Origin of the sequence: Sulfidibacter corallicola (assembly GCF_017498545.1) — a bacterium.
In the GTDB taxonomy this organism is placed as follows: Bacteria; Acidobacteriota; Holophagae; order Acanthopleuribacterales; family Acanthopleuribacteraceae; genus Sulfidibacter; species Sulfidibacter corallicola.
The window spans coordinates 10924750-10982420 of sequence record NZ_CP071793.1; the positions used below are offsets into that span (position 1 = coordinate 10924750).

General features: G+C 61.8%; 33 protein-coding genes (2 of these 33 only partly in view). 24 read left to right on the forward strand and 9 right to left on the reverse strand.

Going from position 1 to position 57671, the window contains the following annotated elements; genetic code table 11:
• Window positions 1-1129, forward strand: the 3' portion of a protein-coding gene (locus J3U87_RS32410; protein ID WP_237379955.1) for an AMP-dependent synthetase/ligase. 707 nt of this gene lie to the left of the window's left edge; 1129 of the gene's 1836 nt are visible here — the last part of the coding sequence; its start codon lies off the left edge, out of view; the stop codon is at window positions 1127-1129.
• Window positions 1130-1325: 196 nt separating this feature from the next.
• A complete protein-coding gene (locus J3U87_RS32415; protein ID WP_237379956.1) occupies window positions 1326-2933 on the forward strand; it encodes an acyl-CoA dehydrogenase family protein in 1608 nt (535 codons plus the stop codon).
• A 26-nt stretch (window positions 2934-2959) separates the two neighbouring features.
• On the opposite strand, the gene J3U87_RS32420 is transcribed toward J3U87_RS32415, so the two are convergent.
• Window positions 2960-4957 carry a PAS domain S-box protein gene (locus tag J3U87_RS32420; protein WP_237379957.1) on the reverse strand — a complete coding sequence of 666 codons (1998 nt, stop codon included), beginning with the start codon at window positions 4955-4957 and terminating at the stop codon, window positions 2960-2962.
• A 611-nt stretch (window positions 4958-5568) separates the two neighbouring features.
• Between J3U87_RS32420 and J3U87_RS32425 the strand changes: the two genes are divergently transcribed.
• On the forward strand, window positions 5569-8226 hold the full coding sequence (locus J3U87_RS32425) for a TonB-dependent receptor (RefSeq protein ID WP_237379958.1): 2658 nt from the start codon (window positions 5569-5571) through the stop codon (window positions 8224-8226).
• Between the two features lie 180 nt (window positions 8227-8406).
• Here J3U87_RS32425 and J3U87_RS32430 read toward each other — a convergent pair whose 3' ends face one another.
• Complete coding sequence (locus tag J3U87_RS32430; protein ID WP_237379959.1) at window positions 8407-9831, reverse strand: hypothetical protein; 1425 nt, start codon at window positions 9829-9831, stop codon at window positions 8407-8409.
• 652 nt (window positions 9832-10483) lie between these two features.
• On the opposite strand from J3U87_RS32430, the gene J3U87_RS32435 reads away from it, so the two are divergent.
• Entirely contained in the window at window positions 10484-10855 is a 372-nt protein-coding gene (locus J3U87_RS32435; RefSeq protein WP_237379960.1) for a hypothetical protein, read from the forward strand.
• 562 nt (window positions 10856-11417) lie between these two features.
• Here J3U87_RS32435 and J3U87_RS32440 read toward each other — a convergent pair.
• The 4 genes from J3U87_RS32440 to J3U87_RS32455 all read right to left on the reverse strand — a co-directional run bounded on the left by J3U87_RS32440 (window position 11418) and on the right by J3U87_RS32455 (window position 18329).
• Window positions 11418-11819, reverse strand: coding sequence for a hypothetical protein (locus J3U87_RS32440; protein WP_237379961.1), 402 nt, complete (start codon window positions 11817-11819; stop codon window positions 11418-11420).
• A gap of 176 nt (window positions 11820-11995) precedes the next feature.
• Complete coding sequence (locus J3U87_RS32445; protein WP_237379962.1) at window positions 11996-13342, reverse strand: HEAT repeat domain-containing protein; 1347 nt, start codon at window positions 13340-13342, stop codon at window positions 11996-11998.
• Between the two features lie 1001 nt (window positions 13343-14343).
• On the reverse strand, window positions 14344-17781 hold the full coding sequence (locus J3U87_RS32450) for a CHAT domain-containing tetratricopeptide repeat protein (protein ID WP_237379963.1): 3438 nt from the start codon (window positions 17779-17781) through the stop codon (window positions 14344-14346).
• A complete protein-coding gene (locus J3U87_RS32455; protein WP_237379964.1) occupies window positions 17778-18329 on the reverse strand; it encodes an RNA polymerase sigma factor in 552 nt (183 codons plus the stop codon). The genes J3U87_RS32450 and J3U87_RS32455 overlap by 4 nt, the downstream gene beginning before the upstream one ends.
• Window positions 18330-18616: 287 nt before the next feature.
• Between J3U87_RS32455 and J3U87_RS32460 the strand changes: the two genes are divergently transcribed.
• From J3U87_RS32460 to J3U87_RS32490, 7 genes are all read left to right on the forward strand, one after another.
• Entirely contained in the window at window positions 18617-20494 is a 1878-nt protein-coding gene (locus J3U87_RS32460; RefSeq protein WP_237379965.1) for a hypothetical protein, read from the forward strand.
• Complete coding sequence (locus J3U87_RS32465; RefSeq protein ID WP_237379966.1) at window positions 20488-21753, forward strand: hypothetical protein; 1266 nt, start codon at window positions 20488-20490, stop codon at window positions 21751-21753. The genes J3U87_RS32460 and J3U87_RS32465 overlap by 7 nt, the downstream gene beginning before the upstream one ends.
• A gap of 184 nt (window positions 21754-21937) precedes the next feature.
• Complete coding sequence (locus J3U87_RS32470) at window positions 21938-23188, forward strand: LOG family protein (RefSeq protein ID WP_237379967.1); 1251 nt, start codon at window positions 21938-21940, stop codon at window positions 23186-23188.
• Between the two features lie 115 nt (window positions 23189-23303).
• Window positions 23304-24023 carry a ribose-5-phosphate isomerase RpiA gene (gene rpiA, locus J3U87_RS32475; RefSeq protein WP_237379968.1) on the forward strand — a complete coding sequence of 240 codons (720 nt, stop codon included), beginning with the start codon at window positions 23304-23306 and terminating at the stop codon, window positions 24021-24023.
• Window positions 24020-24967, forward strand: coding sequence for an endonuclease/exonuclease/phosphatase family protein (locus tag J3U87_RS32480; protein WP_237379969.1), 948 nt, complete (start codon window positions 24020-24022; stop codon window positions 24965-24967). The genes rpiA and J3U87_RS32480 overlap by 4 nt, the downstream gene beginning before the upstream one ends.
• Window positions 24968-25111: 144 nt before the next feature.
• A complete protein-coding gene (locus J3U87_RS32485; protein ID WP_237379970.1) occupies window positions 25112-25585 on the forward strand; it encodes a hypothetical protein in 474 nt (157 codons plus the stop codon).
• A 187-nt stretch (window positions 25586-25772) separates the two neighbouring features.
• On the forward strand, window positions 25773-27383 hold the full coding sequence (locus J3U87_RS32490) for a hypothetical protein (RefSeq protein WP_237379971.1): 1611 nt from the start codon (window positions 25773-25775) through the stop codon (window positions 27381-27383).
• A 667-nt stretch (window positions 27384-28050) separates the two neighbouring features.
• Here the strand turns inward: J3U87_RS32490 and J3U87_RS32495 are convergent.
• The gene (locus J3U87_RS32495) at window positions 28051-30405 is read right to left on the reverse strand and encodes a protein kinase domain-containing protein (RefSeq protein ID WP_237379972.1); all 2355 of its coding nucleotides are present in this window, start codon (window positions 30403-30405) and stop codon (window positions 28051-28053) included.
• A 309-nt stretch (window positions 30406-30714) separates the two neighbouring features.
• On the opposite strand from J3U87_RS32495, the gene J3U87_RS32500 reads away from it, so the two are divergent.
• The 4 genes from J3U87_RS32500 (at window position 30715) to J3U87_RS32515 (ending at window position 34558) form a co-directional block, all read left to right on the forward strand.
• Window positions 30715-31554 carry a DUF3995 domain-containing protein gene (locus J3U87_RS32500; protein ID WP_237379973.1) on the forward strand — a complete coding sequence of 280 codons (840 nt, stop codon included), beginning with the start codon at window positions 30715-30717 and terminating at the stop codon, window positions 31552-31554.
• Window positions 31555-31561: 7 nt separating this feature from the next.
• The gene (locus tag J3U87_RS32505; protein WP_237379974.1) at window positions 31562-32119 is read left to right on the forward strand and encodes a TetR/AcrR family transcriptional regulator; all 558 of its coding nucleotides are present in this window, start codon (window positions 31562-31564) and stop codon (window positions 32117-32119) included.
• Between the two features lie 40 nt (window positions 32120-32159).
• The gene (locus J3U87_RS32510; RefSeq protein ID WP_237379975.1) at window positions 32160-32702 is read left to right on the forward strand and encodes a hypothetical protein; all 543 of its coding nucleotides are present in this window, start codon (window positions 32160-32162) and stop codon (window positions 32700-32702) included.
• A gap of 428 nt (window positions 32703-33130) precedes the next feature.
• Window positions 33131-34558, forward strand: coding sequence for a B12-binding domain-containing radical SAM protein (locus tag J3U87_RS32515; protein ID WP_237379976.1), 1428 nt, complete (start codon window positions 33131-33133; stop codon window positions 34556-34558).
• 53 nt (window positions 34559-34611) lie between these two features.
• On the opposite strand, the gene J3U87_RS32520 is transcribed toward J3U87_RS32515, so the two are convergent.
• Window positions 34612-36327 (reverse strand): multiheme c-type cytochrome, encoded by a 1716-nt coding sequence (locus J3U87_RS32520; protein ID WP_237379977.1) that lies wholly within the window; start codon window positions 36325-36327, stop codon window positions 34612-34614.
• A gap of 441 nt (window positions 36328-36768) precedes the next feature.
• On the opposite strand from J3U87_RS32520, the gene J3U87_RS32525 reads away from it, so the two are divergent.
• Entirely contained in the window at window positions 36769-37182 is a 414-nt protein-coding gene (locus J3U87_RS32525; RefSeq protein WP_237379978.1) for a hypothetical protein, read from the forward strand.
• A gap of 77 nt (window positions 37183-37259) precedes the next feature.
• Here J3U87_RS32525 and J3U87_RS32530 read toward each other — a convergent pair whose 3' ends face one another.
• Window positions 37260-39017, reverse strand: coding sequence for a GAF domain-containing sensor histidine kinase (locus J3U87_RS32530; protein WP_237379979.1), 1758 nt, complete (start codon window positions 39015-39017; stop codon window positions 37260-37262).
• Window positions 39018-39363: 346 nt separating this feature from the next.
• On the opposite strand from J3U87_RS32530, the gene J3U87_RS32535 reads away from it, so the two are divergent.
• The 8 genes from J3U87_RS32535 to J3U87_RS32570 all read left to right on the forward strand — a co-directional run.
• Window positions 39364-41172: a PQQ-binding-like beta-propeller repeat protein gene (locus tag J3U87_RS32535; protein ID WP_237379980.1), complete on the forward strand. Its 1809-nt coding sequence runs from the start codon at window positions 39364-39366 to the stop codon at window positions 41170-41172.
• 261 nt (window positions 41173-41433) lie between these two features.
• Window positions 41434-42198, forward strand: coding sequence for a hypothetical protein (locus J3U87_RS32540; RefSeq protein WP_237379981.1), 765 nt, complete (start codon window positions 41434-41436; stop codon window positions 42196-42198).
• 29 nt (window positions 42199-42227) lie between these two features.
• Window positions 42228-42899 carry a hypothetical protein gene (locus J3U87_RS32545; RefSeq protein ID WP_237379982.1) on the forward strand — a complete coding sequence of 224 codons (672 nt, stop codon included), beginning with the start codon at window positions 42228-42230 and terminating at the stop codon, window positions 42897-42899.
• A gap of 359 nt (window positions 42900-43258) precedes the next feature.
• The gene (locus tag J3U87_RS32550; protein ID WP_237379983.1) at window positions 43259-44236 is read left to right on the forward strand and encodes a DUF6607 family protein; all 978 of its coding nucleotides are present in this window, start codon (window positions 43259-43261) and stop codon (window positions 44234-44236) included.
• An 11-nt stretch (window positions 44237-44247) separates the two neighbouring features.
• The gene (locus J3U87_RS32555; RefSeq protein WP_237379984.1) at window positions 44248-46512 is read left to right on the forward strand and encodes a TonB-dependent hemoglobin/transferrin/lactoferrin family receptor; all 2265 of its coding nucleotides are present in this window, start codon (window positions 44248-44250) and stop codon (window positions 46510-46512) included.
• Between the two features lie 447 nt (window positions 46513-46959).
• Window positions 46960-50577, forward strand: a complete 3618-nt coding sequence (locus tag J3U87_RS32560) for a non-ribosomal peptide synthetase (RefSeq protein ID WP_237379985.1) — start codon at window positions 46960-46962, stop codon at window positions 50575-50577.
• A gap of 91 nt (window positions 50578-50668) precedes the next feature.
• Window positions 50669-56836, forward strand: coding sequence for a hybrid non-ribosomal peptide synthetase/type I polyketide synthase (locus J3U87_RS32565; RefSeq protein WP_237379986.1), 6168 nt, complete (start codon window positions 50669-50671; stop codon window positions 56834-56836).
• On the forward strand, window positions 56833-57671 hold the start of the coding sequence (locus J3U87_RS32570; RefSeq protein ID WP_237379987.1) for a type I polyketide synthase. Its footprint extends 2893 nt past the window's final position; the window shows 839 of its 3732 coding nt (coding positions 1-839); the start codon lies at window positions 56833-56835; its stop codon lies off the right edge, out of view. Before J3U87_RS32565 ends, J3U87_RS32570 begins: the two co-directional genes overlap by 4 nt.

Consider the following 57671-nt stretch of genomic DNA (forward strand, 5'->3'; position numbering starts at 1 on the left):
CCTGAGCTTTCTCCCGCTGGCCCATGCCTTCGAGCGGTTGGCGGGCTACTATCTGGTCCTGTTCGCGGGCCACACGATCTGTTACGCCGAGGACCCCGGCAACCCGATCCGCAGCTTTCGCAACGCCAACCCTCACTTCGCGGTGGCCGTGCCGCGCTTTTTCGAACAGATCTACCACGAATTGATCCTGCGCTCCCTGCGCGGGCCCATCTGGCGCAAGCCGCTGTTCGAATGGTCGATTCGGGTGGGTCGCAAGGTGCGCCGGTCGGGACTGGCACCCGAACGGCTACCGATGCCCCTGTCGCTGCAATACCGTTTGGCCGAAGCGCTGACCCTCCGACGCATTCGCTCGATGTTCGGCAATCGGCTGCGTTTCATGATCTCCGGCAGCGGCCCACTGAACCCCGCCGTGATCGAGTTCTTCCATGCCGCGGGCGTGCTGATTCTGGAAGGCTGGGGCAGCACCGAGGCCACGGCGCCCTGCACGCTCAACACACCCGACCACCATCGGCTGGGCACGGTGGGTCGACCCCTACCCGAGGTGGAGGTTCGCGTGGGGGCCGACAAGGAACTGGAAGTGCGCGGGCCCAACATGTTCACCAAGTATTGGAACAACCCGCCGGCCACGGAAGCGGCCTTCACCGCGGACGGTTTCTACAAAACCGGCGACCTGGGCGAAATCGACGACCAGGGTTGGGTACGGATCACGGAACGCAAGCGCTCGATCATCACCATGGCCGACGGCTGCAAGATCGCGCCGGCCCCGATCGAAAACGCGCTCCATGCCCAGGCCCACATCGCACGGGCGTACATTCACGGGACCAATCGCGATTTTCTGACGGCGCTGTTGGAACTGGACGAGAAGATGCTGCAACTCTCGGCCACCCGGGAGAAGGTCGCCTCCTGCGCGCCGACCGTCCTGGCCCGGCACCCGGTCATCGAGTCCCTGATCCGCGCGGAAGTGGCGCGGGCCAACGCCGAGCTGCCGGACCACATGCAGATTCGGGCCTACCGCATCATGGAACGCCCCTTTTCGGTCCAGGCCGGCGAATTGACACCGACCCAAAAGCTGCGCCACTCGGTCATCGAACGCCGTTACAAGCCGCTGTTCGACAGCATGTACGCCTGAACACGACCGCCGATTCGGGTTTTTCGGCGCACTTCCACCTCACCTCGAAACACGACGATCCGGTCGCCTCGCGGCCTGGGTGTCCTCGTGGCGGCACGTCCACGCGCGACCCAACCGGGCACCGCAGATCCTCCCGAACCTTACCCGCCCTATCTCACAAACAACCCATTCACAGCAATTTGGAAAGGAACTGAAGATGAAGTCACCGTATTTTACGATCGAACACGAGGTATTTCGCGACGGCGTCCGCAAATTCATGGAGGAGGAGGTCGCCCCCAACGCCGATCAGTGGGAACGCGACCGCATGGTTCCCCGCGAGATTTGGCGCCGCATGGGCGAACTGGGATACCTGGGCATTCATCACGAAGAAGCCTGGGGTGGCTCGGAGGCCGACTTCTTCTACAGCGTGGTGTTTTTGGAGGAGTTGCAGCGTTCGAACATGGGTGGATTCTCCGCGGCCGTCTCGGTCCAGGAGTACATGGCCACCGCCCATTTGGCCAAGGCGGGCAGCGATGGATTGAAAAAGGCCTGGCTGGAACCGGCCATCGCGGGTGGAAAAATCGGCGCCATCGCCATTTCGGAGCCGGACGTGGGATCGGATGTGGCCAACCTGCGCACCCGCGCGGTCCGCGACGGCGACCACTACGTGATCAACGGCGCCAAGATGTTCATCACCAACGGGTTCTATGCGGATTTCGCGGTCGTCGCCTGTCGCACCAATCCCGACCCCGAGGCCGGTGCGGCGGGCATCAGCCTGATCCTCGTGGACACCACCACGCCCGGGTTCCGGGCCCGCAAATTGGACAAGATCGGCTGGCATTGCTCGGACACGGCCGAAATGTCGTTCGAGGACGTGCGCGTGCCGGTCACCAACCTGATCGGTTTGGAAAACCAGGGGTTCTACTACATCATGGAGAGCTTCCAGCTCGAGCGCCTGGTGGCCGCCGTCGCCTCGGTAGGGGGCGCGCAACTGTGTCTGGACCGCACCATCGACTACATCCAGAACCGCAAGGCCTTCAACCGGCCCGTGGCGCGCTTCCAGACCATCCGCCACGAAATCGCGGAACTGGCGACCGAATTGGAGGCGACGCGCCAGTTGGTCTACCACACCGCGTGGCTCTACGATCAGGGTGAGATGGCCGTGCGCGAGTGCTCGATGGCCAAGCTGAAGGCGACCGAGGTGGCCAACCACGTCATCGACCGCTGCCTGCAGTGTTTCGGCGGATATGGGTACATGGAAGAATACCCGATCGCGCGCGCCTATCGCGATGCCCGCGTCGGCACCATCGCGGGCGGTACCTCGGCCATCATGCGCGAAATCATCGCGAAAATCGAGCTGGACGATACCCGTTACAACAGCGCCTACGCGGCGACCCCGACCAAAAAGTCAGGCGACGAAGCGCCGCCCGCACCGAAACCCGCGAGCGCAGAGACCCCGGCGGCGGCTGAGCAACCCATCGCCCAAACCCAGGTCGCGACGGACCCCGTGACCCTGAACGCGCTCTTCCTCGCATTGCCCGACCGATTCAAGGAGGACCGAGCCGGCGCCTGGCGTTCGGTGATCCACTTCGATATCGGCGGTGACGGCGGCGGCCGGTTCACCCTCTCGGTGGAGGACGGAACGGCCAGCGTGCGCGAGGGCCTGCACGGCGAGGCCAAGTGCATCGTGGAAACCGAGGCCGATACCTTCCTCGACATGGAGTCGGGCAAGATCGCACCCGAAATGGCGTTCATGTCGGGCCAGTTACGCGTCAGCAACATTCCCGAAATGATGACCTTCATGAAGGCCTTCCATCGCGGCTGAAGGTCGCGGCGGTATCCGCGGGTGGATCATGCCTCCGTGGTTGCCGCCGCCAGTTCGATCCAGAAGGTGGTGCCGCGGCGCTCTTCGCTCACGAACCCGATATCGCCGTTCTGGCGTTCCATGATCGCCTTGCAGATGCTCAGGCCGAGACCGGTGCCACCGCGTCTGCGGACCGAGGAACGTTCGGCCTGAGAAAATTTCTGAAACACATGTTCACGGAATGCGACCGGAATGCCTTCACCGCGGTCGACCACCTCGAGTCGCGCCTTTCCCCCGATGCGCCGGCCCCGCACATTCACGGTGGCGCCGTTGGGAGAATACTTGATGGCATTGGAAAGCAGGTTGGTCAACACCTGAATGAGCCGGGACGCGGCGCACCAGGCGGCCAACGAGGAGGGCACCTCGTCGAACCGGACGGTGATGTCGCGTTGCTCGGCCAGGGGTGCCACCAACCCGACCGCCTCCTCCACGATCGGCTGGAGATCGAGCGATGTCAGCCGGAACGCCTCTTTTTCCCGTTCGATGGTGTCGATGTCCAGCATGTCGCTGATCAGTTCGGACAACCGGGCGCAATTGCGTTCCGCAAGATCGATCAGCGTATCCGTGCGCGCCCCGACCAGGGCTTCGAGCCCGCGTACCCGCAGCATCTTGATGGCGCCCTGAATGCTGGTGAGCGGCGTCCGCAGTTCGTGGCTGACCACCGAGATGAGCTCGTCCTTGATGTTTTCCATCTTGCGCCGTTCGGTGATGTCGCGCAGCATGACCGTGTACATGCGCCGGCCTCCCAGCCACATCTCGCTGACGCCCAATTCCAGGGGCAACATCTCGCCGTCGCTCCGCCGGCCGTTCATTTCCAGGGTGTGGCCCACCAGCATGTCGAGCGACGGTTCCTTCAGCGCATCGTGGGTGCCGTCCGACGGTTCGTCCCGCGCCAGGTCGGGGATCAGCAGAAAGATAGAGGCATCGCACAGCTCCTCCGCGAGGTAGCCGAACAATTGGAGGACGATGGGATTGCATGATTCGAGAATGCCGTGCTCGTCCATGGTCAGAATGCCGTAGGGCGCATGATCCATGATCGCCACCAGGCGGGTGTTCCTTTCACGCACTTCGGCCTCGGCGCTGCGCCGTTTCAAATCGTTCTTGAAAGCGATGATCAGGTGACCACAGGTCTTCAGCAAGGGTTGCAGGTCCGCCAACAGGTCGGCATCGTAGCCACCGGCCCGATTGGCGATGCCCGCCATGCCGATGAACCTGCCGCCCACGAAAAAAGGCGCGCCCATGAAGGCCTTCAAGGGAGGATGGCCCGGCGGGATGCCGCCACTTTTGGGATGATGCGCGGGATCGTTGGTGATCAGCGCTTCACCGCTGCGAATGACGGCGCCGAACAGCGTATCCAGGTTTAAGAACTCCAGACCGGCGGGTGCATTTTCCCGATAGAAAGCACGGGTCGCATCGTCCCAGGCGATGTTGGTGATCGCGTGGGTTTTCAGGTAGGGCGTGCCGTCCTCCTTCTCGAGCACTTCGCCAATGAAGCCGTACTCGCTTTCCGTCAGGGACAGCACGCATTCCAACAGGTGATCGAACAGCAGATGGGCGTCGAGCTCCTGAATGTACTGGTTCTGGATGCGACCGAGGGTGCGCAGCAGCGAATGGTTTCGCTCCAACCGCTGATGGGCCTCCTTCTGATCGGTGATGTCGCGGGCGACCCCATAGACACTGGCGGAATCCCCAAAGGAATTGACGGTCCAGGCCAGCCAGCGTAGCTCGCCGTTTCGCGTCTGACAGCGGGTCTCCAAACAAATCGCCGTTTCGCTCTCGCGCAAACTGGCGAAAGCGTCATGGGTCCGAGATCGGTCCTCGGCAATGACGATGTCGAAAATGCGGCGGGCCATCAGCTCTTGGACGGAGAACCCCAAAACCCCTTCCCAAGCGGGGTTGACCTCTTTAAAAACGCCGTCGAATCCCGCGATAAAGAGCATTTCCAGAGATTGCGTAAAAAACCGCCGATAATCCATTCCATTCATGGTCTGGCGTTAACCTCCCGACCAACGATAACCAAAAACCGTACGGTGACGCGAACGATCGGCCACCGACGGCCATTCACCAAAAGGGTGCCTCCGCGGAGGCTCGCGACGTTTTTAGGTAGGTCGTGTCGTCGCAAGGGCTCATTCAGGCAAATGAAGGGTTTTCAACCTTTCAATTTATCGGAAACGCGGGGTTCAAATCATTAATTTAATGCGCACGGGGCCTGAATGGCGTGCGTGAGGGGTGTTGGGCGAGAGCAAAAATATCGCTAACATGAAATTAACACTTCACTCACTGAATCCTCGCTCAGCGGAGTTAACAATCCCCTGGTTTGACCTCGAGGCGTGCGCAACCTTTGGCATGCCACGATCAGGCACCCGTACTTCATCGGGAGAGAGACGGGATGGAGGGGATGCGTCGACCTGGCCCCACAGGCAACCAGGGCGTCCTCGGCGAGACAGGGAATTTCGGCACCGGGACCGACCGCGGCACGTCACCGTTCGGTTCCATCCGGCGAAGTCCGCCCACCTCGCGATCCACGCCAGGCGATCGTGCGCCGCGAGTGACCACGTCCGTTTCGGACACACTTCTAATCTATGAAGGTTTTGACATGACCATGGGACTACGAGCCTTGTTTCTCATCACGGGCTTCATTTGTGCAAATTCCCTCTCGTTTGGATATCAGAATCTCGGGATCCTCAAAGGAACCATCATCAATAAGGAGAACCAGAGCCTTGCCGACGCGATCGTTCGGGTCACGAGTACCGGTCAGGCCACCCTTACCGACGGTCAGGGAGTTTTCGCCCTCAAAAACGTCCCCACAGGCAAACAGACGCTGGTATTTCAATTTCCAGGTTACGATTCCGTCGAACGCGAATTCGCGGTCAAGCCGGGCCTCAACCCGCTGGGCACCATCACTCTCGATCTCGTGAACACCAGTCTCGAGATCGTCATTCGTGGCAGCCTCGCCGAAGGTCAGGCGCGGGCACTGAACCAACAGCGCCTCGCCAACAACATCAAGAACATCGTGGCCGCCGACCAGATCGGCACCTTCCCCGACACCAACGCCGCCGAAGCCACGCAGCGCATTCCCGGCGTCAACATCGCCCGCGACCAGGGCGAGGGCCGCTACGTCCAGATCCGCGGCACCGAATCGCGCCTGAACCAGACCTCGATCAACGGCGAACCGGTACCGGCTCCCGAGGGCGACCTGCGCACGGTGGCCCTCGACGTGGTTCCGCTGGAAATGCTGGAAGCGATCGAGGTCACCAAAGCCGTGACCGCCGACATGGACGGCGACGCGGTGGGTGGATCGGTCAACCTGCGGCTGCGCAAGGCGCCGCGTGAGCGCACCATGGCCGTCACGGCCGAGGCCGGTTACAACGAGCTTTCCGAGGAGCCGATCTCCGGCGGCAGCTTCTTGTACGGCGAGCAGTTCCAGGACGGCAAGTACGGCCTGGTCACGACCTTCAGCTTCGAAGAGACCGATCGAGGCAACGACAATTTCGAGGCGGAATGGGACGACGGGCTTCCCGAGGAACTCGAGCAGCGGGACTACGCGGTCAACCGCGAACGCATCGGCGCCCACGTGGCGTTCGACTACAACCCATCGCCCGACGTGGAGCTGGAATTCAACGGTTCCTATTCGCAGTTCGACGACCAGGAGTTCCGCCATCGCGTGAAGCACGTGATCGAGGACGGCGAGCTGGAGCGCGAACTCAAGGATCGCTACGAAACCCAGAGCATCACCACCCTGCAAACCCGCGGCGAGGTGATCACCGGCAACATGGGCCTGTTCCAGTTCAGCGCCAACTACTCCTACGCGCGGGAATCGGAACCCGGACGACTGGACAGCGAGTTCAAGCAGGAAGACGTGATCTTCGCGCCGAACTACGCCCACAGCCCCCTGGATCCCGACAACATCCAGCCCAACCCCACCAACCAGGACCTGGCGGCCTTCGAATTCGACAAAATCACCCAGGAAGAGAACTTCACCAACGACGAGCACCTGACGGTGAAGGCCTCCTACGAGTGGCCGATCGTGTTCGGCGATCACATGGCCCAATTCAAGGTGGGCGGTAAATACCGCGCCAAAGAGAAAACGCGCGACAACAACGCGATCGAGTGGGAGTCCGACGAAGATCTGGTTTTGAGCGATTTCCTCGACAGCGGCTACAGCCGCAGCGGATTCCTGAGCGGCCGCTACGACATGGGCCGCTTCCAGGGCCGCGAACAGGTTCGCGACATCCTCGACCGTTTCGCCACCGAAAGCGAAATCGACTACGAAGCCGACGCGGCCGATTACCAACTGGAAGAAGACCTGTACGCGGGCTACTTCATGGCGACGCTGGAGCTGGGCGAAAAGTGGATGATCCTACCCGGCCTGCGTTTCGAACGCTTCGACACCGAATACACCGGATACCAGGTCCTCTTCGACGACGAAGGCGACTACCAGGCTACCACGGCGGTACCGGGCGAGAACGACGAAGACATCCTGCTGCCGAACCTGCACGTCAAATACCGCGTCAGCGACCGGACCCAGGTCCGCTTCGCCCAGACCAGGACCTATGCGCGCGCCAACGTGTACGACCAGGTCCCCTACCGCCTGATCCTGGAAGAGGACAGCGAAATCGAAGAAGGCAACCCGGACCTGGACATCACCTTGGCCTGGAACACCGACATCATGGTGGAGCACTACTTCGAAGGAGGCGGCGTCCTAACCGCGGGCCTTTTCTACAAGGACCTCGAAGACTACATCTACATCTTCAACACCGACGAAAGCTTCAACGGCGAAGAGTTCGAAGTGACGCGTCCGCTGAACGGTCCGGCGGCCGAGTTGACCGGGTTGGAGTTGGCGTTCCAGAAAACCTTCAAAAACGGATTCGGTTTCTACTTGAACTACACCTACGCCGATTCCGAGGCGGGTTTCCAGGACCGCGAGGGCACCATCCTGCCGGGCCAGACGGAGAACCTGGGCAACCTGGCCCTGATCTACGAGCGCGAAGGCTTGAGCGTCCGCGTATCGGGCAACCTGCACGGCGAGTACATCAGCGAAATCGGCGACGACGCGGACGAGGACATCTGGGTGGACGAGCATTTCCAGATCGACTTGAACGCCAGTTACACCCACGATCGCTTCAAGGTATTCCTCGAGCTGGTGAACCTCAACGACGAGCCGGTGCTGTTGTACGAGGGGAACCGCAACCAACCGATCCAATACGAAGAGTTCGGATTCTGGGGTCGCTTGGGCCTCAAGTACGACTTCTGAGAAAAGGGCCGGCCGCTTGGCGGTCGGCCCTTGTTTCGACACGACGAGCCAGCGGCGTCCGTGAGCGGCGGGTGCACGCCAGTAGATAGTGGACCCCGTTATCTAGACCAAAAGATGCCGAATTCAAGCTTCGATCGTGTGGAAACACCTTTCGCCAAAGCGCGACCCGGCGGGACCGGCTCAGGTCGTGGGAAGCGGAGCTTCCGGTAACTTGAGCTGGGCCAACCGCTCCTGTTGGCGCGACACCGGCTCGTCCGGCTCGAATATCAATCCGGGCTCCATGCCCACGAAGCGCGACACCTCGATCAGGGCCCGTCGACGATGGGCGAAGCTGCTGTTCGGGTGCTGGATCTCGGCCACCACCGCCTCCACGGAAAAGGGACGACCCAATCGGTAGCGGCTTCCTTCCTCGAATCGATGACCATTGGCTCGCCACCACTCGCGCCACCAGACAACCGGTTCGTGGGGAGCAGGCGCAGGCGCCTGTGCCGGCTCCCCGCTCGAAGCGGGAGATTCTTCCATGTCGTCGAGGTCGACGATCTCGTCCAAGGACTCGACCCAGTCGTCTTCCAAGTCTTCGGTATCCAGGGAAACCACCGAGGAACCGGATGACTCGCTCATTTCTCCGGATGCGCCCGCTGCAGGGGATGCACCGGTCAACAGCCACAGTGCCTCACGGGCGGGTTCGACCGCCTGGGGCAAGGCCTCCATGACGTTCAGCAGGTAGGGTACCGCGTCGGGATACCCCAACACACCCAGGACCGCCCACATCTCGGGCCCGATTTCGGGACGACGGCACAGCTCGCAAAGCCGGTCCAAGTCGTCGTACCGGCCTTCCATCGCGAGCAGTTCGGCCTGAACGGGGCTCAGGGAAGAGGCGACCTGCAGGCAGCCGCGCGCATGTAGACTGGGCAACACGGAGCCGATCAATTTCAGTCCGGTCGCCACCAAATCGCACGCATCCCGCTCATCGCGCCGGTGCAATTCGCGCAACAGGGCCTCGAGGCGCGGGCGAAAGGCGGTGTCGCCCAATTTCCCCAACGACAAGGCCGCCTCGCCGGCGACCAAGGCAAAAGGATCGTCCAACAGCTCGGCCAGCAGATCCGACATCGGCAAACGCTGGTACCCGATCACCTCGGCAACCCAACGCCGGGTGCCCAGGTTACCGAACCGCACCATCAACCACAGGATCGGCGCCAGAAAATCGGGTCGCCCCAGCTTGAGCCCCTCGAACCAACTGCGCTCCAACTCGTCCACCCGATCGTCTCCCGCCATGGCCGACAAGCGATCCCAATCGCTCAACAACTCGGACAACCGGTCGCATCCTTCTCGGGTTTGGGTCAAGAGCCAGACACCGGCACGGCGATCACCGGGATCGAATCGCCAAACCGCCGCGCGCGCCAATTCGATCGCCGTCTCGCCAGCGGCACACAGGGCATTCAGGTGCTGGCTCAGGCGACTGTCGTAATCCGCCATCTCCAGCCAGTGGATGTCGGTGTCGCGAAATAGGGGGCCGCGGTGGCCCAACAACGAGGAAACCTCGGCGAAATGTTGTTCCAGGGAGAAATGATCTGCTTCGATTGGGACATGGCGCATGTAATTCATGGTGACGCTACCTCTTCGATCGATGGATTCAACCCAAGGTGTTGAATGAACACTCATTAACTGGACAAAGGACCTACAGGAGGGCTCGAGGCCCCGCGGCTCCGGGAAGACTCGCGGCTGGAGGTCTTTCCCCGACAAAAACCTCACCACGAGTGAAAAAAGACGACCCGGAATCACCGGACGCAAGGACGGGGCAACATGTTGCCACGGGTCCAGATACGGCACATCAGACCATGGTTGTCGCCCCTCGCCAATCCTTCTCCGGCGCGGATTTCATGAAACGTGACAGAACCTACACAAAAACCATGTAAGATCGAGATGGGTTGGGCGAGAATCCACCTGCCCTCGTCAACGAGTGCCACGCACCGCAGCCACATACCTCGAACCACATGGGTTTGTTCGGGATAGGCCGGCAATCCGCATCCACCACGAGTGAGCTTCCGCATCGACGGAACCCAATCCGGAAAGCTCGAAACCGTTTGTGCGTTTTCTTTTTTAGAGGTTTTTTTTGAAAACATTGCGCCTAATAGAAAGGGGGTACCGCTTCCGCGCGCCGCCGCCGCGGCCCGTGCGTCCGGGCATGTCCACCGCCCTCGCTCGATCCACCTGATGTTCGGGTGCGACCTCGAGCCGACCTCCAAAGGAGTCCTTTTTGCTCACCTACACCCCAAGGCAAATCCAAAATTTGGCGTTCCGGGACAGCCACCTCAAACAGATTTCCTGGCGCAACGAACAGAAAGACATCCTGTTCCACATTTTGTGGAAACCTCGCTCCAGCGGCCAACTGCCCTGCCCCACGGAGCCCAGTCATTACGAGCTGGTGTTCAAGCAAGCCGATCAAATGGTGTTTCAACTGGATTTTCGCGAGAGTCGCGGTTACCCGATCCTGGATCGTATGGAAATTCGCGAGCAGCTCAATGGCTGGCAGGTGGAGTTACGCTTTCAACAGATCCCCCAAGGACGCATCTTGCTGGACTGCGAAAACGTGATCATGAAGCCCGTGCCACAGGGTTCCTCGAGCTAGGAACCGAAGCCGAGACGGGTCTTGCTCGCTCGGCATCACAATCAGAGAGCCAAGATTCGAGGGATCAGTTTTGGCGAATAAGTCTTTCCACGCATCACCCAGATCGATACGAATTTCAAAACCACCCTCGGACCACCCATTCACCATTTTTTTATGACCGTAGGCACTGGGACAACCATTCCCTGGAAATGCGTCGATCCGTGGACAAATTTATTGCCTCTCCCGAGCGTCAAACCCCAAAGCTTCTCGGTTTACCGTACGCTCACTCAGAGCGCTCCTACCCCACCTGGTCATCCAAATTTGCAAGGCGCAAGGCCGGCATCTGCGACGTTTGCTCAAGAAACTCCGTTCTTCGCTTAAAACAAAATGGTGTATTCAACCTGAGGTGGGTCTTGCCGTCGTCACAACTTGATCAGGAAGGCAGGAATGATCGAATCCAGGAAAAGATGGACCATGATGTGACACCAAACTAAATGTCGGCACGGCGCCCCTATTGTAAATGCGGGAACTCCCAAGCGATTCGCTTCGATTAGTTACCCACTCGAAACCCGCAAAACGAACCTCAGGCGATCAGGCCCTTTCGCCGCATGCGCCTGCGTTGTTTCACAACTTTTCGGGCAGCGCACAACGCTTGGTGGCTGAGCTGATGGGGACCGAAAAGGTCTCTGCCTTTGACGAACACGTAAATGCCGTAACCACAGATCAAGGTTCCCAATCCAAGGTTCAATAGACCGAGAATCAGCATGCCGATACAAAATTTTCGGCCCCAGGTCGGCCGTCGATAGGCGCCAAATGCCGCGACGACAGACAAAAGGGACATCACCACCAAGATCGAACCGATGACGATATTTTCGAAAGTCTGGGAGAGCTCTTGTGCTCCGAAAATCATCATGGTCAGCATTAAAAAAGTGCCAAAGATCCACAATAAGCCGAAAGCACGAATCTCCCGCGACCACTTGTACAATTTGAGAACCTCGGACTCGTCCCGGTCCTCGAGGCCTTGGGGCAGTTGGGGTCCTTCCAGGGTCATGTCGGATGGAGGCTCGAATGGGTTTTGCTGCATGTCCGTACTCCGGGTGTTTCGATGTAACCACAATAAACTACCAAAAAAGACACTTCAAAGACCACTTAAAAACATAATTATGACGAATTTTTATCCAAATCTTTTGCTCCATTTCGTTCCGAAGGGACATGAACATCGTCTTCCGCGATCGAAAGCTCCCCGCTCTTGGCAAGGGAAAGCTCTCCCCCGGATTCCTGCGAACCGGCGACGGAAACCCATCCAGCTTCGCCGGCCTGACCTCGCGACCGGACCTTTTCGATGGCAGCGGTAATGGCCTTGGCGACGTCGGCCGACACCTTTTCGCGAACCACGGCCATGGCCTCGATGGTTTCCCAACTTCCGGTGTCGCCTAGAACCTGGGCCGCCGCGATCGCCCTCTTCTCGACATCCGATTCGAGGAGTTCCAACAAAAAGCCCACGACGCGCGCATCCTCGGTTCGCCCGATGCCCTCGAGGACCTCGATTTGCAGCGCGCCCGAGTGATACAGGGCAACCAAGTGGGGAATGCAGATGCGATCATCGATCTGTTTCAGCTCCCGAATGGCAGATGCGGCCAAGTGAGGGTTTTCGCATGCGTCCAGCCAAAGCTTGCGCCGGAGATCGATTTCCAGAGATCGGACCACGTCGAGGTAGAAGCCACCGGGAATGGGGCCGGCAGAAATCATTCGCTGCCGTAGGGTCGGTAGTTCCGCCAGTTTGCGTTGAACGATCATCAACAGTTCCGCCTGCCAGGTGAGCGGCGGCTCGGGCGGCTCCATTTCGAGCTTGCCGATCTCCTCCCGTGAATACCGATCGAGAAGGCAGCGAAGAGATATTGTCCGTATTCCGGCGGAGGGATCTCCAAAAACGTTGGAAACCAGGCCCAACGAGCGATCGGCGCGGCGATTGAGTTTGGCATACAGCTCGATTGCCGATTGAAGCGCTCGTTCGAAGGTTGCCGAGACCTGGTCCGATTTGAGCTTCCGAAGTTCGCTCTCGGGAACCACCTCGACTTGAATGCCCTTGCCGTGGAAGTCCACCCGATGTTCGATCATGAACCGGCGCGACGCGAGGTCCAGCAGGCCAATCAGCGAAGGGTCGCCGCCAACGAAGCGAAAGGTCCGGTCGAAATGGGCGTCGCCCGTCTCGATTCCAGGCTTTTGGTGTTCGTCCGGTTGGATTCGGCGCAACGGGAGGGTTTTCTTCTTGGAAGCGGTCGATGTCAGGCTGATGGTAAACGTGGTGTGGTTCACGGACAATTTCGCGGCGAAGCCTTTAGGCGCGGTGATCTCCAGGGCCGAGTTGCACCAGCCTTCATCTTGAAGCTGTTTGGTGATCGTCCCGGCTATGTCGCGAGACGAACCACGCCGCCGGAAATCGAGAACGATGTAAAGAAAAAACCCGCCGAACAAAAGAAGCACCACGCCGATTGGAAGCCAGGTCATCGATCGCCATCTCCTTGGAACGCATGGGTCGGAGCCCACACTGACTCCGATCGGCAAGTGCCGGAGTAACGAGAGTACCAAACTGTCCGATCCATCGCGAAGAACCTGATTTTTTTTACCACAGAGTAAAGTAGTTACTTGAGAGGGAACCGAAAATGCCTGCTCTAGGCTTCAATCTGGTCGGTAACCATACCGAGACCTGGGAGCTCTCCGAGTGCGGAACTGAGTGTTCACGTCCCTAATTTTCGTCTACCTCCGCGGTCTCTGGGCACTCTCTTGAAACAAATTTGCTTGGAGTCCCCGAATGCCGAGAGATTCGTCGTGCCAGGTAGGTTCATCAGGGGCGGTAAGCCCGCCGGATGAACTTGTCGAAGCGATCCATGATCAGAGTTCCCGCATGCTTTGAGGATCGGCGCGGCAGTAGGTTGGCCGGCCCGGCCGACACTTCGAAGCGATCCACACTCCGCAGATGCGAGACGCCAAAGAGCGAAGCACCAATAGAAGCAGGAGCTTTGGAATGTGCGACCAGCGGTCGCACCTACCTGGCATGACAACCCTCTCAGGCAGCCGGGACCACCATGCTAGCTCACTTCGCCTTGTTTCATTCTCGAAATCGAGCGGGTTAGCCCGCTGGTGCGTGGCTCTTATGCAAAAAACTCTGTAAAGCCCAAAGATAAAGAAAAAAACCTAAAAAGGCGGATGTGCGGGGAGTTCTTCGAAAAATGTCGGCCCGGCGCCCTGGGTGGGTACGGCCGGTATGGCCCGGCACTTACTGCAACGACGCCCCTCTCACAAATGCGGGAACTCCCAAACGATTCGCTTCGATTAGTTACCCACCTGAAACCTAGGGCCCGGCCTGAGCGGCGACTCTGTGGTTAAAAAATACTCACACACAAACACTTCTGCACCAAAAGGCTACCCGGCACTTCGATTCTTTCGGTCTTCGGAGATCGCGAGCGGCTCGCCATCGGTTTGGGCAAGCGGTGCGGCCTTCGAAGCCGTCACCACCAGGCGCCGTGGTACTGGAACCCGGCCCAATAAAAGGGATGCGCAAAACGTGGATCGCGACGTAGCTCGGCTTGTGCCGACCGCAGCGCCGTCACGGGCGTCACGTCGCCCCGTGCCAGCTCCTCGTAGAACTGGCTCATCAGCACCGCCGTCGCTCGGTCCTCGACCTGCCACAGCGAGGCCACCACCCGCGGCGAACCCGCCGACAGGAATCCGCGCGTCAGCCCCAGCACGCCCTCGCCGCGAACCTCTTTGCCGAAGGCGGTCTGGCAGGCGCTCAGCACCACCAGTTGGGCGCGCAGCTCGAGATCGTAGATGTCGTAAAGGCCCAGCAGCGCGGGGATCCGGCTTCCGTCCTCGGCATATCGGCTCAACACCAGTCCGGATCGCTCGGGATGGGTGCCGTCCAGCACACCGTGTGTGGCCAGGTGCACCAAATCACGCTTGGCCAGATCGCCGCCGACGATGCGGTCGCGCCTGGCCTCGAACCCGAGCCGCACGACGCGGTCGGCTTTGGGAAAAAGCGCCGCGACGGCTGCCGCTTCGGCGGCGGTCGCGGGCAGGCGGGCTTGCCGGTCGAGGCGGTCCGCGATGGTGGCACGCGTTCTCGGAACCGCGGGCTCGGTTGCGGCGACCTGCAGCTCGCCCGCCGAAGCGGGGGGCGCATCACCCCAACGCGGATCGTCGGCGGAAAAGACGGGATCGGCATAGACGGCGAGGGAAAGGTCGTCCGCGCGGTCGGGCCACGAATCCTCGGGCAGAAGCGCAAGGGTGGAAAAGGACGGCAGGTTCACGAGGTCGACCCGATCCACGATGCGCGATGCGTCGGGCGAGGTCCGCAACCGCTTCGGTACCGGCAGCGCCTGCAACGGAACGAACTGCAAGGCGCCATCGGCGACGACGGCCAAGCGTCGTGTCGCCGCATCCAGGGTCTCCGGTGCGAACAGCAGGTCGGCGAGGGTTTGCGCCGCTTCGGGCGTCCGTGCGCCGCTGGGATCGGACCAGGCGTCGAGCACCGATTTGGCGAGCGCGTCCAAGCGCGCGCGGTCCGGCAGCTCGCGCACGTCGAGTGCGTCACGGGTCACGGTCCACAGGTACCCGCGTTCGCTACCGGACCAAATCTGAACCAGGGCTCCTCGCTCCGGCGCCGCTTTGCGGATCTCGGCAAGGCTCAAGGGCTGAAACGCTTCCGGATGTTCGAAACGCAGGCCCGATTCGCGAATGCGTCGCTCGACGGATGCGTAATCCGCTTTCAAATCCGCGCGTTTCCCTTCGAGGCCCTCGATTTCCTCCCGATTTTTTTCGGGACGCTGGGCGAGCCGCCGCAAACGTCGTTCGGTGGTGTTCAGCTCGGCCAACAACGCCTCGCGGCGCGCCACCAAGGCTGGATCGGGGCCCAGCCAGTAATCGGCAGCCGCATCGTGCAGCAGATCCAACAAGCCCCGAGCCCGGGCCCGTTCGGCCACCTCCAGCGCCGCGGCGGCGTGGCCGGCCTCGGGTTCCAGACGGTGGCGGTCCATCAAGATGTCGATGTAGGTGGCAAAGGTATCCATGCGCGAAGCGAGATAGGACGCGCGGAAATCGAAGTTTTTCACCTTTTGGCGCTGGCCTTCGAGCCAGGTCACGGCCTCGGAAATGCGGTCGGTCGCCTCCAGCCAGTGCCCCTGGCCCCGCGCCGCCTGAGCGGCGGCCGTGGCCACCTGGACCTGGAGATTGACGTCGCCGATGTGGGCCGCAGCCTGCGCGGCCTCGGTCCGGAAACGGCGGGCAGCGGGGTGGTCCTCCTGGCGCTCGGCCACTTCGGCCAAGGCGAAGCGCGACCAGGCCGCCCCGCGGGCATCGCCTTGCCGTTCCCGCAACTCGAGCGCCGCCTGTAAACCCGAGCGGGCGCGATCGAGACGGCCTCGCTCCAAGTCGGCCATGCCCAAATTGTGCTGGGCGAAGGCTTCCTCGCGCAGCGAACCCCGTTCCCGCGCAAGGGTCAGAGCCCGCCGATAGAGCTCGCGTTCCGCTTCCGTTTCGCCGGCCAGCCGCCGCGCCCATCCCAGGTTGACGAGCGTCTGCGCTTCGCCGTCGACGGTATCGAGACGACGCCACAGGCGCAGCGCTTCCTCCAAGGCTCCGGAAGCGCGCAGGGCGTCTCCCAGGTAATTGTGAATGACCCCGATGTTGTTGGCGACCAGGGCACGGGCGAAGAGACTGTCCTTGTCGTCGCGCGGGAGAAGCATTTCACGGGCGCGACCGTAGTAATCCAGCGCCTGTTCGGGTTGATCCAATTGGTCGAATGCGCCACCGAGACAGTTGAGGGTGAAGGCGGTCTCGCGTTCGTGCCCACCCTCCTCCCAGAGCGGCAGGGCGCGGTGCAGCAGGGGAGCCGCCCGCCGCGGCTGACCGAGCCCCAGGTAGGCCAACCCCAGATTGTTGAGCGTCTGGGCCAACTCGAAAGGTGTGCCCATCTCCTCGCGCCGCGCCAAGGCCGCCGTCAGCAGCTCTACCGCCAGGGGAAAACGACTCGACTGGTAGGCCACCAGGCCGGCCGCATTCTCCGAAGTGGCCAACGCCTTCGGCCGATCCAGCATCGTCCAGATGTCGATCGCCTCGGAATAGGCCGCCAATGCCGCTTCCTTGTCTTGGGCGCCGCCGCGCGCCCGCGCCTCGAGCGCCCGGTCCACCGCCGCGCCCGCCGCGTCCGCCAGCGCCTCGGCCGTCATGCCCTCGCGGACCTCTGTCACCGACCACTGAATCGCGACCGGAGCCGCACTTTCCGAAATCCAGTCGATCCGCACCGTGGCTCCTTGGGCGAACCACCAACCGGTGTGCCGTTCACCGCGTACCCCCGCGTCGGAGACGCGCAACAGCGACCCGTTCGAACGCCATTCGCAGCGCCACGCCTCGGGAGGGCCCAAAGCCGTGACCCGCACCCACTGGCCAGGCTCGACGCGCAGCGAGGTGGTCTGCACCGCGCCGGGCGCCAGTTGCGTTGTTTGCGGTGCGGCAACCAGTTGGGCGACCGGTGCGGGCCGGTCCCGGTCAGTTCCACCGAACCACCGCCCGAACCAGATCGGCGAGCTCAACGCGAGCAGCACCGCCGCGGCGGCGAGCCACCGTCCCCACCGTCGAAGGCCTGGCGATCGCGCCTCGTCCCGAACCGCGTCAACAGGCTCGGGACGGATGGGCACGACCGGGGCCACGGTGTCTTCGTCGTCTTCCTCTTCCGGGAACATGTCCTCCAGCGAATCGGTTTCCAGAGAATCCAGCTTTTCCAAGAGCGGTAAATCGGCGAGGTCGGTACGGACCTCGTCGAACAGGTCCAGATAGCGACGCGGCTCCGCGGCCAATTCGGACCCCCAGCGCGCGCGGATCTCGGCCGGTACCATGCCCTTGGCCAACAGGCGCTTGACTTCGTTCACATCGGGCGCGGTTCCGTTCATCGGCGCGCCTCCGTACCGCCACCCATTCGCCGTTGCACGCAATCGGTGATGCTGATTTCCGCCTTGCGCGTGTACTTTTTCACCTGATCGATCGTGATTCGCATGTGGGCACTGATCTCCTTTTGGCGTTCGCCCATGCGGTAGCGGCGCACGGCCACCTGACGCACCGTCTGGTTTTCGATCGCGTCCAGGCACTCCCGCAGAACGCGAAGCCTCTCCACGTTAAGGGAAGCATCGTGCGATTCGGTGCCGATTTCGTCGCCACCGGCCGCCAACGCCACGTAGCGACGCCCGCGCAGCCAGTGCTTCGCCAATTCGTCCCGCGTGATTTGAAACAGGAACTCCTTGACCTGGCGGCGATCTCTCAAATGGGGCAACTTCTCGAGGAACGCGAGGCGAATCGAAGAAATCAGGTCGCCCACCTGATCGGCCTCGCCGCGCCCGCGAAGATAGCGGGCCACGTTCCCTTCGAACCGCTCGAAGATGGCGAAGCCGGCTTCGGTCTCCCCCTCGAAGAAACGGTGAAGCATCAGCGACAACGATTCCATGAGCACTCCGGCAAAACAGAAAAAAACAAAAGAAGTCCTTGAGACAAGTGAATCAATTATAGCGAAAAGACCAAACGAGACAGGAAGAGAAAGGCCCGGGTAAACAACCTACCCAGCTTCGGGTACAGAAAATCATTTTTTTTCGAAAAAAGTCGGCACTTTTTTAAGCCTCGCTTTCCTGAACCGGGAAGATCCAGGGAGACAGGGCGAAATCCACGCCCCCACATCGGGAACCGTGATGCGGTGTTGCCCCTCGTTTCCCCAAAACCCGTCGAAAGGAGTGAACCATGGTGAATCACCCCCCCGATCACCTTCACCGCTCGCTGACCCGAGGCGAATTCAGGCGCCTCGTTCTGGAAGAAGCGGTCGACTTTCTACGCGATCTTCGCCTGCGCGAGGAAGCCAAGCAGGGCGACGAATTCGTCAAACGCGAACCTTCCCCACTGCTGCGCCGATTGACGACAGCCCAACGCGTCGCCCAAGTGCGCGACCTGCTGAAGCACCTCGTCGAGGACTATCCCCACCTGGCCCCGGTCCAAGAAACGCTGGCACCCATCATCGCCGTGCTGGCCGATTCCGACCGTTCGGCCCTGCTTCTGGTGGACGCCATGAACGATTTGATGGCTTCGAGAGCCCGTCACCTGCCGGATCAGGTCAACACCGGCGCCGACGCCTTTCGGATCCTGGCCGATGCCGAGCGCGTGGTCATTCAATGCGATCCACGACCGTCCCAGGGTGACGCGGCCCTGCGCGCGGCACTCGACGAGCAGGCCGCCGATCAACGCATGATGGCCGCGGTCACCCATGCCTGCGACCGTCTCCGGGCGCGCACCCTTCATCCCACCTCGGACGAAGTGACCGCCATCCGCACCGCCTACGCACTCATCGAAAAAGGGGTACCGGTGCCGAGCGCCTACCAGTCGTTGGGAACCTCGGGCTTCCGCGCCGTGCAAACCTTCCTCTCGATCGCCGATCCCGGCGAAGGCCATCTCAACGTCACGGTGCGCGCAGAGGAGCTGCTGGCGGGTGTCGCCGTGCATGTGGAACACATCGACCGGGACAAGGAAGCGGACAAGGAGAAGGTGGAGCCCTACCGCCTGCCGGCGCCGATCCATGCGGCGCGGGTCCGGCTCTGGGTGGGCAACCGCACCCCGGTCACGGCCTTCATCGGCCGTCCGGTGTTCGAGAGCGGCACCTTTGCGTTCGACCTCCTGAAAACGGCCCACCTCCACGCCTCGGCCTGCAGCGTGATGTTCGCCAACGGTATCGCCGATTGCAAGATCGGCATCGAGCGCATGAAGGCCAGCCAGGCGGTGAGCTTCATGAACGCGCTGGTCGGCAATGTACAGCGCGACCCGGAGCGGCAGTACCTTTCGGCGGCATTCAACATCAACACGCCGATCGTCGACGATCTGGAACCGGGTTGCGACGCGACGAAGCCGGTCGAGGACCCGTTCGAGCTGGGTCGGCTGGGCATTCGCATCGCGGTTCGCGGCGGTTTCGACAAGGTCGCCTGGGACGGCGCCTCCAACAAGATTCCCAGCGATCCGATCATCGAGCAACTGAGCCATGCCGAATTCGTGACCCTGATTCACGAAGCCCACGAAAACGGCCTCGAAACCTACATTTCGGCCGGTCTGCGCCCCGAGCACATGGCCCGCTGCGTAGAGACCGGCGTCGACGGTGTCGGCATCGGCACCAGCCTGCACTACCGGGATCCGGTCACCAAGCTGATGGGCGAACTGAAGCCGGCCGCCATCCGCGAGGTGCTGACTCGGCGGGACGAGGCCGCGGGAACCCTGTTCGGTCGTGCGGCCAAGTTCCTGGCGCGCCTGGATCGGATGTACTTCGAGGGCATTCTCGCCAAGGCCGACAACCCCACCAGGCTCGAACTGTTCGCGGCCTTGCGCGACCGCGACGCCGAGACCTGCCAAAAAATACTGGACGCGATGACCTGCGGCGCGAAACCCGGCACCCGTCGCGTCACGCCGTCGAGCGCGACCCATCCGCTGGTGGCCCGGGCCGCACGCCTGGTGGCTGCCGGTGACGGCGACATCATGCTGAAACACACCCACGGCACGCACGCCACGCGGGAACTGGTTTCGGCGGTGGGTTCGGCGGCCCGGCGCCACGATCTGGAGCGATTGAGGGAGTTGTTATGTTAGGTTTTCGCGGATTCTACGAAGGCACGGACAACAAAGGGGTCTACCACCGCATCGAGCGACGGGTGGATCCCCACTACGACGGCATCGGCGGAGCGGCCGAGTTCCCGGTTCGCTACGATCTGGCCTCGCTGCCCAAGGGCATGAGCCCGGAAGATTTCGACCGGAAGATCGTATTGCCGCAGATTCCCGAATCGGTGCTCGAACGCATCGACGCGGTGATGGTCGAGGCCGAGGCCTTGGCGGAAGAGGGGCGTGCGGACACGCCGCCACTGGACCGCGATGGTTGGCGTCGCGGCATGATTCTCTCCTGGATCCACTCGCGGGACATGACCACCATCCAGGCCGCCATGGGATATCCCAAGGTGCTGACCGGGCGTCACGACCTGGAGGAGTTCGCCCTAGGCAAACACCTCAAGGGCCGCCTGCACTCGGCCGACCCCTGGTATCGCGATTACGTACTCGGCTTGGATGACGAAGCCTTGATCAACGTGGGCTTTTACAATGCCCACATCTCGGCCTCGATGTTCAAATGGGGCGACAACAAGAGCGGGACGCAAAACGGGATGGACGCCCACCGGCTTTCGGACCACCATATCGGCACGGACGAATATCCCTTGGACCTGATCGAGAAGGGCGTCAACTTCGTGGTGCACCACATGCCGCGCGAGCACTACGGCATCCGCCACGAGCCGAAAGCGCCCTGGGACCTGCTGGAATACCGGTTGGTCCACGATCACTCGACCGCCGATTCGGAAGTGCTGCGCCACATCGCCCGCGATGCGGCGGCCATCATTCGCATGCTGGAAGACGCGGGGAAAATCACGCCCTGGCAACTCCTGGACGCGACACTCGAAGCCTGCCCGCCGCCGGCCAAGCTGGAAAACGCCTACTTACTGGTGCGCGAACGGCTTTCCGCCGAGATCGCCACCACGTCGGCGGCCACGGAAGCGATCGAGGTGGCCGCGACCACATCGTGCGATGGCGCCGCGCCCAGAGGGCAAGGTGCCGCCACCATCCGCGACCTGGAGCTGCGGGCATTGCGAGGCATGGAACCTCCCGCGACCTGTGCCGAACTGGCGCGCGCCGAGGCGGTTCGCCAGGGGCTGCCGCTCGCCGATCTGTGGCCCGAAAACCTGGTTTCGAGCCTGGACGCCCTCGCCCAACTACCACGTGCGGTGACCGCAGCCAAGGCTCGCGGTCAATCGGACCTGGCCACGCACTTCGAACGCTGGCAACGCGAGCTGAACCTGCCCAACTGACCCGTCGCCTCCCATCACCCCAAAAGCGCGGCCGCCCGGTACCACGCCGGTTCGGATGGCACGGCCCGACCTCCCCACGCTCGCCGTGGACATGGAGCTCGCGTGCCGTACGGGATCCGTGCGCACGATCGAGAAGTAAGAGCAACACCATTGAAGTCAGACATATCAAACAAAGGAGTCGATCATGGAATTGCAGAGATATCACTTGGCCGGTCAGGCCCAGTTCGACGGGACCACCGGTTCCTGGGCTCCCGGCGGCGACGCCGGTTGGACCGTGAAAACCGTGATTCGCGACCCCCATCGCCTCGAGGCACGGGTCACGCTGGGCGAGGTGCTGGCAACGGGCTACAGCCTCGTAGTCACGCCCCAGGCCCACCGCGAGGCCATCCACGCCACCTACCACGGGCTCGACGCCCAGGGTTTTCACGTGGTCCTGACCGCGCGTGACGGAAGCCTGGAAGACCGGGTCGGGTTCTCGTTCCGGTTGGACGGCCTCACCGACACACCCACGCCCGACGACCGGACCCTCGTCAAGGATCACCTGGTGGAGGACATCCACGTGGTTCAGTCGATTCTGGCCAAAAAGGCCCAATCCGGCATGATCACGGTGATGTGCTCGGCCAGCATCAACCAGGATCGCGTCACCGAAGGCAGGATCGCCAGGCAGCGCGAGGACCTGGACCGGCTCTACAAGGAGTTGGAGCAAACCCAAGATCCCGAGCTTCGCAGGGAGATCGAAGCCAAGATCACGGTCGGTCGCCGCAAGATGGTGCGCTACGAGAAATTGATGCGGGCGGCCCACTACTGGGATTCGGCCCACGAGTTCGGCAAGCTCTGGGGCGCATACTACGCCGAACGCCAGAAGTCGGAGCTCGGCGGTCGCGACGTGCCGATCTGCACCGGCGGCGGGCCCGGCATCATGCAGGCGGTGGCCAACGGTGCCGCCTCGCAACGGGCCATCGTGTTGGGGATCGACGCGATTTTCGGCAACGAGCCGCGCTTCGCCCTGGGCCCCCAACACCAGCACGCGCTCGATTCCAACGTGCGCATTCGCTGTAACGATTTCGCCATTCGCGAGGCCGCACTCATCAATTACGCCAACGTGGTGCTCTTCTGGCCCGGCGGATTGGGCACCAGTTGGGAAGCCTTCGAGACCCTGTGCAAAATCCAAACGGGCCACCTGCGCCGCCGTCGCACCAAGGCGATTTTCGTCCATACCGAGTTCTGGCGCCCGCTCTACGACTACGTGAAGCACCTGCGTGAAATCGGGACGGTCAACGCCTACGGCGATCGCATCAAGTTCCCGGGATTGGACGACGCCGACGCCGACGACGCCTACGTGGGCGAAGTGGTGGATTCGGCCCAGGAGGCCTTCGAGGCGGCCCGCGCCTTCGTGGAGCGACTCCATGCCGAGAACGCGCTGAGCCTGTATTGAGCATCGCTTCGGCCCCCTGGATCGGCAAAACCGCCAGGGGGCCTTCAATCGGTGCCCATCCAAAGACGGAATGTGGTTTCCTGGATGGGCACCCACCCTCGAGGAGGATATGTTCATGACCAAACCGGATTTCGAGAAAGAAAAGGAACGGGCGGCGCTGCATGCCGTGGGCATGGTCAGCGACGGGATGTGGGTCGGGCTGGGGTCCGGCAGCACCATCGCCTACGCCGTGCGGGCGCTGGGCGAACGGGTCGCGTGTGGGCTGGATATCCAGGCCGTGCCGACTTCGCGAAAGACACGCGAACTGGCGGCTTCGGTGGGCATCCCCCTGCGGGATCTACCGGATGCGACCCACCTCGACCTGACCATCGACGGGGCCGACGAGTGCGACCCCCGACTCGACCTCATCAAGGGCGGTGGCGGCGCGTTGCTCCACGAAAAGATCGTGGCATCGGCCTCGCGGCGCCTGGTCATCATCGTGGACTCGCGCAAACCGGTGCCGCGCCTGCTCCATGCCTTCCCGCTTCCCGTGGAGGTGATCCCCCTGGCAATCGGGGTGGTGAGCTTCCGGTTGCGTGCGCTGGGCGCCGGCGTCACCCTGCGTCGCCTGCCCGACGGAACCCCCTTCGTCACCGATGAAGGCAATCGCATTCTGGACCTCACCTTCGTCGAGCCGCCCGAGCCCACCGAATTGGCTCGATCGCTGGAAGCGATCCCCGGTTTGGTGGAGCACGGCCTGTTCCTGGGCATGACCTCCACCCTCGTGATCGGCCGCAACAGCGGGGCCGACGTCGAGATCCGAGGCTCGGCCGGCGTCGGGGAGGTGTGCTCGTGAACCTGCGTATCGCCACCTACAACATCGAGAACCTCAGCGACCGCCACCTGGCGCAACGCATTCCCTATCTGGTGCCCACGCTGCAACGGCTGCGAGCCGACGTCCTTTGCCTGCAAGAGGTTCACGCCCAAGACGGCCGCCTGGATGCCCTTCATCGGCTGCTGGAAGGAACCGTCTATGGCGACTATCACCTTCACGTCACCAGGGACAACGATGGACACCCCTTCTCCGTGCGCAACCTGGTGACCCTGAGCCGGTATCCGATCGTGGACCGCGCGCAAATCCTGCACGATCTGGTTCCCCCGCCGCGCTACAGTTCGGTCACGGCGATTCCCCCGCCCACCGAACCGGAGCCGGTTCCCTGGCCACGGCCGGTCCTGCACACCTGCATCGCCCTCCCCCAAGGCTGTGAACTCCACGTCTTCAACCTGCACTTCAAATCCAAGCACCCCACGCCGATCGCCGGGCAGCAAATCGATCGCTTCACCTGGAAGTCGCCGTCGGCCTGGGCTGAAGGGTTTTTCCTCAGTTCCATGAAGCGCGTCGGCCAGGCCATCGAGGTGCGCATGATGCTCGATCGACTGATGGCGGATACCGAAGCGCCGCTCATCGCGGTGTGTGGGGATTTCAATGCCGAAAGCCACGAGGTGCCGATTCAGGCATTGCAGGGCCGGGTCGAAGATACGGGCAATCCCGAACACGGCATGCGGCTGATGGTGCCCTGCGAAAACGCCGTGCCGGCACCGAGCCGCCACACCCTGTTCCACCAGGGCCGCGCCAATTTGCTGGACCACCTGCTCGTGTCGCGGCACCTCCTCGCCCGACACGCCCACAGCGAAATCCACAACGAAATCCTGCACGACGAATCGATCGCCTTCGCCGACGACCGCAAGTATCCCGAAAGCGACCACGCCCCCATGGTCGCCACCTTCCTGTTCGACTGACCGGTCCTCGCAGGGGCCCGTCGCGGGCGGGCCCCAAAAGGATTCCCCAACTCCGGCACGACACGAAGAAAACAAATCACCCATGGTATTATTGAGTACTTACCAAAATACCAACAAACTCATCGTTTCAACCAGGGAGGAAGTATGTCTCTACCCGAAAATGATTCCAGCTCCGTTCCCGATCCCAAAGAACCCTGTTCCGGCCAGGTGGTGGACCTCACCGATGCGCTGGCGGGCCGCTGGTACCAGACCAACAAGGTCGCCGTCATGCATTTCGTGGACGGGATCACCGGTCGCGTTTTCAAAGGCACCCTGGACCCCATTCCCGAGGCCGGTTTCTTCAGTTTCCAGGTGCCCGGGTTGATCGACGACAAGGATCCCAACGTCCGGCTGATCGATCTGGAACCGATGCTGATCGTGTTCCGGCGCCACAAGGACAAGGTTTTCCGGTTGCGCGGAACCCGCATCGGGAAGGGCCCCTTTTTCGGGGATTGGCAGTCGGTACCTTTCAATCCCGACCGCGACCTGCCCTCCCATTTCCCGGAGCGGGATGCCGGCTCGGTTCAAGTTCCCCGGGGCGACACCGGGACCTGGGGCGCCAATACGCAGTCCACATGAAATCAAGGCCTTCCGCGAATGGAAGGCCTTGATTTCAGCTTTCGGGTATCGGGTTTCAGGTATCAGGAACGCATGTGCAACCAGCCCGGAACCGACGGGTGGTCACACCCAAGTCGAGCGATTCTCGGGCGCCCGGCTAGGGCGGCGCACTCGCACACTTTGGGCCACAGCGATCTAGGAGGACTCCGTGACGCGCATGGATGAACGACGGCTCCCCGGAGAGGCCGGCTGTCCTTCGGGGCGCCACCGGCTTCGGGTTTTGGTGGTGATGGACGCGGCCTTTTCTCTGGACGACGACTTTCTGGGACTTGGCACTCTGCGCCAGACCCTTGCGGACAACCCCGAGTGCTGGGTCGGGTTCGACGTGTGTTGGGCCCGCCGCGGGCAGGGTCTGGAGCCGGACGCACCGGGTTACACCTTCACGGACGAGCACCTGGCCCCTTTTCGCGTCGTCCTGCTCTTCGGTTACGACAGCGATCCCCCGCTCGATCCGCTGGAACGCGGTGTGCTCGCGCGCTGGATGCAGGCCGGCGGCGGTCTCTTCGCGTGCGGCGATCACGGCCGCATCGGCGCGGCCCTCTGCGGGGACCTTCCTCGGCTTCGCCACATGCAGCGCTGGAAGGACCCATTGCCCAACAGTTTTCAGACGCGCAACGATTCGACTGTCGGTGAGGCCACGTATTTTCTCGACCCCTTCTCGGAAATGCGCCAGCTCGACGCGCGGCCCGCTCGCCTTGCGGTTCGCCGCTACCGGGCCTACCACCTCACCTGCCCGTTGGAAGAGGCGGACATCGCCAGCAAGTTCGCCTTCATGAAGGACCTGCCACACCTGGTGCACCCGATCTTCGACGACGGTCATCCGGCCTGCGCCACCCCGGTCCTGCCGGACCACGCCCACGAAGGCGAGGTGGTGCCCTTCGATCCAAAGCGGCACGCCCCTCTGCTGGATGGAACTTACCAACACCCGGGCCCCGACGGAGATCCCACCACCATCGAAGAATTTCCCGTGGGGCGCCGACTGCGCCGGCCCGGTTGGGAGGTCATCGCGGCGGCCCCCAACCAAGCCGCCCCGCGCTTGATCGACCAGACACCACACGAAGCCGTGCGCCCCCGCGAATTCGGCGTCGTCGGGGTCTACAACGGCGCCCTGACCGAGATCGGAGTGGGTCGTATCGCTGTCGACGCATCCTTCCACCATTGGGTCGACGGCAACCTCGCGGGGTTCGCCCCCCACCGCGGAACGAGGCACCTCGGGGATGCCGCGCCAGCCGATCAGGGCGAGGTCCTGGCGCGAATTCGAGCATACTTCCGGAACCTCGTCACCTGGTTGGCGCCGTGGTCGGATCAATCGGCCATGGCGGCACTGATGCTTTGGCACGCGCGCACCCATCCAGCCCTGACCGAGTGGATCCCGGATACCGACGACGGGGACTCCTGGCGCTGGGGCAGGCTGGTGGTGCGACGAATGGCGCCCCTCCTCGGCGAGACCCGGCTACGTGCAAGCTGGATCCACTTCCTGCCGCGCACCGAGGCCCTGGCGTTGCTCGACGATCGGGGTTACGCCCTGGCGCACCTGGCGATTTTGGACGAGTACGTCCTGGGCGGCATCTTCCTCGCGTTTTGGAATTACCAACGAGATCGGGATCCCGAAAGAGAGCTCGATGTGACCGAATTGGTGAGGCGAGCTCGTCGGGCCGTGCACGCCGCCATGGGTCTCTTCCTGGGTGAATACGCGGTCCGCGCCGGCGAGAGCCTGGTTCGCCTGATCGAGGCGGTGGAGGCGAGCCGTCACTCCTGATTCGACGGAGTTGTTCGCACAGATCAACATTCGTATCTTACTGATGTGAAACAGTTTTTACCACAGAGTCGCCGCCCAGGCCGGGGGCCGGAATGCCGGACCACGGATTGCCGATGGTCGGAATGCCGAACCACCGGCACACCGGCCACCGGGTTTCAAGTGGGTAACTAATCGAAGCGAATCGTTTGGGAGTTCCCGCATTTGTGAGAGGGGCGTCGTTGCAGTAAGTGCCGGGCCATACCGGCCGTACCCACCCAGGGCGCCGGGCCGACATTTTTCGACGAACTCCCCGCACATTCGCCTTTTTAGGTTTTTATCTTTATCTTCGAGCTTTACAAAGTTTGTTACATAAGATCCGCGAACCAGCGAGCATACCTAGCTCGATTTCGAGAAAGAAACACTATATCTGGTTTCTGGCGAAGGGCCATGGGTCATTCATCCGAAAAATTAAGCAGGAACCCATGAACATCGGAAGACAGGAAAGGACCGGAATTGGTACACATCATGGTCCTGTTTTTCCTGGTTTCGTTCATTCCTGGCTTCCTGATCAAGTTGTGAAGACGGCAAGACCCAGCTCAGGTTGAATGCACCACTTTGCTTCAAGAGAGCACACAGAGGGTCCGGAGTTGTGTGGGAAGCGACCGTGGGGGCGTCATCGAAGCCGCGATCAGGTATAGTGCCAGAAGAGATCTTCGTTGCGGTAATAGAACAGCCCGATACTGCGCAAGTGAACGAAGATCAGATAGAAACAAATGGCCCAAGCCAAGGGAAACCCCACGTAGGGATTCAGGTCCCGCAGCAAGGCCGAGGCCACGCCGAGCCCCACGACACTCAAGCATCCGAATATCGACACCATCACCACGTAACCCGAAAACAAGCGAGGCAAGACCTGAAAGAAAGGCCGTGGATCCATGGAAAACACGCTGTCGTGGACGGCCACATTCATCAGCGCGAAGGGCAAATAGGCGAGTCCCATCAAGCACAGGCCGATCTCGACGATCATGGGCATCGTGAACTCGAAACCGGAGCCCTCCCCGAACCGGAAGTAACCGACACTCACCCCGAGCAAGCCGTACAGGATGGCGGGCCCCAAACAAACCAGGACCGTCACCGTTACCTGAATGAAAGGCAGCACGAAATCATCGTAGAGCTCCATGAGCGAAGGCCACTCGAAAAACTCTTTTTCACCATTTGCACTGTTGTTGATGATCGCCTTGGCGATGGCGCATACGAACCCGAGCGCAGCGATCCCGACCAGCCCCATGAACCCCAACCCCCTGAAACGGAGGCTCCTGACTCCACCGGCCAACGCACTTGGACCGCTCAGCAGAAACGGGGCCAGCAAAACGGGAATGGCCAACGCCAGAAAGCAGAAGGACATCCAGCTTCGAAAGGGATAGACCAGGGCATCCACCAGCCAGTGTTGCCCGAAGGGGCCGGTATCCTTGGTGCGCAAATCGAGCCACTCTAATTCTTTGCCCGCTCCCGTCTTCTCTCTCGCCTGCGGGCCGCCCGGTGTCCCTGCCGCTTCCATTCGACTCAGGCCCGCGCTCTCGCCCAACTCACGTGCTTCTTTTTCGCTCAAGTCGAGACCGGAAGCCAAGCGGCTCAGACGCTGGTTGGCGTTGGCGGATCCAGCTTTGGCCAAGACACCGGCCGCGTTGCGGTACAGCGTCGCGGGGCTGCCCAGTAGCGCCTGATCCGCGCGGGCTCGCCAGCCCTGGTCTTCAGGTAGATGGCGGTAAAACTCGAAGGCGAGCCAATCGTGTTTGAATTCCTGGGTAGGTGTCGCCTCGCGGCAAAAGCCGAGAAAGTCGATCAACGCCTTTTGGCGTTTTTCATCAGAGAACGGCCGTTCCAGAACCGCTGAACGCATTCCCTTCACGCGCCCGGTGAGCAGGTACTCGTACAAGCCGCCGAAACCGTGGCAGTCGTAGGCCCAATGACGGGGAACCTTGACGCGACTTTGAAGGGCCTCGAGGATTGCGGGAGACGTGAATTGGGCACGGGTCGACGTCTGGAGCGACGTCCGCATTTGGGCGCTCAGCATCGAACTCGGCGGCATCGGGTCGCACAGCAGCGCATCACCCTGATCGTTCACCAAGACATTGGACGGCTTCAGGTTGAGATGCGTCATGTTGCGAAGGTGCAGCGACAACAACCCCTGGAGGATCTGTTCCATCCAGCGCGTGACATAGGAGTGGTGCAGTACCGCACCGCGCTTCACCAGCTTCTCGGCCTGGTGAGCCAGCGACCTCGCGGGGTAGTAAGGCGTGGTGTAGTAAAGATGGGATCCATTGTGAAGGGTGCCCACATCCAAAATCGGAACGAGGTAGTCATCGCCCATGGTTTGCAGCTTTTCCAAGTACCTTTGCCAAGCTGCAAAATCCTGGGGCTGCTGGAAGTTGGAAGCGTGGATCACCTTCAGGACAATCATCCGGTTCGAGTCGTCGCGCGCCCGAAAACTGCTTCCGATGGTGCCGTTGCCCAGCTTTTCCGACAATTCGAAAGGACCTACCCTTTTTTTGGCTTCCTCGTAAACCGGCAGATTGGCCAAGTCGACGTTGGTGGGGCCATATTCGTCGTGCAATCTTTGGCGGTGTTCGAAATCGAGCGCGAGGTCGGTCGACATGGGATAGAATTGTTCGCCCAAGTTTTTCTTTTCCGCACGGTCGAAGATGTCGGTGAAACTGCTATCCGGATCGACCACCTCCACGCCGATATCCCAATAGCGCTCATCGCCCATCTCCACCGGATAGCGGTACTTCTCGACCACTTCGAAAGGGATCGGTTCTTTCGGTCCAAGGGCCAGGACCACGGTGTACTTGGCCGTCGGGGGCGCATTCCGTTCGAAGCGAAGCGCCATGCCGGCCTCACCGAGGTTCCGGCAAATTCCGCGAAACGAAGTGCCTTTGCGAAAAACGGTAAAGGGGATCAGGCTGCCGTACCTTTTGGCGACCCGCTTCTCGGCGGACACATTCGTCGGTTTTTTTCGATCGGGCGATGAGAGCATCGTGTTCATACCATTTCTCCGAAGTGATTTCGCAAACGTCCGAGCGACGCGGGAAATCAGACATTGTCAAGGGGCGGTCCAATGGCAGTGCGACGCGCCCCTGACCTTGATCGCAGCGTTCGTTCAAAAAACCGATCAAAGAAAAACGAAGCACATCGCCGATTCGCGATTTCAACCGGCACATCAGGTGGTACCGGGGATTCGTTTCGGCCGGGAATTTCGTCGAAATATTCGGCAGTGACCGTAGGGAAAAGAAAGCGTTGACACCCAAGATCGCAAAACATACCATAAGGTATGGTTTGGTTATGGAGGTTCGTCATGCACCTGTTCGCCGCGCTCACCGCCACCCTCGCCCTCTTCGCCTTTTGGCTGCACACCTTTGTCGGCCATCGCGCCGTACTTCTCCCCGTCCGACAAGCGACCATCTCCTCTTTTGCCCGCGCCACCAGCGAGGTCTGCTGGCATTTCGTCACCTACGTCCTGGCCATGACCGCCGCGCTCTCGATGGCCGCGTCCATCCCCACCCTTTCGGGCCCCGCGGCGCCCTGGCTGCTCTGGGCCGTCATCGCGATCCAACTCCCTTTTGCCGTCCTCTTCCTCGCGGTATCCCGAGTGACCTTCCACTCGTTCACCACCCTGCCCCAAAGCCCGCTGCTCGGCGGCATCGCCCTCCTGGCCGGCCTGGAACTCGTCTTTCCCATCCAGCTCCCCCTCAAACTGGGGTTGGCGCTCCTGCTCACGCTCTGCCTTTCGATCCTGGCCCTGTTCCACGTGCTTTGGGCGTTCGGCGTCACCTGGCCCGCCAAGTCGCAACCCGAGCTCGGTGAGCTGGTGGTGGGGAATCCCTCCACACCCGAATCCGCCGATGGACCCGTGCGCCCCTTTCCGGGACGGGGTCTCACGCTGATCGTCGCCGCCGCCCTGGTGGGTGCCGGCCTGTGGATGCTTCTCGCCGCGATCCCCTGGGGTCACCACGGGCTGCTCAACACCGGCGCCTGGGTGGTCGGCGGGGTTTTTCTGTTGCGCGGTATCGCGGGATATCTCGAAACGCGGCTCCGCCCATGGACCCGCAAACTGGCTTATCACCATTGGAACCGGGTGCTATACTCGCCGCTTTGTCTGATCATGGCAGGTATGGCGATCGGCATCGCCTGGTGAGGTCCCTTTGAAACGCACGCGATCGAAAGACTGGCTGGACATGGGCCTGCACCTACTCAGCCAGGATGGTGTATCGGCGCTGACGCTCGACCGACTCTGCGCCGCGATGCACAAGACCAAGGGCAGTTTCTACCACCACTTCGGCGACATGAAAAGCTATGTGGGGGCGCTGTTGGCGCATTGGCAGGCCAACCTGACCCAGGCGGCCATCGACCATGCGGAGACGGCGCCCGATCCCAAGGCTCGGCTGGCCCTGCTCGATCGAACCGTACGCTCCCTGGACCATCGCCTCGACCAGATCATCAGGACCTGGGCCAAGCAGGACCCGCGAGCCGCCCAAGTTCTGGCGGAAGTGGACCAAACCCGAATCGACTACATCCGGGAACTTTTCGAGGCCAACGGCCTGGAGCCCCAGTTGGCCCATCGGCTTGCAGAATTGGAATACACCGCGTTTCTGGGCGCCCAGCAACGCTTCGGCGATCTCAATTCACCAGAGGCGGAGCAGGTGGCTTCCACCCTGAGGCGCGCCATCGAAGCCTTGGTCCACACTTCGCGACAACCCTGAGTGACGACTCTCTTGAAAGGAACTTGCTCGGAGTGCCCGAATGCCGAGAGATTCGTCGGGTCCAGTAGGTTCATCAGGGGCGGTAAGCCCGCCGGATGAACTTGTCGAAGCGATCCGCGCATCGCAGGTTCGAGACTTGAAAGAGAGATGCACTGCCCATTGCGGGAACATTGAAGCATTCGGCTTCGGAATGTGCGACCAGCGGTCGCACCTACCTGGCACGACGACCCTCTCTGGCAGCCGGGAACAGCATGCGGGCTCGCTTCGCGTTGTTTCTTTCTCGAAATCGAGCTGGGATTGCCCGCTGGTCCGGGGCTCTCTTGAAAAAAATGGTGCATTCAACCTGAGCTGGGTCTTGCCGACGTCAAATTTTGATCAGGAATGCAGGAATGATGGAAACCAGGAAAAGCAGGACCATGATGTAACCCAAAATGCGGAGCCTATCCTGGTTTCCGATGTTCATGAGTTCCTGCTAAATTTTTCCGATGAACGGCCCATGACCCTTCGCGAGAAACCAGGTGGTCTGTTTCTTTCTCGAAATCGAGCTGGGTATGCCCGCTGGTTCGCAGCTCTCATGCAATAGACCGTGTAAAACCCGAAGATAAAGCTATAAACCTAAACAGACGGATATTCGGGGAGTTCGCCAAAAAATGTCGGCCCAGCGCCCTGGCCGTGCACGAAGCCCCTCTGGTAAATGGGGGCACTCCCAAGCGACTCGCATCGATTAGTTACCCACTTCAGAACCCAGTGGCCAACCGGCAATCCGGCCACCGGCCTGAGCGGCGACTTCAGGGTGAACATCCGCAGGCGCCGCCGATCGGGATAGAAAGACAAACCTAAGAATGCCGTATCCGCAAGAATCGAGACCGTTTGGGATTATCCCGGATCCGCCGTTTGATGTGACAAAGAAGTGAGCTACGGGTTAGTTTTTCAACATTTTCACCTTTTTCCTTTGACGCAATTTTCTTCCGAATGCTACAAACAGAGTCGCGAACCAAGGGAGAAAAATTTATGCGTGTTGCTTTTTTGAAACCGCCGATCGGCGGTATTCTCGGATTGGAAATGTTGACCTTCGTCGAGCCATTGGGCGCCGAATGCGTGGCCGGCAGCCTGGAACAGGATGGCCACCAATGCGCGATTTTCGATTTGCGCCTCGAGGGCGAGCAGGCCGGCTTGGAGAAATGCCGCGACTGGGAACCGCGAATCGTGGGTCTTCAGTGCAATTTCACCACGGAGCGGTACCCGGCCACCCGAATCGCGAAACGGGTCAAGGAATTGATGCCGGACGCTTTTGTCCTTGTCGGGGGCCATGACGCCTCGCGCGAACCGAATTGGTTCGACGATGCCTGTTTCGACGCCATCGCGGTCGGCGACGGCGAAGAGATCATGCCGGCCATGGTCGACGCGATGGAGTCGGGGCAGGACTTGAAGAAGGTGCCAGGCCTGGTGCTTCACAAGGACGGCCAGATGATCGCCACGGGTTGTGCCCCGACCCGAAAAAATTTGGACGAGTTGCCGATCCCGGCTCGTCACCTGATCGAAGATTACGCGGACAAGTACTACATCAACTTCCGCAAACCTTTGGCTTTAATGGAGACGGCCCGAGGCTGCCCCTACCGGTGTAACTTTTGTTCGGTGTGGAAGTTCCACCAAAAACGGTTTCGCGAGAAGTCGCCGGAGCGGGTGGTCCAAGAGCTGTCTCAAATCAAGGCGCCCAACGTCTTCATCACGGACGACATCTTCTGGCTCGATGCCAGACGCGGCCTGGAAATGGCACGTTTGATCAAAGAGGCCGGTATCAAAAAATTTTTCACGGTGCAAACCCGGACGGATATCATCTGTCGCCGGCCCGACCTGATCGAGGCCTGGAAGGATTGCGGTCACCTGTCCATTTTCCTGGGAGTGGAAGCCGTGGACGACGACGGCTTGGCCCATGTGAACAAAAAGAACTCGGCCAGCAACAACAAACGTGCGCTCGAAATCCTCAAGGAGCTGGGCGTGGGCTTCACGTCCAACTTCATCGTCGATCCCAACTGGGACCACGACGATTTTGCAAGGCTTCGCCAGTGGATCGAAAAGATGGGCGCCTACAACAGTGGCTTCTCGGTGCTCACCCCACTGCCAGGCACCGATCTGTGGGAGTCCGCCAAAAATCAGGTGACCACCCACAACTGGGAGATGTACGACATCATTCATGCGGTCTTGCCGACCCGGCTTTCGCTGGAGGAATTCTACGAAGAGTACGCCAAACTTTGGCAGACGGCCCTGGAAGTTCGCTACCGGATGCGCGGCAAGCTGCGCTCCTACGTGCAGCTCGGTGCCGCGCTGGCCACCGGCAAGGTCAGTCTGGATGCGGTAAAGAAAGGGATGAACATCGCCAAGGTTTTCAGTAAAAAGGAAACCTTTCTGGAGGCACACACCGAACTCGCCGTCACCTGAGCAGTTGCGGGAAAGCGGTCAAGGGGTCTTGCCCGAGCCGCCGTCATCGGCGTTCAATCCGTTTGGGAACAGGCGGTTACCGCCATGACGTCGAGCACGGTCAAGCGCCCGTCGCCATCGCGATCCCAGGCCGGCGGGACCGTGGCCCCCTGCCAAATGCCCGCGGCAACCAATCCCGGATCGACGATCACGGTTTCGTCGAACAGCGTGATTTCCCAAGGATTGCCGCGATTGTCGGTGGTCCAGCCCATATTCTCGACCAGCGCACGCCAGGCACGGCGCCAGGTCAGGATCACGCGCACCCGTTCGGCATCCAGCGCACAGGGGTCTGCGGAGGTCGCCAGCGAAAAGCCGTAGGCGGTGACATCCGTGGTGCCGGCCGCCAACCGCGTGTCCTCGGCCACCTCGTGTGCTTCGATGAACAAGACGGGCATGTCTCCGTTCTCGTCGGCCAGCACCTTGGCGTAGCCCTTGCCCGGCAGGCCGGCCCAATCGCCATCGTCGTCGAGGCCGTCGTCGTCCGACCCGTAGAAAGGCACGACCGAGCCCGAGACCTGGGCCAGAATCGCACCGCCATCGCCCTCGGCCGACACCCGTAAAATCATGTTGCGCAGCGAGATACCGGTGGGCATCGCATGACCCGCCGCGCCGTTCGTCACGGACACCCGTACCGAGAGGTGTCCGTCCTTGCCACCCACCGCCACCGCGACGTCGACGGCATCGCGAAGCCCCTGCGCGGTAGTCGCTTCGATCTGGTGGGACGCGTGGCTGCCTGCGGGTCGGTCGGGACCGTTACCGAAACCGGTCGGCGGATCGCACAGGCGACCCGATTCATCGCTGCGCGGCATGTGGCAGTCCTGGCAGGTGCGGTAATCGGGGTGTTCCGGATCGCCATATGTCGAGGCAAGCCACTCGCTGTAGGTGGTTTGGGCCGGCACACCGGTTTTGGGATTGCTGTACTCGTGGCAGGAAGCACAAAATCGGCTTTCCGCGAATTGCGGTTGATACACCGCTTTCATGAAGGCGTAATCCACGTCCGCCAACGGGCCCCACACGTATTCGTGGGTTCCGGCAATCCCATCCGCAGGAAACCGCATGGTGGCGTTACCCACCAGGTGGAGCCCATCGACGAATTCGTTGACGTGATCCATCTGATGGCAGGCGCTGCAATTGACCCCTTCCTTGGCCGAGGCCCGATCGAAGAAATCATCGATCATGTCGAGCTCGTCCAGAAAAAAAGTGCCCGGCGCGGCCACGTCCGCGTTCGGTGCATGACAGGTCGCACAGAAGCCCGTTTCACCGGGATGGTCGGCGCTGTAGGCCGCAAACACATCCTGGACCCAGGTATTCTCGGCCGTTCCGGCATGACGCGACAACGACCACTCGCCCATCTGGAGGTCGTGGCAATCGCCGCAGCCGTTGGGAGAGGCGGCGCGTATCGGGAAGTACCCCGCGTTGATCGCCTTCGGAATCGCCTCCAGAATGACCTCGAGCGAAGTGGTTCCGTTGTTTACGGTCACCGTTCGGGTCAAGTACTGAACCGCATCCTGGAGATCGTAGGGTTTGGCAAATCCCAGGGTCACCAAGCCGGTCCCGGTCACGGGAAGGGTGAAGGCCCCCTGGCCGTCGGTCGTCACGACCGGTTCGGCAGTTGTCTGGACGCGCACCAGGACACCCGCGATCGGTTGATCCTGAGCGTCGCGCACCACGCCGCTCACGTCGGCGCGCAGGAAAGGGAGCACCAGCCAAAGGACGAGCCATCGGGCCATGGGTTACCTCGGATGGAATGTGACGGAAGTTTGTTATCATTTCGGTCGAAAGTGAATTTCCCTTGAAGAAGACGCCTCTACCGGGACGAAACCACCGCGGCCGCTCCCCGGACAGCCCGAGGCGATCCATGGGATTCACTTCCAGACCCGTTCCACGGGACTTTCCGAATCAGGAACCCACTGATGCCTTCTTTCATGCGTTCGATTCCGTATTTTTGCCGTACCGCCCTCGCGTTTCTCGTCATCGGCTCCTGTGCCATGCTCACCGGACAATCACGCCCTATCTTGAAACAGACGGCAAGTGCATCTCCACATCAGTTGCCCGCGCAGGACTTCCTCACCACATTCTTCGAGGGCACCCAGATCGACTCGAAAGCGTTCCTCCTTTGGGGATCTCCGGGATCACCCACGCGCGAGTCGCAAAACGAGGAGCAACAGTCCATGGAATACCAGGTTCGCCAGGAAATTCTCGACCTGCATCGATTCTTTCAAGATTGGTTCAACGGCGTCCTCCCCAAGAACGCGGCGAGCGTTCAGCGCCTGGATCGAGCCCTGAACCCGCAGTTTCGAATCGTTTCGCCCCATGGGATCCTGACCGAGAAGCCGCGCTTGATGGAGGGCATCGAACAGGCCCACGGCGTTCATGCCGGCAAGGGTTTTCGGATTTGGATCGACAACGTCACCTGCCGTCAGCTCTCGCCGGATCTGATGCTGGCCACCTACGAAGAGTGGCAGGAAAGCGAGGGCACCAAACGCGGTCGGGTCAGCAGCGCCCTGTTCCAAAAGCAGGTGACCGCCCCCAACCAGGTTACTTGGTTACACGTCCACGAAACCTGGCTGCCCCAATCACCCTAGCGGAAAACGACGAAACGGGTGAGCGTCTCGGGCGCGCATCGCACGAACCCATCGTCGGGGGAAATCGCCCGGGGCGATCAAACCACGAATTTCAGGCAAAAGCAGGCGCCCTTGCCCACCCCGTCGCTCTCGACCTCGATTCGACCACCCATTTCCTTCATATAATTGGCCGCCATGTGGAGCGAGATCCCCGGACGTTCGGATTTGGTGGAGAAGCCCTGGTGGAAAATCTTGTCGCGATGCTCCGGTCGGATGCCCCTGCCCGAATCCCGAATGGTGAGACAGACGGTGCCGGTCCCCTCCATGAACACCTTGATCCAAATTTTTCGGTCGCCCTCGGTCACGGCCTCCAGAGCCTCTTTCGCGTTGGTCAACAGACAGGCCAGGATGTTGATCAACTTCGATTTGTGAATCTTGATCGGCGAAACGGGTGAATAGGAACGTTCGATCGAGATGCCGGACTTCGCCAGCCCGCCGGCCACGAAGGTGACCGCATCCTCGACCAGGGTCGTCAGGTGGGCGAATTCCTCGATCTGGGTGTAATCGGTGTATTTCTGCTGGGCACGCACGATTTCGAGAATCTTGTCCCCGCTGGCCTGCATTTTCAGGGCGTCTTCGATGAGCTCCTGTTTTTCCTGGGACAGCGCCCGCTCCAGTTTCAGAATCAAATCGATCAGCTTATCTTCACCCATTTTCTCGAGCAGCTCGGCTTTGGGGCGGTCTTCGCGAAACGAGGTGGCGACGCGATGCAGGGTGCCGAACGACGAGTGATTCAATTTTTCGAGGACCGATTGGGAGGTGATTCGGAAGGTGTTGAGAATGTTGCCCACATTGTGAAGGACATCGGTGGCGATTTCGGCCATCCCGGCGAAGTGGGCCGCTTCGATCAGTTCCTCGCGAACCTCCTGGAGTTCCTTGTTTTTCAGCTTGATCTTGATGTCCAGGTCGCGATTGGTTCGCTGCAGGGTACCCAGGGAACGGGCGTGCTGAATCGCGATGCCGGCGATATGGGCATAGGAGTTGATGAGGTCGATCTCACCGGGCGAGGGCTGGGAAACGTACCGGTAATACATCGCGAAGGTCCCGAGAACCTGGTTGTCGGTAATGATGGGCTGAGACCAGCAGGCTCGCAGTTCGAGCCTCTTGGCCAACTCGTGAAAAAACGCCCAATTGGGGTGATCGAGAATGTCGGGCACCACCACGCGTTTTCCCGTCGCGGCGGCGGCGCCGCACGACCCGACCTTCTCGCCGATGGGCAGCCCGTCGACAGCGGCGCGGTACCACTGGGGCAGGCTCGGCGCCGCACCTTCGAGCAGGGTCTTCGTTTCGGGATCGAGTATGAGGACCGAGCAGTACATATCCGGAACCAGCGCCTCTGCCGTATCCACCAATTTTCGCAACACACAATTCAGGTTGACGCCGCCGGTGATCAACTCCAGGACTTCCTTGTGGGCCTGGTTGGCATCGTGGGCGCGCTTGAGATGGGTGATGTCGCTGATGAACCCACGGATCTGGGGCGGCTCGCCGTTCTCCGGTTTGGCGCCGATGCCCAGCTCGGAAACCCACTTTTCCTTGCCGGAGCGGGTGCGAATTCGGTAAACCAACCGGTAGGGGAGCCCATGGTCGAGGCTCTGGTGGACCTTGGTACCGATTTCCGAAAAATCTTCGGGATGAATCAAATCCTTGTAAGTCGGTTTGCCGATCAAGGCATCGGAAGAAAACCCCGTGATGTCTTCACAACTCTTCCCAATGTCCTGAAACAGGTGGGAACCGTTGAAAAAGCCGCGATAGGGTGTCGGGTGACATCCTTCGGGTGAATTTGTGTTTTCCTGCATGGTTTGGAAATCCTGGCTTACCACGGTAACACCTCGAAGGATCGTCTGTCTGACCGGCAATCACCACTATATTTGAACACTTGGTCAAATTTATTGTACCGCGCAAATGGCGTTTCGGGCAGGTTCAGCCCGGCTCGCGTGGGCCCATGCCACGCCCATCGTCGTTGGTTCGGTTGCGAAAACGGGTCACAAAGGCCTGGATGCAATGGGTTGCGTGCACCGGAAGTCGGTTCCGTTTTCCCTTCCCCGATCTTTTAAAAAAATACACCCGAACCTTGTGATCTCCATTAAACGGATCTCGAATTGAATCGTACCGCAGTTGAAATTCATGTATTTGGAGACAGTAATGGACATAGAACAGGGTTCCAATCCGAGTGTATCTCCCCAAGTTCCACCCGATGGCACATCCAATGGACATGCCTCCCAAACCGTCCATCCAAACCAACCGAAACCGCTCAGGCTGTGGCCCGGTGTGGCGGCCGCGGTCCTGCTCTTCCTGGTACGATTCGTCATGCCGGAAGTGGTGTCCGGCACGCTGGCCTACGGGATTTTCGGAAGCCTCGCCTGCGGCGCGATCATCCTCCTGTGGTGGGCCTTTTTCAGCCGTATCCCCCATCTCGAACGTTGGAGCGGGTTGCTCCTGATGATCGCCGCCACGGCCCTGACCTATCACACCATTCACGAGTCGATTGCGACGGCCATGATGGGCCTCATGTTTTTCATTTTCGCCATTCCGATCGTGACCCTCAGCTTGGTGATTTGGGCGGTGACCACGCGCGGGCTTTCCGCCGGACCGCGGCGAGCGGCGCTGGTCGCCATCGTCCTGGTCGCCTGCGGCGGCTGGAACCTGCTGCGCAGCAACGGCATCGACGGCGACGCCGCGGCGGATTTTCGATGGCGCTGGACCCAGACCGACGAAGAAAAACTGCTCGCCCAGTTCGGCGACGAATCGATGGTCCAATCCTCAACCCGGCCAGAGACACCGGGGTCCACGGCGGGCGTGGAAGCCGCCTGGCCCGGCTTTCGGGGACCGGCACGCGACGGCATCGTCCCCAGCGTGCGGATCGACACCGATTGGTCCGCGTCGCCCCCGCAAGAATTGTGGCGCCGACAAGTGGGCCCGGCCTGGTCCTCCTTCGCGGTGCGCGGTGAGCAGGTCTACACCCAGGAGCAGCGCGGCGAAGAAGAGGTGGTCACCTGTTACAACCTGGCCACGGGTGAGCCGGAATGGCGCCACAGCGACACGACCCGTTTCTGGGAAGCCAACGCCGGCGCCGGTCCCCGCGCGACACCGACCATCAGTGGAGACCGCATCTACACGTTCGGCGGGACCGGTATCCTGAACGTGCTCGACGCCGGCGACGGTTCCGTCATCTGGTCGCGCAACGCGGGCGAGGACACCGAAGTGGAGGTCCCCTTTTGGGGTTTCTCGGGCTCGCCGTTGGTGGTCGGCGACGTCGTCATCGTGGCCGCGGCGGGCGTGCTGGCGGCCTACGACCTGAACACCGGAGAACCGCGCTGGACCGGCCCGGCCGGCGGCAACGGTTACAGTTCGCCACACCATTTGACGATCGACGGCGTCGGACAGATTCTGCTGCTGAGCGGCACCGGCGCGACCAGCGTGGCCCCAACCGACGGCAAGGTCCTGTGGGCCCACGAATGGCCCGGCTTCAGCATGGTGCAACCGGCCCTGACGACGGATGGCGACATCCTGCTCGGAGCCGGCGAGGGCGTCGGCATTCGGCGCATCGCGGTCGCCCGTGGCCCCGAGGGCTGGACCACCGAGGAGCGTTGGACGTCGGCCCGGCTCAAGCCCTACTTCAACGACTTCGTCCTTCACGAAGGTCACGCCTTCGGTTTCGACGGCCGCATTCTGGCGTGCATCGATCTGAAAGACGGCGAACGCAAGTGGAAGGGCGGTCGATATGGCCACGGTCAGCTCGTCCTGCTGGCCGAACAGGGCCTGTTGCTGGTGCTTTCCGAAAAGGGTGAGTTGGCGCTGGTCAAGGCTTCGCCGGAGGGGTTCTCCGAACTCTCCCGGGTCCCCGCGATCGAGGGCAAGACCTGGAATCACCCGGTACTGGTGGACGACGTGCTGCTGGTACGCAACGCCCAGGAGATGGTCGCGTTCCGGCTGTCCCTGGCGGGCGGCTGAACCCTCCTGGTCGGTGGCGGCCTCGCGTTCCAACGCGGCATTCGAGGCCGCCACCCCACCCTGCGCGATCCACGGCGCGCGCACCCTCCAAAAGCCCTTGTACCCCAAGGCCGTTTCTTTTAAGCTGGACATACTCCCTTTTCCATTTGCGCAGGCGACCGTCGGCTTTTCCGAGCTGGACGTTCGACTCGGGGCGTCCTAGTCGATGTGTCCCCATTTGCATGCCCGCTCGACCACCAGCTTTTCACGGGAGGGAACGCTATGGACCGCTTTTATCTGGAGAAACTGGTCGAAGACCTGAATCATTCGGTCGCCGGCGAGTTGGAGCGCGTGCTGGACACCCATCTCACCTATTGCTGGCCGATGGATCGCTCGGTGGAAATCGGTGAAGCCCATTTCAAGGTGCTGCGATTCCTGATCGCGATCGGCGACGCCTGTCCCGCCGCTCGCCTGCTGGAGGTGCACGGCGCCCTCGCGGCCCTGACGGAGCGGTTCAGCGGCCAGGATTACCGCTGCCACATCCACATCGGACACGACGACTGGGTGCCTGCCTCGGAAGACATCTACCAGGTGGTTCTCCAGATCATGTTTCTGGACGACGGCAAGAACCATTTGACGAACAAGCTACAGGCCGCCAAGATCCTCGAGGATCCGGAGCAGCAGGAACGCGAGCTGCCGCCCTGGCTGGCCTACGACGAGCATTTGAGCTGGGATCACGTGGAGGACGAGGTACTCACCTTCTGCCAGTATTTCGTCTCCAGCGAGTTTCGCAACCTGAACCAGATCCGCAACTTCGAGACCGCGTTCTGGCGCGTGGTGAACCTGGCTTGCGGTTATTTTTCGCTGGAAACCTACGAGGACCTGGTGGCGCGCATGCCGGAACGGTTCCGTCCGGCCCTCGGGGTCATTCCCCTGGAGTGGCAGGAGTTGCGCCAGAAGGAAACCGAATTCGACCGCCCGGAATGGGAACGCTGCAGTCGCAGCAGCATCCGTTTCTGCCAGCACTTGTTGGAAATGGGCCGATAGCCGACGGCGCTCGAGCGGGGAGGGATCACATGTTACACGTAGCCGAACTGTACGAAAAGCTGGTCGACCAGAAACAGGTCCGCGCCATTCGTCGCTTCAACCTGCGCAAATACTGCCGGGGCCTGTCGCTACCGCCCTGCGGCATCTCGTTTTGGACCGTGGACGATGTGAATTTCGACTACCTGCAGAGCCTGAACCGCTCGCTGAACCACGATAAATTCTGGTTCCAGGGCGGCAGCAACTTTCCGCGCGGCTACTGGGACGCCCACGTGTTCGGCAACCAGCGGCGCACGGAATTCATTTTCCTCATGACCAAACCCTATCACTGCCGGGTTTGGCGCGGCTTTTTCCACCGTTTTTTCGCGGACCAGTCACGCCTCTTCGGCGAAGAACCCTGGCCGCCGACGTTCGAAGACGGCGAACTGGAGGAACTCCGCCCCCGGCTGGCAGTGCAACTGACCCAGGATCTGATTCATTTCTCGCCCCATGCGCAGCACCTGAACGCATTGGCCGAGTTCCACCTGGGCCTGTTCCTGTTGACCTGGTTCGACCGCTCGCCAGGCCCCACGACCGCCGACATTTTCGATGCGTTCAAGGCCGCCCACCCGGAGCAGCGAGCCCAGATGACACGCATCCAAACCACCAGCGAAACGCGCGAACGCCTGGACGAAATCCTCTTTTTGATGCACGCCATCCGTTGAATCGCGACTCGTCGAGCCTCAGAACCCATTGACCGACCCCGGTTGGGGCATAAACCGAGGCGCGCCCAGGCGACGAACCCGCATGCCCAGGGTGACCGGCACGACCGTGGGTAGGGCGAGAGCCAACTGAGGTACAGGACCTCCTCTCCAAACACGGGGCCATCCTGCCGCGAGGAAACCGAAGCTCGCGGCCACGGTTCGTTCGCTTTGGGGTTGACAGGGTCGAGGTAGCGTCGTTTAATGTTTTCGATATTGAGATCGATTCTCATTATCTGACAGAATTCGTATTGAGCCCCCTATTTTTTCGTCTTATCGACCCGCTTGCCTGACCCGGTCAGACCCGCTTCAAGGAGATTCCCATGAGTGTTACACTCTCCCGCCTGGCGCTCGTCGCCACGCTGCTTGCCGCCACCACCCTTTCCGCGGCCGAAAAAAATACCCCCGAACCCAGCCCCAAGGAGCGCGATCGCCAGGCGATTCTCGCCATGGCCGGCACCTACGTCGTCGACTTCCACTTCAAGGAAACCGTCGGTTTCACGATCGGCTACGATCTCAAGCCCGCCTATGACTCCGGCGCTTTGGAAACCATCATCGTCGTCGAAGACAGCCCCGAGAAAATCGTCCTGCAACACGTGCTGCAAACCGATCACGGCATCATCAAACACTGGCGCCAGGATTGGGAGTTCGAGAACACCCAACTCCTCACCTTCGAGGGCCACCGCACCTGGAAAAAGAAGAACATTTCCAAAACGGAAGCCCGCGGCACCTGGACCCAACGCGTCTTCCAAGTAGACGACAGCCCGCGCTACGAAGCGATCGGCAAATGGGTCCACATCGGCGACCTCTCGCAGTGGGAGTCCGAACTGACCAACCGCCCGCTGCCCCGTCGCGAGTACACCAAACGCTCCGACTACCACATCCTCGTCGCCCGCAACCGCCATGCCCTGACCCAAACCGGTTGGGTTCACGAGCAGGACAACTTCAAGCTGGCCTTGGGCGAAACGCCCGAGGAGAACAAGGTAATTTCCCGAGAAATCGGTCTCAACACCTACGAGCGCACCCTGCCCGCACGCCTCACCGAAGCCCACGACTGGTGGGCCGTTCACCAGCAGTACTGGGCGGATGTCCGCAAGGTCTGGAACGAAGTGTACGCCTCCCGCAAGGAACTCTACCTGGCCAAAAAAGTCGAGGACAAGTCGCTCTGGAAACACCTGTTCGACCTCGACGAAACCCTTTCCGGTACCCGTTCATACGATTCCACCGAGGCACGTAAGCAGATCCACGCGGCCATCGAGCCCTTCCTCCTGAGCGAACCCGACTCCGGTGCGGCGTACTAAGAGGTAGTTCCATGAATTCATTTCGATCTCTATTTTTGCTGTGCCTGCTTTTCGGGTTCAGCCTCGTCGCCCAAGACAGTAACGCCAACGGTACGGAAGACGATGCCGCGGCATCCGAAAACGAAACCCCGACCCTGTTGGAAAAAATGACCGTGGTTGCCGAACGCGGCCCCACCAAGATCAAGGACACGGCCGTCACGGTCGCGGTCGTCAGCGAAAAGCAGGTTCGCGAGCAAGTCGCCACCAACAGCGCCGACCTGATGCGCTACGAACCGGGCGTCTTCGTGAGCCGCGACACCACCCGCCTGGGCCTCAACGGCTTCAACATTCGCGGCATCGGCGCCAACCGGGTGTTGACACAGGTCGATGGCGTCCGTACCGCGGAGCAATTCGCGTTCGGCCCGCTCTCGGTCCACCAGTTCCAGATCGACGTGGACCTGATCAAATCGCTGGAAGTGGTCAAGAGCGCCGGCTCCTCGCTGTACGGCAGCGACGCGTTGGGCGGTGTGGTCGCCTTCCGCACGCTGGATCCCGTCGACGTGTTGGGTCCGGGCGGCAAAGATCAGGCATTCCGCTTCAAGACCGGCTACAACAGCGATTTCTCGGCCGTGCAGGCCGGTGTCACCGCGGCATTCGACCTTTCGAACTGGCAACTGATGGCCCACGCCACCTGGCGCGACACCCAGGAACGGGAAAACCAGGGCGATATCGATACGGAAGACGCCAGCCGCACGCTGCCCAACGACCAGGACGGCAACAGCACCCAGTTCCTGCTCAAGGCGGTTCGCAACCTGTCGGACAACAACCAGTTCAAGGTGACGGCGGAAATCTACGACAGCACGATGGACACCGATGTGTTCAGCGGCCAGGGCGTCTCCAACATTTTCGGCGCCCTGACCACCATCAGCGACAACACGGCCGAGGACAATCAGCAACGCGGCCGCTTCAGCCTCGAACAGCATTGGCAGCCGAGCGATGTCGCCGCCTTCGACTCGTTGCACTGGCAGATCTCCTTCAGCCGCAGCGAAACCGACCAGACGACCGTGGAGCGACGCGAAAGCTCGAGAGGGCCCGTCACCACCCGCATCGTGCGCACCGGTACCATGGAAATGGACCAGGAGTTCCTGAGCGGCGACCTGACGCTGCGCAAGACCTGGAACCATCGCCACACCCTGACCTACGGACTCAGCCTCGACTTCCAATCCTTCGAGCAATTGCGCGATCGCCGCGATTTGGACTTGGATAGCGGCAATCCCGACGCCTATGCCGGCACCTTGATCTTTCCCACGCGGTACTTCCCCAAGAGCGACGTCACCGAAATCGGTGCCTACCTCCAATGGGAGAGCCGGTTCTGGAACGATCGAATCAAGGTGGTTCCGGGATTGCGTTACGACAACTACGACCTCTCACCGGACGAAAACGACACCATCTACCTGGAATCCACCCAGAACGCCTCCACGCCCGAGGGCCTGGACGATGGGGCCGTCACCCCCAAACTCGGTGTCAACGTGGACCTGACGGAGAACCTGACGGTCTCGGGCCTGGTCGCCGAAGGCTTCCGCGCTCCGCCCCACAGCTCGGTCAACAGCGGGTTCACCAACCTCACCAGCGGTTACCAGACGCTGCCCAACCCCAACCTGGACCCCGAGTCCAGTCTCAACACCGAATTCAGCTTGAGCGGTTTGTTCCAGCGCGGCATGTTCCGCGTCACCTATTTCGACAACGAATTCGAAGACTTCATCAACGACACGGCCTTCGTCGGTGTGTCGGACCAGGGCATTCTGCAGTTCCAGCCCCAGAACATCGAGAATGTGAACATCTCGGGCTGGGAGTTCAAAGGTGACCTGATGCTGACCCAACAGCTTCGCCTGCGCGGCGCCTTCACCGACATCGAAGGCGAAGACGAGGACAGCGGCGTGGATCTTTCTTCGATCGAGCCTCGCCGCTGGGTCGCCGGTCTTCACTACAACGAGCCGAACGGGGTGTGGCAAGCGGCCCTGATGGTGTCCGACATCGCCGAAAAAGACGATGGTTTCGTAACGCCCGACAGTGCGGAACCGGATCCGTTCCTGCCCGACGGCGCCACCGTGGTGGATCTCACCGTGGGATGGAACATTCTCCAAGGCTTGAGCCTGAACGCCGGCATCTTCAACCTGACCGACGAAACCTACTGGGAATGGTCGCAGGTTCAGGGCCGGTCGAATACGAGCACCACCCTGGATCGCTATAGCGAACCGGGCGCGAATTGGCGCGTGCACCTGCACTACAACTGGTAAATCCGTCAACCAAACGACACGCGAACCCCCTGTCCTGGGTATCTATCCCAGGCAGGGGGTTTTCGCTTTTTGGAATGCCGGTCGCTCGATCTACGGGATTAAAAAAAGGGCCACCACAGGGTTTTCCGAACGCGCTCGCGATCTTTGCAATCACCCTTTATTATTTCCGCATGAGACCATCTGAAGAGCCTTGACAGAATTTGGTGCCTATGAGAAGGTTTTGTACCCTTTCATTTTTTCCTGACCCCTTACTTATCTCCTAGATGACCTACATCGAGTTGAACTTCATTGTCCTTTGGATTCGGGTCGCGGCTTCCCTTCTTTCATTCCGCCATCCCATGTCATCCATGCCGGGTGCCTCGTTTTTCATACCGGCCCAAGAACCTCCGCCATTCGCTTTCAATCGTTCCCCACCACTCGGTGGTGCAGCCAGGGAGGCACGTTCCCGTGAACCAGTCTGCCCTCGTGGGTCTCGTTCCGCTCTCCTCTCGCCAACAGACCATTTGGTACGATCAAGTTCTTCATCCATCGGTTCCGGTCTACAACATCGGCATGGCCATCCGCATCGACGGTCCCATTGATCGCGACCTCTTCAGCCGTGCCATCGATCGCGTCATCGCGGAAAACGACGCCCTTCGGATACGCCTCCATCGGGGCAGCGGTCCGCCTCACCAGAGCCTGACCGAACCCGCGCCTCACTCCTTGGCATTCAGGGACTTTTCCGATCGGGCCGATCCTTCCCGCAGCGCCACTTCCTGGATGGAATCGCAGTTTCGAGAGCCGTTCGAGCTGTACGATCGGCCGCTTTTTCACTTCGCCCTGTGCCGAACGGCCGCGAACTGTCATTGGTGGTTGTTGAAGTACCACCACCTGATCCTGGATGGATACGCCAACCAATTGATCGTGCATCGCGTGAGCGAGGTCTACAACGACCTTCTCGAGGATCGGGATCCGGCCGCTTCCGAGTTGCCGCCTTCCTACCAGACGTTCGTCGAAGAGGACGCGGCCTATCTCGCCAGCCCTCGATACGAGAAGCACAAGACGTTTTGGCTCGATTACTTCGATCGACAACCCACCCCGCTGTTCGCGCCGAACCCCTCCGGCGACCCGCACGACATGGAAGCGGGGCGCGTGTCGTGGACCCTGGCACCAAGCACCTATGCAGCCGTTCGGGATTTGGCGGCAGGGTACGGCGGGTCCCCTTTCCATTTTTGGTTGGGCCTGCTCTTTTCCTACTTCAGCCTGGCTTCCGATCGCGACGATCTGCTGATCGGGCTGCCGATTCTCAATCGCACCGGTCGCGCCTATAAAAAGACGGTTGGGCTCTTTGCGGGCATTTCTCAGGTCTGGTTTCGCCAAGATCGAAACCAATCCTTCGAAGAACTGCTGCACACCGTGAAATCCGAACTCCGAGGCGTCTACCGCGCCCAGCGTTTCCCCTACCGCGAGGTCAATCGCCACCTCATCCAAAAGGGCATCCAATTGCCCTACGAGTTGGAGCTGTCCTACCAAAAACACGATTACGACATCCGTTTCGGTGCCGCGGAAGTGGAGACCCACCCACTCTTCAACGGCTACAGCCGGCCGGCCCTTTCGGTACACGTGCGCGAATTCGATGGTACCGAGCCACTGAGAGTCGACTTCGAGTATCGGCTGAACCAGTTCCAACCCAACGAGATGGCGCTGCTCAAGAATCGCTTCGATCACGTGATCCAGCAATTATTGGCGCGACCGGAAGAACCCTTAAACGCGTTGTCCATCCTGCCGGAACGCGAATGCCACCTGATCGTGACCGAGTTCAACGACACGGGCCGGGATCCGCGAGCGGATCGAACCACGTTGGACGACATCGAAGATCGGGCCCGCGCCAATCCCGACCGTACCGCCCTGGTCTTCGAGAATCGATCGCTGAGCTACGGCCAACTGGATCGACGCGCCAACGCGCTGGCCCACCACCTATGCGACACCTTCCAGTTGGGCCCGGAACAGCGCGTCGGCGTTCTGATGCAGCGAGGGTTGCGCTTGCCCGAGGCACTGCTGGCCGTTTGGAAAACCGGTGCCGCCTTCGTCCCGGCCCTGGCCGGCCTGCCGGTCGCACGCTGTGCCGAAATGTTTGCAGACAGCGGTTGCCGGCTGATCTTGACCGATCCCTCGTGTCGCGAGCATGCGGAAGCGGCGGCAAAAGGCCGCTGCCGGGTCGTCTGCCTCGACAGCGCGGCAACGGAACGACTCGATCCGCCCGAACAGGGCCCGACCCCCAACACCCTGGCCTACATTATTTATACCTCCGGGTCCACCGGCCCTCCCAAGGGCGTCATGATCGAGCACCGCTCCCTGCGCAACCGATTGGCCTGGCAACAGGCGACGAACCTGATCGACGAAGACAGTCGCGTCCTGTTGAAAACACCGGTCACCTTCGACGTATCCCTCCCGGAACTGTTCGGCTGGGCACGGGTCGGCGCGACCGTCATCATCGCTCCGGAAGGTGCCGAAATGGACCCCGGCGCGGTGCTCCAACTATTGGAGCGCGAACGGGTAAGTCACGTCCATTTCGTGCCGAGCATGTTGGGTCCCTTTCTCGACTGGGTCACCCATGCACCGGTTCGGCCCGAACTGGCCTCATTGCGCCAGGTGTTTGCCAGTGGAGAGGCCTTGTCGCGACACCTGGTCGAACAGTTTCGCGCGGTTCTGCAGCAAAAATACGGCACGCGACTGACCAATCTCTACGGACCCACCGAAGCGGCGATCGAAGTCACGAGTCACGATTGCACCCCGCAGCGGCCGGGATCGCCGCCCATCGGAAAGCCCATTCATCGTGCCAAGATCTACGTGCTGAACAAACGACGCCAACCCTGCCCGATTGGGATCGGCGGAGAGGTGTATATCGGCGGGATACCGGTAGGCCGGGGTTATTGCGGGCGGCCGGGATTGACGGCCCAGGCCTTTGTGCCGGACCCCTTCACGCCCGGCGCACGCCTCTATCGAACCGGCGACCTGGGACGGTTCGAGCCGGATGGCCACGTGACCTATCTGGGTCGCAACGATTTCCAGGTCAAAATCCGTGGCAACCGCATCGAGACCGTGGAAATCGAGCACCGCTTGACGGCACTGCCCGAAATTGCCGAGGCGAAGGTGATCGGCCGCGAGAACCCGGACCGCGGGGAACTGGAATTGGTGGGCTACTACCGAACCCACGACGGGAAACCACTCGACTCACAAAGGTTGCGCGACCAGCTTTCCGAACACCTTCCCCAGGCATGGCTACCGGCACACCTGGTGTCCCTGAGCCGATTCCCGCTGAACACGGCCGGTAAACTGGATCGCGGAGCACTGCCCAATCCCGGCGCGACATCCGACCCCTCGCCCTCGAATCGGATGCCTTCCACCGATATCGAGCGCCAACTCGCGGATTGGTGGTGCGAACTACTGGGCTTGAAGCGGGTGGCGGTTCACGACAACTTTTTCACGCTGGGGGGTCATTCCCTGCTGTTGATCGAATTGCATTTACGGCTGTGCCGCCACCTGGACCGGGATTTTCCCCTGATCGCCTTGTTCGAACGCCCCAGCATCTACAGCCAGGGCCAATTCATCGATCAACTCTCAAAACCGGAAGCGTCAGCGACGCCCAAACCCCGAAATATCCCGAGACACTTCGAAATCCCGCCACGCAAAATCGAGAGAACCGCCTATCGCGCCCCGACGACCGAAACCGAACGGCTGATCACCCAGTGGTGGTGCGAGCTGCTGAATATGGAAAACGTGGGGGTCGACGACAACTTCTTCGCCTTGGGGGGCCATTCTCTGCTCCTGGTCAGATTGCATCACCGAATCTCGCTTCGCCTGAGCCTGAAGTTCCCGCTTTCGGCCCTGCTCGAACGTCCCAGTGTTCACCGCCAAGGAGCCTACATCGATCAACTCCTCCAAGCGCCATCCGCCCCGATGGAAGATTTGCGACAAACCCGGGCGAGGCGCCCCTTGCAACCCCATCGGCTCCACGCCCAAACCCAGGCCCATCGGCAACGCCAGCTCGACCTTCGCCAGGCCGCGCCGGGGCGCCGCCGTTGAATGCGCGCAGGGAGGTGCGGTTTCGGCCCCGCACCCACCGGTTCTCCGCCCGAGGGTTTCTCCCATCGCTCCCCTTCCCGAGGATCCATTCATGACTTCCCAAAACGAGCCAAGCCCCCAAGGAATCGCCATCGTCGCCATGGCCTGCCGCTTTCCCGGCGCTTCCGATCCGGAACGATTCTGGAACAACCTGTCGCGGGGCGAACAGGCGATTCGGCGCTTCGACGAGGCGGAACTTCGCGAGGCCGGTGTCGCCCCCGCGCTGTCCAGCGATCCGAAGTACGTGCCCGCCAAGGGTTATCTGGCCGAGACGAACGCATTCGATGCCGCCCTGTTCGACATGGCGCAGGCCGAGGCCGCAGGCACCGACCCGCAACTCCGGCTGGGTTTGGAACTGGCTTGGGAAGCACTCGAAGGAGCGGGCCACGCTCCGGGCCATCCGCACACGCGAATCGGCGTCTTCGCGGGCACGAACCGAAACACGGGTTGGCGACCGAACACGGCGGCGCCGCAGCTTCCCGGCGATACGGGCACATCCCATCTCGAAAACGCACGACCCGGTTCGAACCTCCTGGCTCAGCGGATTTCCCAGGTTTTGAACCTGCACGGCCCGAGCCTGGACATCCAAGCCGGCAGCGCCACGTCGCTGGTCGCGATTCACTTGGCTTGTCAGGCCCTGTTCACCGGCGATTGCGATATGGCCCTCGCCGGCGGCATCTGCCTGCAATTCCCCGATAAAGCGGGTTACCGCAGCGGTGCCGGCCGCCCCCTCTCCGCGCGAGGAGCCTGTCATCCGTTCGATGCCAGGGCCGACGGCACCGTTCCCGGCGACGGCGCGGGCCTGGTCGCGCTCAAGCGTCTGGAAGATGCGCGCCTGGAGAACGAAACCATCCTCGCGGTCATTCGCGGCTCGGCGGTCAATCACAGCGGGGTTCGGATCTCCAACGGCGGCGAACCCGACATCCAAGCCCAAACCGAGGTCATCGCCGAAGCACTGGCCGTGGCCCAGATCTCGGCCGACTCCATCGGCTACGTCGAATGCCACGGTAGCGGATCACCGGTCCACGATCGCGGAGAAGTCGAAGCCTTGACGCGGGCCTTCCGCTACACCAGCAGACGCCAGGGATATTGCGCCCTGGGTGCGGTCAAGGCCAACTTGGGCCATCTCGGACCGGCGGCGGGCATCGCGGGCCTGATCAAGACGGTGCAAATTCTGAAGCGAGGCCAGATTCCGATCACGCCGGGTTTCGATCGGCCCCATCCGGACATCCCCTTTGCGGCCAGTCCCTTCTTCCTGAACCGCCATCCCTGGGAATGGGTGACGGCCGATGTGCCGCGCCGCGCGGGCGTGAGCGCCTTCGGTCTGGGCGGCACCAATGCCCATCTGGTGTTGGAACAAGCGCCGGCGCCCACCCCTGCCGAAGAGGAGACCGGTCCCTTCTTGTTGGCGATCTCGGCCCATGACGACCAAACCCTGACCCAAAGCCTGGATCGACTCGCCCACCATCTGGGCCGGCCGGCCGAAGAGGGCACAGTCCATCAGACGATGGCCGATATCGCGTTCACCCTGCAGACCGGTCGGGCCGCGCTCCCCAGCCGTGCCGTGCTCGTGACCTATTCCCGCGAGGAAGCGGCGGGTCTGCTCTCCGAGCACGACCGCAAACGGATGCTGCGCAAAACGGCGTCCCGCGCCATGCCGGTAGCCTTCCTGTTCCCCGGCCAGGGCGCCCAATACCCACGCATGGCATCGCAACTCTACCAGACCGAACCGGTCTTCGCCCGCACGCTGGACGCCTGTTTCGAGGGGTTGCGCGATTCGCTGCCACGCGATCCCCATCAAGTGCTGTTCCCGAGGCCGGGCCAGGCGGACCTCGCGGATCTTCTCCACGATACGGAATACACCCAGCCGATTCTATTCTCCGTGGAAATGGCGCTGGCCCACCTATGGCAGTCGTGGGGCGTCAAACCCGATCGCATGATCGGCCACAGCCTGGGCGAATACAGCGCCGCCTGTCTGGCCGGCGTCTGGCATCTCGAGGAGGCCCTGAACCTGGTGGCCCTACGCGGGCGCCTGATGGCCGCCTTGCCACGCGGCGCCATGCTGACGGTGGAGCTCAGCGAAGACGAACTCGGGCCACTCCTCGAGGGTGATCTCGCCCTTGCGGCGGTCAACGGGCCGCATCGCTGTGTGGCCTCCGGACCCGAGGCGGGCATCGAAGCCCTGGCCACGCGCCTCGGCGACCGCAATGTGGGGTACCGGCGCCTGACCACCTCGCACGCCTTCCACTCGCCGACCATGGACCGGATCCTCGACACCTTCCACGCGGAAGTCCTCACCACGAGCATGATGGCCCCCCAAATCCCGTTCATCTCCAACTTGACGGGCACCTGGATTCGCGAGCAGGAGGCGTGCGATCCCATGTACTGGGTGCGCCACTTGCGCCACACCGTGCGCTTCACCGACGGCCTGGCGACGCTGCTCCGCGACGCGCCACGCCTCGCACTGCTGGAGGTGGGCCCGGGCCGGTCCCTGACCTCGTTGGCGGGGCAACACCCTTCACGGGGTGCCGAACACCCGATTCTCGCCTCGCTGCGTCATCCGCAAACCCGCATCGAGGACCGGGAATTCCTGCTCAACTCGTTGGGCAAACTCTGGCTCGCCGGCCTCGAAGTGGACTGGCACGCGGTCCACGCCACGCGTCCGAGGAGACGGGTGTTCCTGCCGACCTATCCGTTTCGACGGCAGCACTTCGCGATGCCGAGTTTCGTGGCCGTCCCCCCGCAAACCGAGGTCTCGCCGACCGTGGTGCAGGACAGGACACGACCCCCAAACAGCACCGTTCCCGCACGGGAGACTTGCCCGACGGACGACCACTCCCATTTCGGTACGGCTCCGCTCCACCCGCTGACCCGAGCCCAGCAGCGCCTCTGGGTGCTCGAGATGCTGGGCAGGGTCGGCACGGCCTACAACATGCCGATCGCCCTGCAACTCAGGGGTGACCTGAACCGCGAGGCCCTGGTCGAAGCACTCCGCGTTCTGACGAACCGCCACGATGTACTGCGCACGCGCTTCACGCAGTCCGAGGACAGACCCGGCCAGATCATTCTCGACCGGCTCGAACCGGACATCGCCACGCGCGATCTTCGGGGCGAAGCTGACCCGATGGCGGCGGCACTGGCCCTCGCGGAACGCGAAGCCCTGCACCGATTCCAATTGGGTCATCCACCGCTTTGGCGCGTCCGGTTGTGGCGGACGGGCGACGAGGACCACCTTCTCTTTCTCAATTTCCACCACATCATCTGCGACGGCTGGTCGGTCCGTATTCTGTTTCGCGAGTGGTCGGCGCTCTACAATGCGTTTCGCGAGGGTCACCCAAACCCCCTGGCCCCGGTCCAAACGAGCTACCGGGAGGCCGTTGCAGATCTTGAGGCCGACCTTCGCGACGATTCGATCCAGGAGTCCCGCGCCTATTGGCACCGGCAGTTGGTCGCACCACTGCCGGTCCTCGAGTTGCCCACCGACAGGCCTCGATCGCGCGAACGCCGATTTAGCGGAGCGACCTACGTTCACGACATCGACGCGCCGAGCTGGCAACGATTCAAGGATCGGGCGGCTCAGGAAGAAGCCACACCCTTCGCGGCATTGCTGGCCCTGGTCGCCACCCTGCTGCACCGCACGTCCCACCAAACCGACATGATCATCGGTTGCCCGGTTTCGGGGCGCGAACAACCCGGCCTGGCCGATGTGATGGGGTTCTTCGTAAACCCACTTCCCATCCGATTGCGAATCCAGCCCCGGTACCCGTTCGAGGCCCTGTTGCGACAGGCCAGTGAGCGGGTGGGCGATGCGCTGGCAAACGGGTCGATGCCCTTCGACACCCTCGTCGAGGAACTCATGGAGACCCGCGACCTGACCCGTTCTCCCCTATTCGACGTCATGGTCCTGATCCAGGAGCCCGAAATCAAGGACCTGAGCCTGGAGGGCTTACAGATCGAGGAACGTGACCTGCCCTGGACCACCAGCAAATTCGACCTGACCTTCTATTTCTTCACGGACGGGCCGAACCTGACCTTGCGGTTGAATTACGATACCGATCTATTCCACAAGTCCCGTATCGCGGCCATGTGTGCGCAACTGGAGCAATTGCTGACGGACGTCACCGCCCATCCCACCAAATCCATCGCCAGGCTGGCCATGCTCCCCGGCGAAGAGCGCAAAAAACTGTTGCGTCACTTCAACGAAACCGGCACCACCTACCCACGGACCCAGACCTTGGTCGACCTGTTCGCGCTGCGCGTGACCGAACAGCCGGGGCGACCGGCGGTGGTCGGCCTCAACGCGAAGGGACGAACCGAATCGTTGTGTTACGACGCCCTGGCCCATCGTGCCCACGGGTTGGCCCACCGGATTCATCGCATCGTGGCACACGAAGCGGAACCGATCGTCGCGTTGCTGACCGATCGTTCGCCCAACGCCGTCGTCGCCATGCTCGCGGTACTCGAGGCCGGGGCCGCCTACATGCCCCTGGACCCCACCTATCCGCCGGATCGACTGTCGTTCATGCTCGATGACAGTCAATGCCGGCTACTGCTGTTCACCCCGGCTCAAGAAGACACCGCGCGACAATTGAAACGACAGCGGCCCGAACTGGATCTGTTGCCGGTCGAAGGCCAGGAAGCGGCCCAGGGGCCGACCCTGACCAACGATTCCGACGCCGCGGCCTACGTGATCTACACTTCGGGCTCCACCGGCACTCCCAAGGGCTGTGTGCTGACCCACCGCAACCTGGTGCGCTTGCTGTGCAACGCCCGCTTCCCCCTCTCGGTCGGGGAAACCGATGTCTGGCTGTGTGCCCACAACTTCAGTTTCGATTTCAGCGTCTGGGAGATTTTCGGCGCCCTGCTGCACGGCGGGCAGGTCGTCTTGGCCCAGCGCGATCAGGTTCTCGATCCCGACCGGTTGCTGGACCTGATCCGGGCCCACCGCGTCACGGTGCTGAGCCAGACACCGGCGGCCTTTCACGGATTGATGACCGCCGAGTTGGACCGCCCCTACGCCGATTTGGACCAGCACCTGCGCTACGTGGTTTTCGGTGGCGACCGGCTCGAACCCGGCGAATTGCGCGCCTGGGTGGGTCGGTACGATCTCGAGCGAATCCAACTCGTCAACATGTACGGTATCACCGAGACCTGCATTCACGTGACGTACGGCCCCTTGTCGCCCCGGCACATCCTCGAGGGACAGGAACCGGGCTACGTGGGCAAGCCCTTGCCGGACACACGGATCTACGTGGTCGACGAGGCCCTGGAGCTCTGCCCCATCGGCGTCCCCGGCGAGATCCTCGTCGCGGGCGGCGGCCTCTGCCGCGGGTATCTCAACCGTCCCAGTCGCAACGCGCGGAGCTTCGTCCCCCTCCCGTTCGCGGGCTACGAGCGCGCCTACCGCAGCGGCGATCGCGGCATGTGGTCTCCGGAGGGTCACCTGATTCACCTGGGACGCATCGACCATCAAGTTCAGGTTCGCGGGTTCCGCATCGAACCGGGCGAAATCGAAGCGGTATTGAACGACCATCCGGACGTTGGTCGCAGCCTGGTGCTGCCCATCTCGGACGGTCACCAGGTCCATGGGCTGCACGCATTCGTGGAACCGCTCACCGAGGGCGAGATCGACACGGGCGAACTCTTCACCTTCATGCACGAACGGCTGCCGGCCCATTTGATCCCCAACCGCCTGGTCGCCATTGCGCAATTTCCCATGACCGCCAACGGGAAAATCGACCGAACGGCGATGACCCGTTCAGCCACCCACCGGACGGCGAAGGCCTCGCGGGAAGCGGGTGCCGCCCAAACCACCTCTCACCGCTTCCGCGCACCGATGGGTCCCCTCGAAACCCGCATCGCGGAAATTTGGATTTCGCTGCTCGAACCGGTACCGGATAATCTGGGAGCAGAGGATCCCTTTTTCGAAGTGGGTGGCAACTCGTTGCTGCTCATGCGCCTGGCATTCGCCCTGAAAGCGGCCTTCGAGGTCGAGCTCTCGGCCGGCGATCTGTTCCTTGCCACGACCATCGCCGCTCAGGCCGCCTTGATCGAGGAACGCCTTCCCGCGCAAACCGGCACCGACGAGAGGACACCCGACGCGGAGACCACCTCCCTGCGTGCGGCCGTCACCCGTCGGGCGACCCAGCAGATTCGAGCCCAGCAGGCCCGTCGCCGAAACCCGTCCCGACGAACCGATCAAGAAACGGAGCCCCCATGACGTCTACCCCTACCTCCACCGAGCCCGCGAGTATCGGGTCCATCGCGATTGTCGGCATGTCCTGTCGCTTGCCCGGAGCGGACGACCTGCACCAATACTGGCGCAACCTGCGCGCCGGCGTCTGCAGTGTGCGGCGCCTGGATCGCGAGACCCTGCGGGGTGCGGGGGTGGCCGAAAGCCGGATCGATGCCGCGAATTACGTCCCGGTTTGGGCGGGCATCGAGGAGCCGGGCGCCTTCGACGCGGGGTTCTTCGGCATCCCACCCAGTGATGCGGAGATGACCGATCCGCAACACCGCCTTTTCCTCGAATGTGCGTGGCACGCCCTGGAAGATGCGGCGCTGGATCCCCGTCGCTCGGAGGGCCGCATCGGCGTTTTCGCCGGCGCGGGATTCTCGACCTACCTGATGCGCAACCTGTGGCAGCATCCGGAATTGACCCGCGACGACGGCCTGTTCCGCATGATGATTCAAAACGGCCCGGAGTTCCTCGCCACTCGGACCGCCTTCAAGTTGGACCTGAAAGGGCCGGCAATCTCGGTGGGCACCTCCTGTTCGACTTCGCTGGCGGCGGTCCACATGGCCTGTCGCAGCCTGCTGGATTACCAATGCGACGCGGCCCTCGCCGGCGGGGTGCGCATCATGGTCCCCCACCACCAAGGCTATCTCCATCACTCCGGTGGGGTGCTGTCTTCCGACGGGAAATGTCGCGCCTTCGATGCGGCCGCAAACGGCACGGTGCCCAGCAGCGGCGCCGGCGTGCTGGTCCTGAAACGGTTGGAAGACGCGCTGGCCGACCGTGATGCGATCTATGCGGTGATCCGCGGTTCGGCGCT

Bases quoted from the DNA above. Each gene is read 5' to 3' on its own strand.
- J3U87_RS32445 (WP_237379962.1), bottom strand. From the start codon at position 13,342: ATGACCTGGCTTCCAATCGGCGTGGTGCTTCTTTTGTTCGGCGGGTTT.
- rpiA (WP_237379968.1), top strand. From the start codon at position 23,304: ATGACCAAACCGGATTTCGAGAAAGAAAAGGAACGGGCGGCGCTGCAT.
- J3U87_RS32465 (WP_237379966.1), top strand. From the start codon at position 20,488: ATGTTAGGTTTTCGCGGATTCTACGAAGGCACGGACAACAAAGGGGTC.
- J3U87_RS32495 (WP_237379972.1), bottom strand. From the start codon at position 30,405: ATGAACACGATGCTCTCATCGCCCGATCGAAAAAAACCGACGAATGTG.
- J3U87_RS32430 (WP_237379959.1), bottom strand. From the start codon at position 9,831: ATGAATTACATGCGCCATGTCCCAATCGAAGCAGATCATTTCTCCCTG.
- J3U87_RS32500 (WP_237379973.1), top strand. From the start codon at position 30,715: ATGCACCTGTTCGCCGCGCTCACCGCCACCCTCGCCCTCTTCGCCTTT.
- J3U87_RS32415 (WP_237379956.1), top strand. From the start codon at position 1,326: ATGAAGTCACCGTATTTTACGATCGAACACGAGGTATTTCGCGACGGC.
- J3U87_RS32530 (WP_237379979.1), bottom strand. From the start codon at position 39,017: ATGCAGGAAAACACAAATTCACCCGAAGGATGTCACCCGACACCCTAT.
- J3U87_RS32555 (WP_237379984.1), top strand. From the start codon at position 44,248: ATGAATTCATTTCGATCTCTATTTTTGCTGTGCCTGCTTTTCGGGTTC.
- J3U87_RS32420 (WP_237379957.1), bottom strand. From the start codon at position 4,957: ATGAATGGAATGGATTATCGGCGGTTTTTTACGCAATCTCTGGAAATG.
- J3U87_RS32520 (WP_237379977.1), bottom strand. From the start codon at position 36,327: ATGGCCCGATGGCTCGTCCTTTGGCTGGTGCTCCCTTTCCTGCGCGCC.
- J3U87_RS32510 (WP_237379975.1), top strand. From the start codon at position 32,160: ATGCCGAGAGATTCGTCGGGTCCAGTAGGTTCATCAGGGGCGGTAAGC.
- J3U87_RS32540 (WP_237379981.1), top strand. From the start codon at position 41,434: ATGGACCGCTTTTATCTGGAGAAACTGGTCGAAGACCTGAATCATTCG.
- J3U87_RS32425 (WP_237379958.1), top strand. From the start codon at position 5,569: ATGACCATGGGACTACGAGCCTTGTTTCTCATCACGGGCTTCATTTGT.
- J3U87_RS32525 (WP_237379978.1), top strand. From the start codon at position 36,769: ATGGAATACCAGGTTCGCCAGGAAATTCTCGACCTGCATCGATTCTTT.
- J3U87_RS32470 (WP_237379967.1), top strand. From the start codon at position 21,938: ATGGAATTGCAGAGATATCACTTGGCCGGTCAGGCCCAGTTCGACGGG.
- J3U87_RS32535 (WP_237379980.1), top strand. From the start codon at position 39,364: ATGGACATAGAACAGGGTTCCAATCCGAGTGTATCTCCCCAAGTTCCA.
- J3U87_RS32550 (WP_237379983.1), top strand. From the start codon at position 43,259: ATGAGTGTTACACTCTCCCGCCTGGCGCTCGTCGCCACGCTGCTTGCC.
- J3U87_RS32450 (WP_237379963.1), bottom strand. From the start codon at position 17,781: ATGAACGGAACCGCGCCCGATGTGAACGAAGTCAAGCGCCTGTTGGCC.
- J3U87_RS32455 (WP_237379964.1), bottom strand. From the start codon at position 18,329: ATGGAATCGTTGTCGCTGATGCTTCACCGTTTCTTCGAGGGGGAGACC.
- J3U87_RS32515 (WP_237379976.1), top strand. From the start codon at position 33,131: ATGCGTGTTGCTTTTTTGAAACCGCCGATCGGCGGTATTCTCGGATTG.
- J3U87_RS32485 (WP_237379970.1), top strand. From the start codon at position 25,112: ATGTCTCTACCCGAAAATGATTCCAGCTCCGTTCCCGATCCCAAAGAA.
- J3U87_RS32545 (WP_237379982.1), top strand. From the start codon at position 42,228: ATGTTACACGTAGCCGAACTGTACGAAAAGCTGGTCGACCAGAAACAG.
- J3U87_RS32565 (WP_237379986.1), top strand. From the start codon at position 50,669: ATGACTTCCCAAAACGAGCCAAGCCCCCAAGGAATCGCCATCGTCGCC.
- J3U87_RS32460 (WP_237379965.1), top strand. From the start codon at position 18,617: ATGGTGAATCACCCCCCCGATCACCTTCACCGCTCGCTGACCCGAGGC.